This window comes from Streptomyces sp. NPDC003635, from assembly GCF_053587635.1.
Genome location: NZ_JBSFOK010000042.1, coordinates 1 through 53,737 on the forward strand (window position 1 = coordinate 1; position 53,737 = coordinate 53,737).

Below are 53,737 nucleotides of genomic sequence, written 5' to 3' on the forward strand. Positions count from 1 at the left end.
CAGACGGTTTCACGATCCCCCCACCCGCCGGCACACCGCGGCCATCGCCGAGGGGCGCCTCGACACCCGGCTGGCGGTCGACGGCTCCGACGAACTCGCCGATCTGTCGCACACCTTCAACGAGACGGCCGCCGCCCTGGAGGCCTCCGTCGCCGAACTGCGCGGGATGGAGGCCCGGGCCCGGAGATTCGCGGCGGACGTGTCGCACGAGCTGCGCACCCCGCTGGCCGCCATGTCGGCGGTCACCGACGTGCTCGACGAGGAGGCCGCCCGCCTCGACCCGGACACGGCCACCGCGGTCCGTCTGATCAGCGAGGAGACCGTGAAGCTGGCCCGTCTGGTGGACGACCTGATGGAGATCTCCCGCTTCGACGCGGGCGCCGCGGTCCTGCACCTGGACGAGATCGACCTCGCCGAGTCGCTGCGCCGCACCCTCGTGGCCCGCGCCTGGTCCGACCTCGTGGAGTGCGAGCTTCCGCCGCCCGGCACCCTGCGCGGCCGGGTCGACCCGCGCCGCCTGGACGTCGTGGTCGCCAACCTGGTCGGCAACGCCCTGCGGCACGGCGAACGTCCGGTACGGCTGCGGCTGTTCCCGGGCGGTGAGCGGCTCGCGGTGATCGAGGTGCTCGACCGGGGGTCCGGCATCCCCGAGGACGTACTGCCCCACGTCTTCGAACGGTTCTACAAGTCCGACGCCGCCCGCGTCCGCACCGAGGGCAGCGGCCTGGGCCTCGCGATCACCGCGGAGAACGTCCGGATGCACGGCGGCACCGTCCACGCGGCGAACCGTCCCGACGGCGGCGCCGTCTTCACCGTACGACTCCCGCTGCCCGGCGACGAGTTGACACCGGAGAGTGGGCCATGACTCCTGCACGAAGGTGCGCGCCGTTCCTCCTGGCGGCTCTGTGCGCCCTGACCTCCTGCGGCATCCCCACAACCGGTGTGGTGGAGGCGGGCGGTCCCGCCAGTGGGGTCGTGCCGACGGTCCGGGTCTACTTCGTGGCGGACGGATCGCTGTTGGGCGTCCCACGCCCGATCACGGCGCCGGTCGACGTGCGCAAGGCCCTGGAGGTGCTGTTCCAGGGACCGGGCGAGCTGGAGCGGGCCAAGCGGATCGGGACGGCGCTGCCCCCGCGGACGGGAATGCGGAGCCTGCCCCCGACGCCGGAGGAGGCGCAAGAGGCCGCCCCGGACGACTTCGTGACGGTGACCGAGCGGGAGGACGGGATCACCGTCGAACTGTCCCGCGCGGCGGGCAGGTTGCCCGATCTCGCCGTGGCCCAGATCGTCTGTACGGCGACGGCGGCCCGGCACGTCACCGACCCCCGGGAGGAACCGGTACCGGTGACGGTCGAGGAAGCGGACGGGCGCCCGGTCGACGGCGCCGATGTGCGGTGCCCCGAGGGCTAGCGGCACGCTCGTCGGCAACAAGGATGAGGGGCCGTCTCAGATGTTCTGAAACGGCCCCTGACCCACGACTTCGCAAAGTCGGGACGACAGGATTTGAACCTGCGACCCCTTGACCCCCAGGAGTGAGGGCCATAGGAACCTGCGCATAAGAGGCAGAACTAGGGTGCAGGACGTGCTTTCTCGCGCGTATTGTTCAGAGTCGCGAGCACCGTGTGGTCTTCATGGCAGCGGTGACAGCGTGGGTATCTGCCTGCTGTAGGCCCGCAGGTGTCGGACGGATCATCGACGCGAAGAATCGGGGCCGCCAGGCACTGTTCCCGCGTCCGGTCGGCCGACGGGGAGGGCAACCTCACCACGCGCCCTCCTTGCGCTCGGCCAGCCTGCGCAGATCATCGAACGAGAGCAGATCTTGGAGCCCCGACGGCAGTGGCAGCCCAGTCTCCGCCTTCGCCGCTGCGGCCGCCTTGTCGAGCATCTGGGCGAGTCGCCCGCACAGTTTGCTCGGCGGCAGCTCCCGGATCTCCCCGATCCTCGGGAGCTGGAGCTCCCGCAGGTACTTCGTCGCCTCCTCCATGCCACGGATTCGTTCCAGGAGGACGTAACAGATCTCCGGGGCCTCCGCTGTCTCCGCCATCTGGGTCTGCCTGTTTACGTTGCCCATCGACTTGGCGAGGCTCACCAGCGCGTATCCCGCGCGGGACGCGTCGAGGTTGAAACCCACCCGGTCGTCCAGCGCCAGGGCCGCAAGACCCGCGGACGTCTGGGCCTGACCGACACCCCGCAGGCAGACGGAGTACTCCACGAGGAACCCCCTTATGTGGCGACGGTAGTCCCGATACTCACTCAGATGGGGGGCCAGTTCGCGGCCGTAGGTGAGGGCCTTGGCCCTGTCCTCCATCCGCATCGCCCGCAGGAGCGAGACCCTCGACTCCAGGACATCGATCCCGGTGCCCACAACCGCGCCCTTGGCGGCCCAGACCGCCTCGGGGCCGCGGAGATGGCGGGACAGCAGATAGGCGTCGCGGTAGCCCTCGTCGTCGGTGGCGCCGGCCACGAACAGGCTTCCACCCGCCTGCCCTACCAACTCGTAGACCTTCTGGGAACCCCCCTCCTTCTCCAGCGCCCTGACGACAATGGCGGCGATGGACGGGTGCCGGCAGTACACACGGTTTCCGGCGATCGTCACCGCTGCCTCCCGGCCGAGGGTCTTGAGGATCTTCCCGTCCGCGAAGACCGTGTCGAGTCCGACCATGGCAGCGATGACCGCCCTGCTGGCCCCCCTGCCCCGATTGCCGTCCTTGTCGAGCACATGCTGCATCAGGCAGATCCCTGCGAACACGTCGCCTAGATCCAGGGAGTCCGTCAGCCTCACCTGGCGCAGTTTGCGCAGGAGGTCCTCCACCCGGTCGCTGAGGCCCGACCCATAGCGGACGTCCAGCACCGCGCCGAAGAGAGTATTCCCCTGCTCGGCCATCACGCCCGCCGAGTCGATCAGCCGGTCCCGGGCCTCGCCGGCGTCGGAGGTGTGTGCAGGCAGCAGCCCGTTTCGCTCCCACGCCGCTGCGAGATTCTGAGCATCCTCGCGGGTGATGCCGTGGAAGAGGATGTCCTCAAACGACAGGCGCAGGTGCGCAGCCCTCTGCCACCACAGGCGGTCGTGGCTAGCGAGCAGGAAGGCGACGCCGGACCCCTCGCGGGCCCAGACGTCCTTCGTGGCAACGAGATCGTCCATAATCAAGTCCGCCTCGTCGACACAGATCAACGTCCTCCCCAAGGAGCCGGCCTCTTTCAGCCACTCCTCGGTGATGGCGGGCGCGCCCGGTTCCCGCCACAGCACATGCCACTCGGGCCGCGCCGCCGCCACAACGACGGCGACCTGACGTACAGCAAGCGACTTGCCCTCGCCGAGCGGACCGATAGCCACCGCACCGCCGCCGCCACCGGCGTCGAGCACCCGGTCCAATTCCTCCCTCAGCCGCACCGTGGGACTAAGGAGTGGCCACCGCCCCGGCTCCGCGTCCGCCCACTCCGGCTGACGGCCTTCAACGAACGCCGAGGGCTGGTACGACGAGGTGCCACGGGGCTGGCGTGGCACCCGCGAGTAGCCGAATGGTGCGGCCTCCTCCGATTCCGCCTCCGCGCCGTCAGCGAGGTCATCCGAAAAGAGGGAGTGCCCGTCCACACCGAGGTAGAGGCTGAAGCCCGGAGCCTCCACCAGTTCCTTCAGTGGACCGTCGCCGACGACGACCGCCACGTCCGATTCGTACGCCGCCCAAAGCACCTGGGCCTGAAGGGAATCGGCGTCATGGATGACCCTGCTCCGCAGGCTATTCATGAAACCGTCCAGCCACCCGCTGTATCCGACGACCAGGACGACGGAATCGATCAGGAGCCGCTGCAGGAGCTGGTCCAGCCTGGGGCGCGGCGCGGTGATACGCGTGGGGGCGTTGCTGGTGGCCGCGCCGGTCCAGTGGCCGTGGATGTGCAGGACCGGCTGGAAGACGAACTGCTTCAACTGCTCGATCGTCGGCGCAGCGTCTGTGGGCACGGGGTAGGCCATCGACTCGATGCCCTCCCGACGCAGGGCGATCTCGATCAGGGGATCGAAGTTCGTGGTGATGATGGGGCCGCGCACCCGGCCATTCAAGCCGGAGAAGAAGCGAGCGAACCGCTCATATCCCGGCGGCATCCGCCAGGTTCCGTCCCGTTCAAGGTCCTGACATTTCTCCCTGTCGTTCGCGACCGCGGCCACGTCCTCCGGCCGCACGTCCTCGCAAGCCCGCAGTACGGCCGCTCGGATCGCGCGCATCACGGCGTGCTCGCCGACCATCCTCGTCAGCATCGCTGCGGCATTCTGGTACTTGAGGCCGGGATTAGGCTCCCGGGCGAGCGTCTCGTCGAAGCGGTCCCGGCCGCGCGGCGGGACATGCTCGCGGAACATTGTCGTCAGTTCCGGGACACCTGGCAGCACGGCGCTGCTGATCCCCGAGCCGAACACCGTGATGAGACGACGGTCAGCCTCCTGCGCCATCACTTCGAGGCGAATCCTGAGGTCGTCCACATCTCCGATGTCGATAGGATGCATGAAGCAGATGAAACCACACGGGCAGTCAGGAATACGGCTCTTGGCACCGCCCCGGAGCTCAAAGGGCGGTTGGCCATCCGCCACGACCGACGGTACATCAAGTACTGTGCTCTGCCACGGTCAGTAGTGTCGCTTCTGTCCAGGAGAACCGCGCCGCACCCATGGCGGCACACGGAGAGACAAGGCTGGGATGACACCTCTGCACTTGGGCGTCATGATGGTGTTCACCGTCTCCGGCATAGTGTTGCAGATCTGGTCGTCGCAGCCCCAACGGGCCGCGCAGCAGTACGCGTTGCAACTACCAGTGATTCTTCTTTACTCCCTAGCGGCCGCGTTCTTTCTCTTCTCGGTCTTCCCCGACTCCATGGCCGAAGGACGGGCCCTCGGATTCACCATTGGGGGCGCGGCAGGCTTCGCCGCCTTCTTCATGCTGGCGAGCTTCACCTGGCTGAGCAGGACTCGTCGGCGGGACGAACTGGCGGGGCAGGTCAAAAGGCTGCTGCGGGAGAACACCGCACTGCGCCGCCGGGTGTCGGCCAGCCAGGCCAGCGGCGGCCAGCCGCGCGTCCTGAGCGAGTGCACGAGGTACGAACTGTCCCTACGTGACAGCCGAAAGCACCGGGTCGGAATGGTCACCGGCAACCTCGCCAACGTTCTCGGGACGGACGTCTGGGTCAACCCGGAGAACACCCGCATGGAGATGTCGCGCGTTGACGAACCCACGGTCTCCGCCACGATCCGCTACAACGGTGGTGTTCGCGACAGCGCCGGGCACCTGACCCATGACGCCATCAGCCTGGAACTAGCGAAACAGATGACCGACCGCACCCATGTCGCTCCCGGCCAGGTCCTGGTCACCGGCTCCGGGGAACTGGAGGAGACCCACCAGGTACGGCGCATCGTGCATGTGGCCGCCGTCGAGGGTGAACCGGGCTCCGGTTTCCGCCAGGTGATGGACCTGGAGCGATGCGTCCGCAACATTCTCACCGAGGTCGACCGCGTGTCCGCCGACGGCCCGACACTCCGCTCCGTCGTCCTGCCCCTCCTCGGAACCGGCGGAGGCAACAGCGACTTGGAAGCCACGGTGACGAGGCTTCTGTCGGCGACGGTCGACTACTTCCACTCCCACAAGGGCTCACGCATCCGCGTGGTGTACCTCCTTGCGTACACGGACGTACAAGCGGCGCTGTGCAGGGACGCGCTCGACAGGGAAGCAGCGTTGGCTGGGGACTGAGATGAATCACGGATTCCTGCCCGCTCGTGTCGGTCGGGCGGTGTGCCAGGCGTCCTAGATCGCCGTGCAGATCCTGCACAGGGGTGGCAAGTCGGCTGCCGGGCATCGATGACGAGAGCGCTGGGCAGTGCAGGCGGCAGGTTCTCGGGGGTCATCGTGGTAGAGCCGCGGCCATCGAGAATGCGGCAACGATTGCGGGGCATGCGCTCCAGCCCGCGGTGGCCAGCTCGTCGATCGCAAGCAATACGTCCTTCTCCTCGGCCAGGGCGGCGCGGATGCCAGCGCGCTTGACCGATGGCATGCCACCGTTCAGACCAGCGAAGTGATGCCACGCGTGGTGAGGGCTTGGGCAAGCAGGCATGTCTGGCCGCGGTTGCTGCGGAAGCCGCGGGCGGTGCCGACTGGTGGAGGTGTTCGACGAGGTTGGTCACTGTCAGGCTGCAGCAACCGCGTCGGGGGCATCCACGATCTCCGTCGGGATCAGCTCGTTGCGGCGGGCGTGGTGGGCGAGCTACCGGCAAGGCAGTCGGACAGTCGCGCGTGCGGATATCAGTCCCTGGAAAGCGGAAAAGCAGGCAAGTCAACGGGGTCGCAGGGCGCACCTTGACTGGGTCAAGGTGCGCTTCGGGACTGTGCAAGTGGGCTGGTCCCCAAGAATGATCAAAAGGCCGTGTCAGATTCTCTCTTACACGGCCCCTGACCCACGACTTCGCAAAGTCGGGACGACAGGATTTGAACCTGCGACCCCTTGACCCCCAGTCAAGTGCGCTACCAAGCTGCGCCACGTCCCGGTGCGCCCTTCTCGCGGTGAACCCGCGAGAACGCGCAGGTAAACCTTACCGTATGCGGCCGGATGCTCCCGTCTGCTCAGGTGTGCGCGCCGGTGGCGGGACCGGCGCGGACAGGCGGGCGGGACGGGTGGCCGGGACCAGCAGCGCGGCCAGGGCGGCGGCCAGGCAGAGCACCGCGAGCAGGGCGAAGCCGTGGGTGTAGCCGTCGGCGTGGGGCAGGCCCGACGGCTGGAGGCTGCTGGTGACCAGGACGCTGGTCACCGCGGCGCCGATGGAGCCTCCGATGGTGCGGATGTTGGCGTTCATGCCGGTGGCCGCGCCGGTCTGGTCCGGCGGGACGCTGCCCACGATGAGGTTGGCCATCGAGGCGAAGGCGAGCCCGATGCCGAGGCCGAACACGCCCGCGACGAGGCCGACTTGCCACCGCTCGTCGTGCCAGAGGGTGAGGAAGCCGCAGGCCAGTGCACCGAGCGCGGCGCCGGAGGTGAGCAGTGCCTTGGCGCCGACGATCGGCTGGAGGCGGCCGCCGAGCACACCGGAGAGGAACATCGCCACCAGCATCGGCAGCATGAGCAGCCCGGACTCGGTGACACTGGCGCCGAAGCCGTACCCGGCCGAGCTCGGGGTCTGCACGAAACCGGGGAGGAAGGACCAGATCGCGTACATGCCCGCGCCGAACAGCAGGGCCGCGGTGTTGGTGGTCCGGACGGCGGGCAGCCGCATCACCTTCAGGTCGATCAGCGGGCTGCGGGAGCGGGCCTCCGAGGAGAGCCACAGGGCGAACAGCACGAGCGCGGCGGCGAACAGGCCGAGCACCCGGGCCGAGCCCCAGCCCCAGACGCTCGCCTGGCTGATCGGCAGCAGGAGGGCGACGAGCCAGGCGGACAGCAGGACGGCACCGAGCCAGTTGACGCTGCCCCGGGCCCGGGTGGCCGACTCCGGGACGTAGCGCAGGGCGATCAGCGTGGTCACGGCGACCACGGCGACCGGGATCCAGAACAACCAGCGGTAGTCGAGGGCGGTGACGATGGGTCCGGCCGCGACGATGCCGACGCCGCCGCCCGCGGCGATCACGGCGGAGAGGTTGCTGATGCTGCGGGCGACCTCGCCGGGGGCGAACTCGTCCCGGATGATCCCGAAGGACAGCGGGAACAGGGCGCCACCCACGCCCTGGACGACCCGGGCGACGATCAGGACACCGATGTTCGGCGCCAGCGCGGCGAGCAGACAGCCGAGCGCGACCACGAACAGGACGGCGACGAGGGTGCGCTTCTTGCCGACGAGGTCGCCGACGCGGCCGAGGATCGGGGTGAACACCGAGGCGGACAGCAGATACGCGGTCATCACCCAGGTCGCGGTGGACTGGGAGGCGTGCAGGGCCTGCTGGACGGTCGGCAGGGCCGGCGCGATCAGCGACTGGAGCATGGAGAACACGGCGGCACCGGTCGCGAGGACGACGAAGGTGAGCCGCGTGGAGGAGCGGGGCATGAGGGGGCCTCTCCGGATTTGTTAAAGTGGAGGTGCCCCTCCACTCTAGCGGAGGCACCCCTCCACTTCAATTCGATGTCGAGGATGCCCTCCGGTTCGACCGATGCCCCGGGAGGCAGCCGTGACCGCCCAGCCGTTCCCCGTCAGCGAGATCGTCGCGGCCCGGCGCCCGCACCGTAAGGACGCCGCCCGCAACTACGACGCCCTCCTCGCGGCCGCTCGCGAGGCCTTCGCGGAGAAGGGCGCGGAGGCGTCCCTGGAGGACATCGCCCGGCGCGCGGGGGTGGGCATCGGCACCCTCTACCGGAACTTCCCGACCCGACGCGACCTCTTCGAGAGCGTCTACGCGGGTGAGGTGAACGACCTGGTCCAGGTCGCGCAGGAGGTCGCCGGGCTCGAGCCGTGGGAGGCCCTCACCACCTGGCTGGGACGGTTCACCGGCTACATGGTCACCAAGCGGGCCGTGCGCGAGGCGCTGGACGACCAGTCGGAGATCTTCGACGCCTGCCGTGACTCGATGTACGGCGCGGGCGGGCCACTGCTGGAACGGGCACAGCGGGCGGGCGTGGCGCGCGAGGACATGGACTTCAGCGATCTGCTGCGCCTGGTCGCGGGCGTCACCGCGACGACGTTCACGGACGACGCGCAGCGCGACCGCGTGCTCGCGATCGCGCTGGACGGCGTGCGTACCGCACGCTGACGTCGCCGACCGTCCCCCGGGGCGGTCGGCGACCGTGTGCTCAGGCCGGCGGTACGACCCCCAACCGGCCCGCCGCCTCCGTCAGTTCACGCCACACCTTCGGCGCGACCGGCACGCCCTGCTCGCCCCGCTCGGCGGCCACCCCGGCACTGCGCTCGCCGGGGTAGTACACGCCGTTCTCGCTGGGGAGCCCCTTGAGGGTGGCCAAGGTCTCGTCGACCCCGGCCGTGAAAGCGCCCGGGTCCCCGAAGGCCGCCGGGTCCACGGCGATGAGCAGGGCGTTCTGCCGGTGCCCCCGCCCTCGCGGGTCGTCCGAGTGGAAGGCGGCGAAGATCGGCGCCCCCACCAGCACACTCGTCAGCAGCTCGAAGGCCAGCGACATGCCCGAGCCCTTGGCACCGCCGAGCGGCAAGGGCATCACCGCCTTGTCGGGGTCGGTGGTCGGGGTGCCGTCCTCGGCGGCCGCGGCACCCTCCGGGAGGGGGGTGCCGTTCGCCCTGGCCTGCTTGATCTTCCCCAGCGCGATGGTGGCGGTGGCCATGTCGAGCAGCAACGGCGCGTGCTCCTTCGCCGGTACGGCGATGGCGAGCGGGCTGGTGGCGACGGCGGCGCCCTTGACGCCGGTGTAGCCCATGTTGGGCATGCCGGCCACGAACCCGAGTCCGATCAGGCCCTGTTCGGCGATCCGGGACACGTAGTAGCCGATGGCCCCCGTGTGCACGGTACGGCGCACGCCCACCGAGGCGATGCCGGCGGCCCTGGCCCGCCGCACCGCCTCGTCGGCCGCGGCGCTGAGCGCGACCGGTCCCGGGGCGCGGTCGGCGTCCAGGACGGCGGCTGCCGGGGTGGTCGACTCGACCCTGATCTCGGCCCGCGGGTTGGCCACCCCCTTGGCCAGCAGCTCCAGATAGGCGGGCACCCGGGCGATGCCGTGCGAGTCGACACCGCGCAGCGCGGCCCAGACGAAGACGTCGGCGGTGGTACGGGCGTGCTCGGCGCTCAGGCCGCCCCGCTCCAGCAGGGCCGCGGAGAAGGCCCGCAACTCCCCCGCGGGCACGAGCTTCCGGTCGGACATAGGACTCCTTGTTCAGCGGGTGACGAGAACGTCGACGACGGCCGTGGTGCCCTCACCGACGGCCTTGAGGGCACGCTCCAGGGCAGGCCCCAGCGCGTCCGGCGCGTCGACCGTCTCGGTGTGCATCCCGAACGGCTCCGCGAAGCCCGCCAGCCGGGGCAGCCGGTGCAGATCGGTGCCGAGCCACTCCCCCGTCGCGGCGGCGGCGCCCTCGGGGTAGAAGCGACGGTGGTTGAGGTTCATCGACTTGTAGACACGGTTGTTGAACACGAGGATCAGCAAGGGGAGTTCGTACGCCGCGGAGGCGTCGTAGGAGGGGATCACCGGGTTGTAGGTGAAGGCGCCGTCGCCGATGGTGAGGACCACCGGGCGCTTCCGCGCGGCGAGTTTGACGCCGAGCGCGACCGCCATGCCCTGGCCGAGTCCGCCCTGGACGTAGAAGTACGAGTCGGGGGCGGAGGTCCGCAAGTGCCGTTTGACCACGCGGCTGTGGGTGATGGTCTCGTCGACGACGACCGCGTCCCGCCCCTCCAGCAGCCGCCGCAGGGTCGCGGCCACCAGGACCGGGTCGATGCCCTCGGCCCCCTCCGCCTTCGCCTCGGCCGCCGCGAGCGCCGCCTGCTCCTCGGCGTGCCGCGCCTCCTGTGCCGTACGCCTGGCGGTCACCGTCACCGGGTCCAGGTCCTTCGCCCGCTTGGCCAGCTGGCGCAGGGTGTTGGCGACGTTGCCCTCCAGGTACCGGTCAGCGAACAGCACTTGGTAGGTGATGTGCGGGCGCTGCGGCACCTCGTCGACGACGACGATCCGTGCCTTCGCGGGCCGGCGCGAGGGCGGGTAGAAGGGGGCTCGGCAGTTCACCAGCAGGATCAGGTCGGCCTCGTCCATCCACGGGCCGATGTCTCCGCCCGCGTGCAGCGGATGCGTGCGCGGGAAGTTCCCGCACACCGCCGAGTCCGGCTCGACGACCGGGATGTTCCAGGCCTCGGCGAAGGCGAGCAGCGCCTCCCAGCCGCCCGCCTCCCGGCCGGCGGTCTCCGTGACGATCACCGGGTTCGCGGCCTCGCGGATCATTTGGGCCACCGCGTCGGCCTCTTCGGGCGAGCTGTGCGTGGAGCCGGGCGGCACGACCGGCTTCGCCTCGCGGCCGTCCCACTCCTCCAGGAGGATCTCCAGCGGGATGTTCAGGTACGCCGGTCCGGCGGGGGCGCGCCAGGCCAGCTCGGCCGCGCGAGTGATCATCGCGGGCAGTGTGTGGACGCTCGCCGCCTCGTTCGCCCACTTGGCGAACGGCTGGGCGACGCCGTGCGGGCCGCCGACGATCGACAGGTTGCGGTACCACTGGCCGCCGGGGTCCTTGCCGGGCCCGTCGCCGTAGGTGGCCGACTCCGAGGAGGTGACGACCATCGGCACGCCCGCGAGCAGCGCGCCGTGCACGGCCATCGAGCCCTGGAGCAGGCCGGGCGCCGCGTGCAGCAGCACGCCCTGCGGACGGCGGGTGACCAGGCCGTAGCCGGTGGCCATGCCCACGGCGACCGTCTCGTGGGTGAGGTCGAGATAGCCGGGGCAGGGCAGGCGGTCCCGGTGGTGCCGGGCCAGCGACTCCCACACCGGGGCCCATTCGGACCCCGATGCGCAGAAGACGTAGTCGGCGCCGGCGGCGGTGAAGGCGGCGACGGCGGCGTCACCGCCGTCCAGGTGCGCGGTGTCGGTCATGTCAGCCCTCGATCGGCCAGTTCAGGACCTCGGAGATACCCCGGCCCATGATCCATTCGAGCTCGTCGGGGGTGAAGTCCCAGTGCTTGGTGAACTGCTCGATGGTGTCGGTGTAGGTGATGCCGTGGCCGAGCAGCCGGGTGATGTCGGTGCCGTAGAAGCAGCGCTGCGGGCCCATCCTGTCGACCATCTCGCGCACGTACTTCTGGATGTTGTTGTTGGGGAAGGAGTGCGTCGAGTAGCCGGGCAGCGCCGAGACCTTGACGTAGATGTTCGGGTGGACGGCGAGGTCGGCGGTCTCCTGGACCCAGTAGCCGATCGCGTCGTCGACGCAGCGGGCCATGATGCCCATGTGGTCGATGATGATCCTCAGCTCGGGGTGCTTCTCGGCGATCTCCCCCAGCTCCCGCTTCCAGACGGGCGCGTGGACCATGGTGGGGATGCCGAGCTCCTCGGCGATCGGCCAGTACCAGTCGTTGGTGCCGTCGATCATCCAGTTCCGGTCGATCGGCCGGTGGAAGGTGAGGCGGGTGCCCTTCACATGCGGGTTCTGGGCGAAGTCCTTGAGCATCGCCTTGCCCTCTTCGGGCTTGTTCTGCGGGATGCGGGCCATGATGCCGAACCGGTCCGGGTGCGCCTCGCAGGCCTCGAGCGCGTAGTCGATGCGGTCGCCCTCCCAGGACGGCGGCAGGATCAGCGCCCGGTTGACGCCGGCCTCGTCCATCAGCTCCAGGGCCTCCTCGTAGGAGAAGGGATCCTCGCGGTGGCCGTTGAGGCGGATCCGCTCGCGGGCCCCGGGCACCCATGGGCGGTCCGGGGTCTCTTCCTTCCAGATGTGGATCTGCGTGTCGACGACGAACATGGCCTCAACTCTTTCTGTCGAACAGGGCGGTGGGGGCTTGCGGAGGGAACGCTAGGCGGGGCGTGAGCGCTTGCCGAGACCTTGGGGCGCAAGCTGTTGTTGCGCGAAATACGGCTCTACGCAGGGCATTCACTGTTTGCCCGAGCCGTCGCCGAACACGGCGCCGACGATGTGCTCGGCGATGGCCATGGAGGCCGTGGCGGCCGGTGAGGGCGCGTTGCGCACGGCGGTGACCCGGCCCGCCCGGTGGATGCGGAAGTCGTCCGCGAGGGTGCCGTCCCGGTCCAGCGCCTGGGCCCGTACGCCGGCGCCGCCGCGCACCACGTCCGCGACACCGACGGCGGGCACGTACAGGCTCGCGTCCCGCATGAACGCCCGCCGGGAGAGCGAGCCGCGGTACTCCTTGACGCCGGTACGCCAGTGCTGGGCCGCCATCCGCCAGGCGCCGGGGTAGGCGGCGAGGCCGGCGAGGTCCCGCGGCGAGACCTTGCTCAGCCGGTAGCCCTCCCGGGAAAGAGCCAGCACGGCGTTGGGGCCGACCTCGACGGTGCCGTCGACGCGCGGGGTGAAGTGGACGCCGAGGAAGGGGTAACGGGGATCGGGCACCGGGTAGACCAGGCCGCGGACCAGGTGCGTCTTCTCCGGCCTGAGCAGCATGTACTCGCCCCGGAAAGGGATGATCCGCGGTTCCGCACGGTCCTGGGCGAGCCTGGCGACGGAGTCCGAGTGCAGTCCGGCGCAGAGGATCAGCCGGTCCACCCGCACCCGGTCGCGTGCCGAGGCCACCTCGATCCCGCCGGGCACCTCGGTGATCGCGGTGACGGGGAAACCGAGCCGTACCTCGCCGCCGGAGTCCTCGATGTCCTTGGCGTACTCGCGGGCGATGGCCTTGTAGTCGGTGATGGCGGTGCGCGGCGAGTGCAGTGCAGCGATGCCGCCGGCCTCGGGCTCGATCTCGCGGATCTCCTGCCGGGAGACCCTCCTGAGCTCGGGCACATGGTTGGTGCGGGCCCGCTCGTAGAGGTTCTCCATCCGGCCCAGCTCGTCCTCGCGGACGGCTGTCACCAGCTTGCCGACCTCCTCGTACGGCAGCTTCCGTTCCTGGCAGTACTCGCGCAGCAGGGCGACTCCGCGCACGGTCAGCCGCGCCTTGAGGCTGCCCGGGGCGTAGTAGATCCCGGCGTGCACCACACCGGAGTTGTGGCCGGTCTGGTGGACGGCGACCTCGTGTTCCTTCTCCAGCACCACGACACGGGTGCCGGGTCGGCGCAGGGCGATCTCGCGGCCGGTGGCCAGACCCACGATGCCCGCGCCGACGATGCCGATCGTCTCGTCAGCCATGACGCCTCCCTCGGGTCAGTAGTGGATGGCGACGGTCTTGACGCGCGTGGAGAAGCGCAGGACCTCCTCGCCCTGCTCCTTGTAGGCGGTGCCGGAGTCGTGGAACCCGCCGAAGGGCAGGTGCACGTCCCAGCCGGTGGTCGTGGTGTTGACGGCGACCTGGCCGCACTCGGCCTCGTCGGCGAACCGGTACGCCCGCGACAGATCGCGGGTGAAGACGGCGGCGGCGAGCCCGAACCCCGAGTCGTTGACGGCCTCGACGGCCTGCGTGAAGCCCGGGACCGCGCGCACCGCGAGGACCGGGCCGAAGACCTCCTCGCGCCAGATCGCCATGTCGGGGGTGACGTCGCCGAGGACGGTCGGCAGGACGTAACAGCCGTGGGCGCGCTCCGGATCGGCCGCTCCCCCGGTCAGCACGGTGGCGCCCTCCTCGACGGCCCGGCCGATGGCGGCGAGGACCGAGTCGCGCTGCCGGGGGCCGGCCAGCGGGCACATCGTGGTCGCCGGGTCGGTGCCCGGGCCGACGGTCAGCGACTCGACCTCGGCGAGCAGCAGCCGTACGAAGTCGTGGTGGACGGGACGTTCGACGAGCACCCGGCTGGTGGCGGTGCAGCGCTGGCCCGCCTGTCCGAAGGAGGCGGCGGCCACGGCCTTGGCGGCGGCGGGCAGGTCGGCGTCGGCGAGGACGACGGAGGCGTTCTTGCCACCGAGTTCGCCCTGGAAGCGGACGTTGCGGTCGGCCAGACGGCGGCGGATGCGGTTGCCCACGGCGTTGGAGCCGGTGAAGGTGACGCCGACGATCCGGGGGTCGTCGAGGAGGGCCTCCTCGATCTCGGCCGTACGGCCGGTGATCACGTTCAGGACCCCGGCGGGCAGGCCCGCGTCGTGCAGGGCGCGGGCGAAGTGCAGCCCGGAGAGCGGGGTTTCGGTGGCTGGCTTGAAGACGGCCGCGTTGCCGGTGGCCAGCAGCGGGGCGAGCTTGCGGGCGGGGGTGATCAGCGGATCGTTCCACGGGCTGATCACCAGGAGCACGCCGATGGGCTCGCGCTGGGTGTGGGTGCGGGTGTCCGGGCGGACGTCGTGCAGCAGGGTGCCGTAGCCCTGGCGGGCGAGTCCCGCGTAGTAGTCGAGGAAGTCGGCCGCCTTGCCGGTCTCGCCGCGCGCCTCGGCCAGGGTCTTGCCGTTCTCGGCGGTGACGTCGGCGGCGATCTCGTCGAGGCGTCCGCGGATCAGCCGGGCCGCCTCGGTCATGATCCGGGCCCGCTCGAAGGGGCTGGTCCGCTTCCAGACCGCGAAGCCGCGCTCGGCGTGGTCGTAGGCGCCGGTGACGTCCTTGGCGGGGAGGGCGGGGACCCGGGCGAGGGGTGCTCGGACGTCGGTCGGATCGTGGACGTCGATCCACTCTCCGGACGTCACCCACTCTCCGCCGACGAGTGTTTCCAGGGTGCGCATGGAGTTCACTTCTCTTCTCTCAGACATTGGTTGCGCCCGGTGGGCGGGTTCTCCGTGCTGGAATCGGCGGCACCACCGCACCTTCGAGCTCTGGGGAAAGCCCATGCCGTACGCCGTCCTCGCCCACTACCGCTGTGCGCCCGCCGATGAAGTCGTGGTGCGGGAAGCGCTGTTGAGGATGCGGGAACTCACCCGGCGGGAGCCCGCGAATCTCGTGTACGAGGTGCATGCGGAGGCCGACCGGGCGGGCGGCTTCGTGTTGTACGAGGTCTACGCGGACCGGGCGGGGTTCGAGGCCCACGCAGCGGCCGACCACTTCGACGAGTTGATCGTCCGGACGGTACGGCCGCTGCTGACCGAGCGCACGGTCACGTTCGCCGAGTTGCTTCAGAACTCGTTGCCCCAGCAGTAACGGGCGATCGTCTCCACCAGCACCAGCTTCCGCCGCTGCTGCTCGGCCGTGAGCAGGGGCTTCGCCGCCGTGTCGGCGAAGCCCCTGGACGGCGACACGGCCATGTCCTCGATGTCCTTGAGCTCGGCCGCCGCGTCGATCCGCGTCATCACGGTGTCGATGTCCTCCAGCTCCGGCACCGTCGCGTCCACGACTCCCAGGCACACGTCCCGGTCCTCCGGCAGCGGCCGGAGAAGGTCCAGTTCGGCCCGGGTGCCCTGGTCGTACGGCAGCACCCAGCGGTCGGCCGGGACTTCGGCGTACATCCGCTCCACCCGGGCGCCGTCCACCTCGGCCGGTGCCGTCCAGCCCGGACAGACTCCGATGCGGACGCCCTCGGGACGCTCGTCGAGCCGTACCGCCACCGCCTCGACGGCCAGCGCTTCCTCGAAGGTGAGGGGCGCGTCCGCGGGCCAGTCGAGCAGCAGCGGGTTGTTCAGCTGGACCAGCCGGACCCCGCGCGACACCAACAGCTCGATCTCGGCATGGACGATCTCCGCCAGGGCCTCGGCGAGTTCACGCGCCGACGCCGGGCCCAGACCCGGCTCGTACGTGGTGGCGGCCAGGTACGCCGGGGACGGCAGCGATGCCTTGGGGGCGACGACCGTCAACTCGGCCAGGCGCCCCGCCCAGTCGGCGAGGAGCGGAACGCCGCCCGGCTTGGGCAGGGATTCCGCCACCCAGCGCGGGAACCCGTCGACGATCTCGTCGGTACGGCGAAACCCTGACACTCCGTCAAGGACGGCGCAACGGAAGTCCGCACGAGGGAAGTCGCCGTCGGTGACCACCGTGGAGCGGAGCTTGCGCTGGTAGGCCACCACCTCCTGGATCGCCTCGTCGAGGGAGTCGGGGGCGAGGCCGGCGGGCCGGACCAGGCTGCCGTGGTGATCGATGCGGTAGTTGAACGTGTCCGCCATGATCAGTCCTTCCCGGGCTCGGCCGGCTGCGGAGCCGCGACGCCCCAGGCGGCGAACTCCAGCTCGTAGCCGAGGGATTCCAGCACGTCCTCGGCGATCTTCTGGTCCTCGGCGGCGGTGCCGCCCGCGATCCCCAGGCCGCCGATGATCTCGCCGTTCTTCTTGATGGTGACGCTGCCCTCGGTGGCCATGATCGGCATGGCCGCGCCGGGGAGCTGGGAGAGCTGGGAGAAGAAGACGGGCTGGCTCTCCTGCCACTTCTTCAGCATGGTGCCGGGGCGTTGCATGATCGCGGCGGTGTAGGCCTTGGCGCGGGCTATGTCGGGGGTGAGGGGGCGCGCTCCGTCGGGACGGCGGATGGCGATCGGGAAACCGCCGGCGTCCACGACCGCGACGCTGACTGCCTTGCCGATCTCCTGGGCGCGCTGCTGGGCGGCGGCGAGGATCTCCTCGGCGGCGTCCAGGGTGAGGGTGGTCATGCGGCTTCCTTCGATGGGGTCAGGGTGCGGCGCAGACGGGCGACGGCCGCGTTGTACTTCTGCGGCGTCTCCCAGTACATGGAGTGCGGGGCGCCTTCGACGATCTCCAGGTGCGATCCGGGGAGGAGTTGGTGGGCGCGGGTCACTGTCCTGACGCTCAGGACGGCGTCCTTCCCGCCCGCGAGGAAGGCGACCCGGACGCCCGAGTCCTGGATCTCCTCCAGGGTCGGGCCGTCGGTGTCGAGGTTGCGCAGGTCCTGCATCCTGGCGACGTTGAACGTGCCCATCTGCTGGAACAGGAAGGTCAGGTCGGCGCGCTCCCGCTGGAACGGCTTGGTGAGCAGCCGGTCGATCACCGGGAGCTCGACGGCCTCGGCCCGGTCGGCGGCGGCGAGCTCCTTCAGCTCCGGGTGGCTGATGCCGCCCAGGGAGTGGCCGAGGACGACGGACGAGACCCGGTCGGGGCGCGCGAGGCCCGCCCGCAGCGCGGCGACCGAGCCGATCGACTGACCGACCAGCATGACGTCGGTCAGCTCCTCGGCGTCCAGGACGGCGACCACGTCACCGGGGAAGTCCTGGCCGTCGAAGTCGCAGGAGTCGGACTTGCCGAAGCCACGCAGGTCGAGCGTGACGACCGTGAACTCCTCGCGCAACGCGGCCACTTGCTGCCACCAGGCGGCATGGTGGCCGCCGCTGCCGTGCACGAACAGGATCGCCGGGCCGCTGCCGTGGCGCTCGTAGTAGATGGCGGTGCCGTCGGAGTCGACGATGGGCATGAGATGAACTCCCTCATGTGCAGGGTCAGTTCGGGCGCTTGGCGTGGTAGACGAGCTCGATCATGGTGTGGTCGGGGTCGTGGATGTAGCAGAACTTGGACTGGTTCTCGGGGCGCTGGACGGGCCGGGTGTGCCGGATGCCCAGCTCCTTCAGGTGCTCCAGGAACTCGTCCCAGTCGTCGACCTCGACGGCGAAGTGATAGGGCGCCATGCGCTCCATCTCCTCGACCGGGGTGAAGTGCAGATCGAAGTTGCCCCGGGTCATCAGCACCACGCGGGTGTTGGACTTGGGCATGATCCGCTTCATCCCGAAGACCTTGGCGTACCACTCGGCGGTGCGGTCGGGGTCGGTCGTGGGGAAGTTGACGTGGTGGATGTAGCGGGGTGCGTTGCTCATGCTCGGTTCCCTTCGCTTTGTACGGGGTTGGACAGCACGCCGATGCCGCTTATCTCGATGTCCACGGTGTCGCCCGGCTCCAGCTGACAGGTCGACTCGGCGCCCATCCACAGCACGTCGCCCGGGTGGAGGGTGAGGTGCCGGGTCATCTCGACGATGTGGTCGAAGGGGTCGTGGACCATGTCGCCGGTGCGGAACTCGGAGTGGACCTCGCCGTTGAGCCGCAGCGTCGTCGTCTGGGCGAGCGCGTCCACGTCCGTCTCGATCCAGGGGCCCATCGGTTTGAAGGTGTCGCTGTTCTTGGCACGCCAGAAGGTGCGGTCCCGGTGCTGCCAGGTGCGGGCGCTGACGTCGTTGCCGATGGTCCAGCCGAAGACGGACGCGCGGGCCTCCTGGTGGGTGGCGTGCCGGAGCGTACGGCCGATGACGGCGACGAGTTCGGGCTCGGCCTCGAACCGGCCCTCGACCTCGGCCGGTCTGAGAATCGGCGAGAGGTGCCCGGTGAGCGCGTTGTTGGCCCGGTAGCCGACCTCGGGACGCTCCGGCGTCGCGGCTCCGGCGTGGGCGATGTGCCGGGGGTAGTTGTAGCCGACGGCGTAGAAGACCTGCGGCACGACGGGCGGCAGCCACACGGCGGTGGCGCGGGCGACCGTGCCGATCACATCCGGTTCGCCGGTGAGGGGGGACCCGGACAGCAGCTCCACGTCCTCCTGCCCCACCCGGCCCCAGACGGCCCGTCCCCCCACGGAGACCCGTGCGTACCTCATGGCGCCAGCAGGTGGGAGACGCGCTTGGTGACCAGGTAGGCGTCGAGCGCCTCGGGCCCGCCCTCACGGCCGTACCCGCTGTCCTTCACCCCGCCGGACGGGGCTTCGTGGACCGAGCCGCCGCAGTGGTTGAGGGACAGGATGCCGGCCTCCAGCTCGGCGGAGAGCCGCTCGGCGGTGGCGGCGGACCGGGTGAAGCCGTAGGCGGCCAGGCCGTACGGCAGGGCGTTCGCGGTCGTCAGCGCCTCGTCCAGGTCGGCGAAGGACACGATGGGCGCGAGCGGTCCGAAGGGCTCCTCACGCATCAGCTCCGCGTCCGGCGGTACGTCGGTCAGGACGGTCGGCGCGAAGAAGTACCCGGGGCGGTCGGGGCGGTCGCCACCGGTGAGGATCTTGGCGCCGCGGGCGGTGGCGTCGGCGGTGAGACGCTCCATGGACGCGAGCCGCCGCTCGTTGGCGAGCGGCCCCATCGTCGTGCCCGCGTCGAGCCCGTCCCCGACCACCACGGCCTCCGCCTCCTTCACGAACTCGGCGGTGAACTCCTCGACGAGGCTTTCGTGGACGAGGAAGCGGCTCGGCGAGGTGCACACCTGCCCGGCGTTGACGAACTTGGCGTGGGCGGCCCTGCGGGCGGCCCCGACCGGGTCGGCGTCCGCGCACACGATCACCGGCGCGTGTCCGCCGAGTTCCATCAGGGACGGCTTCATGGCCTGGCCCGCCGCGGCGGCGAGCAGCTTGCCGACGGGGACCGAGCCGGTGAAGGCGACCAGCCGGGTCACCGGTGAGGCGATGAGGTGGGCGGAGACCTCGGCCGGTTCGCCGAAGACCAGGTTGAGCACGCCGTCGGGCAGGCCCGCGTCGACGAAGCAGCGGACCAGTTCCATCGCGGTGGCCGGGGTCTCCTCCGAGGCCTTGATGACGAGGGAGCAGCCCGCCGACAGCGCCGAGGAGATCTTGCGCATCGGACCGCCCGCGGGGAAGTTCCACGGCACGAACGCGGCCACGGGACCGATCGGTTCGCGCCGCACGGTCAGCAGGGTGCCGGGGGCGGACGGGACGATACGGCCGTACGCGCGGCGGGCGTCGTCGGTGTGCCAGCGCAGGGTGTCGGCGACCCGGCGGGCCTCGCCGGTGGCCTCCGCGAGGGGTTTGCCCTGCTCCAGGGTCATGATCCGGCCGACGTCGGCGGCCCGCTCGGTGAGCAGGTCGGCGGCGGTGTGCAGGATTTCGGTGCGCCGCGCTACGGGGGTGTCGCGCCAGCGCCGGAAGCCTTCGTCGGCGGCGGCGAGGGCGCGGTCCAGGTCGGCGGTGGTGGCGAGCGGGACCTCGCCGATCGTGGCCTCGGTGGCGGGGTTGACGATCGGGGCGGTACGTCCGGTGCCGCCCTGGCACCACTCGCCCGCCATGTACATGCGGACGGCGGGATAGCCGTGGTCGGTGGTCATGGGTGGGTGCCCTCTCGGGGGTTCAGGAGGCTTCGCTGTCGCGGTTGGTGCGCAGCGCCCAGATGTGGTGGGGCGGGGTGGTCTCGTGGACGCGGGTCTCGTAGGAGTCGTCGACCCGGTCCATGTCGGCGGCGTACTCGACGCGGCCGCCGCTCGGGGCGTGCAGGAAGCGGAAGACGTTGGAGCCGATGGTGTGCCGGCCGAGTCGGCGCGCCTCGCGCCAGCCGTGCTCGATCATGTGGTTGCCGCCCTCGATCACGTCGTCGAAGCCCGGCACCTCGTAGGCGATGTGGTTGACGCCCGCCCTGTCGGGGCGGTGGCACAACAGCATCGTGTGCTGGTCGTCGTCCCCCGGCGCCTGCAGGAACACCCCCATCGGCTCGACGACGTCGGTGGGCCGGAAGCCGAGACGCTCGGTGTAGAAGGCCACGGCCGCCTCCCGGCCCCGCCGGGGGATGTTGAGCGCCACATGGCACATCCGCAGCGGGCGGACCCGGGGGATCGCGTCCAGGGCGGTGTTCCACCGGTTCACGTTGCCCAGGGAGTTGGCCGGGCGGGGCGTGACGGGGGCCGGCTTGGGGCGGGCCAGGGTGAGGCCGACGCCGAAGCCCGTCTCGTCCACGGTGTGGTGCACACCGTCGGCGCTCTGTCGGGGCTTCTCCACGGCGGCCACCAGTCGCGCCAGCTCCTCCTCGGTGTCCACGCCCCACACGACCTCGCGCAGGGTGGGTCCGTTCTCCACCGGCGGCGGGAGCGACGGTCCCGGGCGGGTGTCGAGATGGAGGGTCTGGCCGGTCAGCGTCTCGAACACGGCGTGTTCGTCGGTCCTTTCGACGAGGAACAGTCCGAAGTCGTCGTAGAACCGGACGCATTCGTCGAGGTCGTCGATGCTGTAGGTGACCGATTCGATTCTCTGGATTCCCATGGATTCCTCGTTTCGCGGGTCGCCAGTGAGCCTAGGTTTATGGATCGCAGGGGCTCAATGCCCGTGCTCTACGGGTTGTGCAAACGTTTCTTGCGGCGGGCGAAAGGCGGACTACGGCTGAATCACCGGGATCGGATTGCGCGAGAACCACTCGGTGAGGAATTCCAGGAACACGCTGATCTTGCGCGGGGCGGCCTGCCCGGGACCATAGATGGCGTACAGCGGCCGGTCGGGTACGGCGAGTTCGGGGAGCAGGACCCGCAGCGCGCCGGAGACGAGGTCGTCGTAGGCCGGCCGCTGCGGGAGCAGGGCGATGCCGCGGCCGTGCACGGCTGCCTTCTGCAGGGCGAGGTAGGAGTTGGACGAGAACGCCACGTTGCGGATCTTGTGCAGGGTGGAGGCATGGCCGTGGCCGATCCGCCAGACGGGGTCGTTGACGTGCACGAGGCAGTCGTGGTTCGCGATGCCGTTCGGCTCGCTCAGCGGGCCGTTGCGGTCCAGGTACTCCTTGGACGCGCACAGCACGAACGGCAGCGAGGCGATCTTCTTGAGGCGAACGCTGGAGTCGCGCAGATCCCGGGTGTGGAAGGCGATGTCGAATCCGCTGTCGAGGAAATCGTAGGTCCGGTCCGACATGCCGCCGAGTTCGAAGCGGACCTGGATTTTGGGGTGGGCCGCGGAGAAAGCGGCGATGGCGTCCCCGAGGTCCAGGCTGCCGATCCATTTCGGGCAGATGATGCTGAGCGTGCCCTCGGGCCGGTCGTGCAGCTGGGCGATTCCGGCGTCCTCCGCCTCGATCTCCTGGAGGATCCGGGCGGCGAATTCCGCGTATCGCTGGCCCGGTTCGGTGAGGCTCACCGAACGGGCCGTGCGATTGACGAGCCGTACCCCGATCTGCCGCTCCAGCTCGGCCACATGACGGGAGACCAGGGAGCCCGACGAGCCCAGCTTCTTGGCGGCCCCGCTGAAGCTGCCGACCTGCGCGACGGTGACGAAGCTGTGCATCAGAAGCAGACGGTCCATGGTTCCTCGGCCTCTCGGTTCCTCGGGACTGGGGCGAAGTAAGGGCACCCTAAGTGAAACGATCTCGTTCCATAAAGGGTGTGACCTGCCCTTTCTTCAGGGTCACTCGGCGCAGTAGGCGGGCGCCCGGTCGGCGTTGTTCTTCGTCACGAGGGTGAGCGGAGTGCGGGTGATCTTCTCGGCGCCCTGGGCCTTGTCGAGCAGCTTCACGGTGCTGTCCAGGGCGTTGGCGCCGGTGAGCTGGGCCGGGTTGGAGACCGTGCCGAGGAAGGTGCCGTCCTTGACGGCCTCGACGCCACGCTCGGTGCCGTTGTTCGTGACGATCTCGACGTCGGCGTCGGCCGCCTTGAAGGCGTTGAGGGCGCCGAAGGCCATCTCCTCGTTGGCGACGAAGACGTAGTCCAGGTCGGGGTGCGACTGGATCATGTTCTCCGCGACCTCCTGCGCCTTCGCGGGGCTGAACATGCCCGGCTGGTTGGCCACCACCTTCGCGGTCTTGGGGAGGTTGTCGGTGAAGCCGCCCACCAGGACGTCGGAGGCGGCGCCGGGCGCACCGGCGATCACACCGACCCGCACGTTCTCACCGGCGGCGTCCTTGGCAACCAACTCGGCGTCCAGCTTGCCGACTTCGGCGAGCGGAACGACCGAGGCGCCGAGCACGTCCTTCATGTCGTCCAGCAGTACCGAGGTGAGGAAGATCGGCACGTTCGCCGCCTTGGCCTTGGCTATGTCGGCCTCCAGGGCGTCCACGTTGACCGTCTGGACGATGACCGCGTCGACCCCGCGGGAGATCATGTCCTCGATGTTGGACAGCTCCTTGCCCGGGTCCTGGGTGGAGTTGGCGGTGTACAGCTCGACGCCCAGTTCCTTGGCCTTCGCCTCGATCGCGCCCTGGAGGCAGGTGTGGAACTCGGTGTTGTTGCCGTTGACGAAGCCGATCGTGTAGTCGCCGTCACCGGCGGCGGTGCTCACCGTGTCCTCGTCCTTGGAGCAGCCGCCGAGCAGCAGCCCCGCTCCCACGGCGGTGGCGACGACGGCGGTGCGGTACCGGGAGGTGATTCTCATCGTGCGGTGCCTTTCGTGTCGGACGTGCGGTTCAGTGGGCCGAGTGGCGGGACTTCTGGAACTGGTTGGCGATCGCGGCGATCACCAGGACCGTGCCGACCGACACCGGCTGGTAGAAGGACGAGATCTGGAGCAGGTTCAGCGAGTTGGCGACCACGCCGAGCAGGACGACGCCGAGGATCGTGCCGACGACCGTGCCCCGGCCGCCCTCCAGCGCCGTACCGCCGATGACGACCGCCGCCACGGCGCTGAGCTGGAGCATCAGTCCGCCGCCGGGGCTGGGGCTGCTCGCCACCAGACGGGACAGGAGCATGACGCCGGCGAGGCCGGACAGGGCGCCGGCACCCGCGTACAGCAGGAGCTTGTTGCGGTTGACGCCGATGCCGCTGAGCCGGGCGACGTGTTCGTTGCCGCCGATGGCGAACAGATCGCGGCCGTACGTCGTGTACTTCATGACCACGGCGGTCAGCGCGAGGACGATCAGCGCCAGCCAGGTCAGGTTGGGCAGTCCGGCGAAGTAGCCGGCGCCCAGGTCGGACAGCGCGTCGCCGCCGGAGACGGTCTTGCCGTCGAGGATGACGAGCTGGACGCCGTCCAGGATGGTGGCGGTGGCCAGCGTGACCACGAAGGGCGCGACCTTGGTGTAGGTGATGACCAGGCCGTTCACCAGGCCGATCGCCATGGCGAGGGCGATGCAGGCGAGGATCGTGACGGCGACCGAGCCGCCGTTGTGCAGGAGTTGGGCGGCGAAGGCGGCGACGACGTAGACGTTGCTACCCATGGAGAAGTCCATGCCGCCCGCGGTCATCACCAGGGTGAGGGCGGCGGCGATGACAGCCGTGATGCTGACCTGCCGCAGCACGTTGATCAGGTTGTCCTGGGTCAGGAAGGCGTCGCTCTGGGTGGCGGTGAAGCCCGCGACCAGGACCAGCACCAGGATCAGGCCCAGGTGGGGGATTCGCTGCGCGGTGGCGAGGAGGCCGCCCCTCGCACTCTCCTGGCGCGGAGCCGGCCGCTCCACCTCGGGGGCCGTCGTCTTCAGGCTCATGAGTTGTTCCCTCCCAGCGCGGTCGCGACCAGTTCGTCGCGGGTGATGCGGGTGATGTCGTGCTCGGCCACGACGCGGCCGGAGCGCACGACGACCGCCCGGTCGGCCAGACGCATGACCTCCTCGGCGGAGGAGGAGGCGAGCAGGACCGCCACGCCCCGGCTCGCGAGGTCGTCGATGATCGTGTGGATGTCGGCCTTGGCGGCGATGTCCACCCCGTTCGTGGGGTCTTCCAGGAAGACCGCGGCAGGCGCCGTCTCCAGCCACTTGGCGAGCAGCACCTTCTGCTGGTTGCCGCCCGACAGCGCGCCGATGGCCGGGTTGCGGGCCAAGGTGACCACGCCGTAGGTGTCGCGGCGCGGAGCCGCGCGGCGGGTCTGCTCGGCCTCGCGGTGCAGCCGGCGCCGGTCGAAGCGGTCGCTGGCCAGCATCAGGTTCTCGTCGACCGAGAGGCCGGGGATGATGCCGAGGTTGCGGCGGTCGCCGGTCACACAGCGCAGTCCGCTGCGCAGCGAGTGCCGTACCTTGCCCAGCGCTACCGGGCGGCCGTCGACGAGCAGTTCGCCCGAGTCGGGGCGGACCCGGCCGGAGAGCAGGTCGAAGAGGTAGGACTGGGCGTCGCCCGCGGCGCCGAGCACGCCGACCACCTCGCCCCGGCGGACCTCGACACCGAAGTCGCGGATGAAGCGGCCGCGGCCGAGGCCCCGGACCTCCAGGCCGACCTCGTCCTTGGGTGCCGGGCGGGTGGGGCGGTGCGAGACGACGTCCCGGCCGACCATGTGCCGAACCAGGCCCGGTCCGTCGAGGTCGTCGACGCCGCCGGTGTGCACGACCCGTCCGTCGCGCATGACGGTGACCCGGTCGGCGATGTCCAGCACCTCGTCGATGTAGTGCGAGATGTAGACGATGGCGATGCCCTCGTCCCGGAGCCGGCGCACCAACTCCTTGACCTGCTCGGCCGCCTGGGCGCCCAGGCACGCGGTGGGTTCGTCGAGGATGAGGACGCGGCCGCCGCGGCGCACCTCCCGGGCGACCTCGACCATGGTCTGCTCGGCCACGGTCAGCGCCCCGGCCGGCTGTTCCACGTCGAGGTGGATGCCGAGGTCGTGCAGCGCCCTGCGGGCCTCCTGCTTCACGGTGGACCAGCTGACCCGGCCGCCTTTGACGGGCAACACGCCGAGCAGGACGTTCTCGGCGACGGTGAGCCCCATGACGAGTTCGCGGCGCTGCGGCACGAAGGAGATGCCGAGCCGCCGGGCCTGCCGCATGGTCAGCGAGCGATGGGCCTGGCCGTCGATGTCGACGGTGCCCCGGTCGGGCTGGTGGACCCCGGCGAGGACGTGCACGAGGGTCGACTTCCCGGCGCCGTTCATGCCCATCAGGGCGTGCACCTCGCCGGGGATCAGGTCGAGGCCCACGTCCTTCAGCGCGGCGGCGCCGCCGAAGCTCTTGGTGACGCCTCGGACGCGGACCACGGCCCCGGGGCTCACGGTGTCGCCTCGGGCACGACCCGTGCGTAGCCGCGGACGTCCGGGAACGGCGGCTCCCTGTCGGCCTGGAGGTCCACCTGGAAGGCGTTCAGGCACATGCCGAGCATGGTGAAGTTGCCGAGAGCGCCGATGGTGTCGACCAGGCCCTTGGGGCCGAAGTGGGCGAGGGCGTCGGCGAAGGTCTCGTCGGAGACGAAGTGGTCCTCCAGGACCTCCCGGCAGAACCGGTAGAAGGCCTGGTCCGCGGGGCTGTCGAAGACGGCCTCGCGCTTCTCGGCGACGGCCCGGACCGCCTCCTCCGGGATCCCGGCCTCGATCGCCTGGTGCACATGGGCGTTCCAGGAGTACTGCGCGTCCCAGTTCCGGGCGGCCATCAGCAGGCTCAGCTCGCGCAGATGCTGGGGCAGGGAGCAGTCGAAGCGGGCGAACGCCCCGAGGGACTCGGCCCGTTCGCACATCTCCGGGCTGTGCAGCCAGACCCGGAACGGACCGCGGACGGCGCCGCGGCGGCCGGCGATCCGGGCGGCCAGCTCCTGCTGCCGCGGATCCATTTCCTCTTGGCTGAGAACGGGGAGCCTCATGTGGCCGATACCTGCCTTTTCTTTCCGGCACGTTGCGGGCACGGAACGAGTCGCCGTGCGATGCCAGGCGACGCTACAGCCGGGTCCGGGAAGCTCACCCCTCCCGGAACGCAAGGTAAAACTGCACGCCGGAGGGCACCCATTCGCGGGGGCGCGACCTACCGTCGGGTGCCTGGAACCAGGTGACGGAGAGGAACCCCCGGATGACCACGATCATCAAGGTCGCGTCGGTGCCGCTGCTGGACCGCGGCGGAGCCGTCGTGACGACACCGCTGATCACCACGCCCTCGGCGGGCGGCGAGAACAGGATCACCAGCGGGATGAGCGTGTACCCGGTGGGCTCCGGTGCCCCCCTTCACTCGCACAACTGCGACGAGCACGTGACGATCCTCGAGGGCGAGGCGGAGGTGGTGGTGAACGGCGAGGCGACGAAGCTGGAGCGCTTCGACACCACGTACATCCCGTCCCCGGTCCCCCATCTGTTCCGCAACATCGGCGGCGGCCCGCTGCGCATCCTGTGGGTGTACTCCTCGGGCCATGTCACCCGTACCTTCACCGAGACCGGCCGGACGGTGGAGCATCTGTCGGCACAGGACCGGATGGGCTGAGGCGTCAGCCGGCGCCGTACCGCCGGGCGGCGGCGAGCACCTCGTGCGCCGAGCCCTCCAACAGCAGGGCTCCGACCTCCTCGCCGCCGCGGTGCAGCCGCACCCGCGGACCGTCGGCGACCACCCGCAGTTGCGGCCACGGATGACGCCAGAGCAGTGCGGACCGCTCCCACAGCTGGATGCCGTGTGTCGTCACCCGAACCTGGTACTGCGGGCCCTGATGGAGGTCGGCCGGGGTGTGCTCGGTGTACGGCGGCCTGACCGTGTAGGTACCGAGCACCGCCTCCCCCGGCTCCAGGACCGCGTCCCGGGCCCCGCGCCGACGGCCGATGCTCGTCCCGGTCCAGGCGCCGAGCCCCAGGAAGACCAGGACGCCGGCCGTCAGCGCCCACCACGGCGCATCGAGCTTGGCCAGGCCGCCCAGAGCGATCGCGCCGCCCGTCAGCGCGCCCGCGAGTGCCCCGGTCACCGTGGCCCGCCGGACCCGCCGGTCTCCGTCCCCGCTCATGTCGCGACTCCTCCTGGCATATGCCGGCCCACCTTATGTCACGTCCGACGCCGGTCACCGCGCGGAGAGCGGTGACCGGCGTCGGCGCCCTCAGTGGGTCGTGACCAGCTCCTGCGGGGCGCTGTCGGCCGTGGTCCTGCGTCCGCCGCGCAGGGCGGCGATGCCGATGAAGACCATGGACGACAGTCCGGCGAGCGCGAAGGCCGTGAAGCCCCAGTCGCCGTTGTTCGCCGCCAGCAGCTGGCCGCCGAGCCACGGCCCGAAGACGGCACCGAAGCGGCCCATGCCGGAGGTCCAGCCGACGGCGGTGGCGCGGTTCCCGGGGTTCGAGCGGATCGAGACCGTCGCGTAGATCATCGTCTGGGCGCTGTTGAGGAACACACCGGTGAGGAAGACGACCGTCATGGTCACCGCGAGCGGCATGTGGACGCTGAGCAGGAACACCCCGGCGGCGGTGAGCGCGAACCAGATCGCCGAGATGCGCGGGGCGCCGAAGCGGTCGGCGGCCCGGCCCGCGACCAGCATGCCCACGATGCCGCCGAGGTTGAAGACGACCACGAAGGTCAGCGCGGAGCCCAGCTCGTAGCCCTCGGCGCGCATCAGGGTGGGCAGCCAGGTGGCGACGCCGTAGACCAGCAGCAGTCCGCCGAAGGAGGCGCACCAGTACAGCAGGGTCTGGATCCACTCGCCGCCCCGGAAGAGGCCCACGAGGTTGGCCCAGCGGTCGGCGGCGCCCGCCTTCTCGGACTTGGCGGCGGGGAGTTCGACGTCGTAGCGGGCGGCCAGGGCGCGGGCCTCCTCGGTACGGCCCTTCGCGACCAGGAAGCTCAGGGACTCGGGCAGGAACCTGGCGAGTACCGGGGCGAAGAGCAGCGGGAGCACACAGACCCAGAAGGCGGCACGCCAGCCGGCCGGTTCGATCAGCCACTTGGCGACGTAGGCGGAGAGGATGCCGCCCGCGTGGTGGGCGGTCATCAGCAGGCCGATGACGATCGCGCCGCGGCCGCGCGGGGCGTAGTCGGAGACCATGCTGATCGCGGTGGGAAGCAGTCCGCCGAGGCCGACGCCCGCCAGGGTGCGTCCGAGGCCGAAGACGGCGACCGAGTCGGCGATCGCGCAGACGCCGGAGGCCAGCGAGAACAGGACCACACAGCCGACCATGAGCCTCTTGCGCCCGATCCGGTCCGCCACGGTGCCCGCGGTCAGGGCGCCGACCAGCATGCCGAAGGTGGCGTAGGAGCCGAGGTCACCGGCCTGGTCGGGGGTCAGGCCGAAGGTCTTGGTCTCCAGCAGGTGCGGCAGCACCGAGCCGTAGATGAACATGTCGAGGCCGTCGAAGAGCACGGCCAGCCAGCACAGGCCGACGACCAGGAAGGCCAGTCTGCTGCCGCGGGCGGATGGAGCGAGGGGGGACATCTTTGTTCTTCCTCTCGTGCGGGGTGCGCTAGACGCTAAGGAGCCGTACCGAAAGAGTCAACGTTTTTGTCAACAATCTCATCGACCATCTCGGCGGCAGCCTCGTCGCTGCCGGTAAGGCTCCGCGCGCCCCGCTCACGCGACCGGCGGGGTCCCGTGGGTGTGGAACGACTCGATGGTCTTCAGGCCCCAGGCCTGTCCCTTTCCGCGCTCCTCCTCGGTCCAGGTGATCAGCGGCCAGTCGGGCGCCAGCACCAGCCGGGTGAGGGGGTTGCACAGCTCGATCCGGTTGCCGCCCGGCTCGTAGACGTAGAGGAAGAACGTCTGCTGGATGGCGTGCTTGTGGGGTCCGGTCTCGATGAACACCCCGCTGTCGATGGCCAGGTCGGCGGCGCGCAGCACGTCCTCGCGGGTGTCGGTGGCGAAGGCGATGTGGTGCAGCCGTCCGGTGGAGCCGGTCCAGTCCGAGGTGTAGACGACGTCGTACGACTTGTTCGTGTACGTCAGCCAGCGCGCCGCGATCTTCCCGGTGTCGAGCCGGATCTGTTCCGTCGGCCGGGCGCCGAGCACGTTCTGCTGGAACTCGGCGTTGGCGAGCACGTCGGCGGCGAGGAAGTTGACGTGGTCCAGCCGCCGTACGCCCACGCCCCGGTTGGGCTTGGCCTGCGGCTGGTTCTTCAGCGCCGGCCGCAACGCCTCGGGGGCTTCGTAGTGTTGGCTCTCCCAGTACAGGGCGTGCTCGTGGCCGTCGGGGTCGGTGGTGACGTAGAGCTTGCCGAGGCCGGGTTCGTCCTCGACCCAGTGTCCAGAGCCGCCCGCCTCCTCGACCGCCCTCACCCGGCGCCGCAGCGCCTCCTCGCTGGAGGTGCGCAGTGCGAGCCGGCCGAGACCGGGCCGGTCGCGGGCGGTGAGGACCAGACTGTGGTGCTCGTAGTCGTCGAAGGTCCGCAAATAGACGGTGTCACCCACCTGCTGATTGACCGTCAGGCCCAGATAGTCGGTGAAGAAGGCGACGCTGGCGTCCAGATCGGGCGTGAACAGCTGGGCGTGGCCGATGTGGGCGATGTCGCCGAGCGGCGGAGTCATCCTTGACCTCCAAGAGGTTGTGCGGCGACGGCCCGGGGGAAGACGGTGCCGTCGAAGATCTTGCGGGCCGTGCGGACCACGGCGGTGCGGCGGGCGGACGGCAGGCCGTCGGCGGCGGTGCCGAGGCTGCTCTCGATGTCCAGGAAGCCCGTGGGGTGTTCGATCCGGACCCGGTCTCTGCCGGGATCGACCTGGGCGACGCCCTCCCCCACGCCCCCCTCGATCCGCAGGCCCGCGGCCACGCTCGCCGCGCCCAGCACCCCGATCGAGGTGTGACAGCGCACGGGGATGAAGGTGCGGGTGGTCACGGCACCGCCGTGCCGGGGCGGAGCGAGCAGGGTCAGCTTGGGAACGGTGGTGTCGGAGACGTCGCCGAGGCCCATGAGGCGGCCCGCCGTCAGGCGGATCCGCCGCAGCCGGTCGGCGAGTTCGGCGTTCTCCTCCAGTTCCCCGGGCGACTCGTATCCGGTGACCTTGAGCGCGGTGGCCTCGAGCAGCACCGTCGGCATGCCGTTGTCCACGCAGGTCACCTGCACGCCGTCGATCTCGTCCCGGGCGCGTCCGGTGGGCAGCAGGGCCGACGCGCCGGGCGGGAACTCGATCACCACGGGGGCGGCCGTCCCGGGCACGCCCGAGATCTCGGCGTCCCCGGTGTACGCCACCCGTCCGCCCGGGCTCGGGAAGGTCGCCGTCGCGTAGTCACCGCTGTTGACCATGCGGATCCGGACGGCGGTCTCCTCCTCCCCGGCCGGGACGAGCCCGCGCTCCACGGCGAACGGGCCGATGCCCGCGAGGATGTTGCCGCAGTTCTGACGGTCGCTCACCTCAGGTCGTTCGAGAGCGACTTGGAGGAAGAGGTAGTCGACATCGGCCTGCGGGTCGGCCGACGGCGACACCACGGCCACCTTGCTGGTGAGCGGATGGGCTCCGCCGAGCCCGTCGATCTGCCGTTCGTCCGGGCTGCCCATGATCCGCAACAGCAGCTCGTCCCGGGCGGCCGGTTCGGCGGGCAGGTCCTCGGCCAGGAAGTAGGCACCCTTGGAGGTGCCGCCGCGCATCAGCAGACAGGGCACCTCGTCGGTCACGGCCGCTCTCCCTCGTACTCCTCGTGCGTCCGGTACTCGACGCCGAGGGCCTTGAGCTTCTCGCGCAGGCCGTAGCGGTCCAGGCCGAGTTCGCCGTCGAGGAAGGCGGCCCGGGTGGCAGCCTCCTTGGCCTCGCGGGCCTCGGACTTCTCCACCGTCTCGCGGACGCGTTCGCGCGGGACGACCACGACTCCGTCGTCGTCGGCGAGGATCGCGTCTCCGGGGCGGATCACCTGGCCGTCGATGGCGATCGGCACGTTGACCGAACCGCCCGTGGCCTTGACCGTGCCCTGCGAGGACACCGCCCGGGACCAGGCGGCGAACCCCATGTCCCGCAGCTCCTGGGTGTCGCGGATGCCGGTGTTCAGCACGACACCGCGCACCCCCCGCTGCCTGAGAGCGGTGGCGAACAGCTCGCCGAACAGGCCGTCGGTGCACGGCGAGGTGGTGGTGACGACCAGGATGTCGCCCTCCCCGCACTGCTCCACGGCCGCGTGGATCATGAGGTTGTCGCCCGGCCAGCTCAGCACGGTGACCGCGGTGCCGGCCACCCGAACACCCTGCTGGACGGGCCGGATCCCCGGACCCAGCAAGCCCGTTCGGCCCATCGCCTCGCTCACGGTGGCCACGCCGTACGCGGCCAGCGCGTCGACGTCCTGCAGCTCCGCCTTCGGTGGCCCGGTGACGATCACGCCGCTCATGCCAGCTCCTTCGCGATCTGCGGGAAGGGGCGCATGTACGCCTCGGCCATGGTCTTGTGGGCGAGGCCCAGGTTCGGGCCCGCGTTGCGCTTGAGCTGCACGCCCCGGCGGACGGCCAGGTCGGTGTAGTAGTCCCACAGGTGCTGCTGGGCGCCGAGGCACTCCATCGCCTTGCGCTTGGTCTCCCAGACCTCGGTGATGTCGAGGAGCACCTCGGGCCGGAAGCCGCTCATCTCCGGCTGGTGGGGCTCGAAGTAGAAGACGGGCGGGGCGCCGATGATGTCGCCCTCGCCCGGGTAGCCGATGGCCTGGGCGAGGATCCGGGCCTCCAGCGCCATCCGGTTGGCGGCCGGGTGGTCGCCGTTGTACGGGTCCTCGGTCGGGTGGGTGAGCACGACGTCGGGCTGTGTGTCGCGGTAGACGGTGACGAGCTGGTCGGTCAGCTCGGCGGTGGGGACCAGCGGGTAGTCGCCGGCGTCGAAGAAGCGGACCTCGGCGCCGAGGGTGGCGGCGGCCCGCTCGGCCTCGTCCCGCCGTATCGCCTTGATCTCGTCCAGCTTCCTGCCCTCGCGCCACGCCTTGGCGGACTCACCGCGCTCGCCGAAGGTCAGACAGGCGATGGTGACCTGCTCACCGCGCGCGGCGGCCAGGGCGATGGCACCGCCTGCCCGCCACACGAAGTCCCCGGCATGCGCGGTGATCACCAGTGTCGAACGTGGGGCGGCGGGCGCGCCTGACTGCGTCATTGCTGAAATCTCCTTGGAGTGGACAGGTGGGCGCCCGCCGCGTACGACTAATCGCGCAGCGCCTCGATCACGCTGCTGAGGTGGGCGCGGACGGCCGTCTCGGCCGCCTCGGGGTCCCTGGCCCTGATCGCCTCGATCATCGCCAGGTGCTCGTTCAGGGACTGCTGCGGACGCCCGGGCCTCAGCGCCAACTGGAAGCGGTGGCGCACCAACTGGGCGTTGAGCCGCTCCAGCAGCTCCAGCGCGGTGCGCTGGCCTGAGAACTCCCGGATCCTGGTGTGCAGTTCGTGGTTGAGGTCGGAGTAGGTGACCGGCTCGCCGTCGGCCACGGCCTTGGTCATCGCCGTGCCCAGCTCGGTGAGTTCGGCCAACTGCTCGTCGCTCGCCGCCACGGCCGCCTTCGCCGCGCACAGTCCTTCGAGGACCATGCGGCACTCGGTGATGGCGACCGCTTCCTCCACCGTCACGACCCGTACGCGCGAGCCGCGGTTGCGGATCCGCTCGACGAGGCCCTGGGCCTCCAGGTCGATGAGCGCCGCACGAATGCTCGCCCGGGTCACACCGAACTGCTCGGCGAGTTCGTTCTCCACCAGCCGCTGTGCCGGTGCCATCTCGCCGTGCAGGATCGCCTGCCGCAGCCGCGCGAGCGCGTGCTGTTTGGCCTGCTCCCCGGTGCTCGGACGGGCTTCTTTCGGCATCGTTGCCCTCCCTGAGTGAGTGCCTGTCGAACCTAAATCTAGCCAGACAGAATTGTCAACAATTTTGTCCGACACATTGAGGGCAGCACGGAGGGCTTGGGAGTCACTCCTCGAGGCCGAGGCTCAGGGCAGCTCGTACGACGCCGGCGGCTCCCCCTCGTACGCTCCACGCAGCACCCTCAGCACCCCGTCCGTGGTCACCGGGCGGGGGTTGACGGAGCTCTCGCCGACGGTCTGGGCGGCGGCATGTTCCAAGTCGGCCTCGGACAGGCCGAGTTCGGCGAGCGAGCGCGGTGCGCCCAGGCGCCTGGGCAGCTCCCACAGGGCATGCGGGGCGTCGTCGGCGCCGAGGGCGCGGGCCACCGCGGCGGCGGCCTCGGGGACGGCGGGGGTGTTGTGGGCGAGGACGTGCGGCAGCACCAGCGTGTGGGTCTCGGCGTGCGGCAGCCCGTAGGAGCCGCCGAGGACATGGCAGAGCTTGTGGTGCAGGCCCATCGTGGCGGCGCCCAGACTCGCTCCGCACAACCACGCCCCGTACAGGGCCCCGCCGCGGACCTGGAGGGACCGGGGTTCGGCGGCCACCGCGGGCAGGGCCTCGGCCATCGCGCGGATGCCCTCTTCCGCCGTCAGCGCGGTCAGGGGCGAGGCGTCGGGGGCGTACAGGGCCTCGACGGCGTGCGCGATGGCGTTGACGCCGCTGGTCACGGAGAGCGGCACGGGCAGGGAGAGGGTGAGCTCGGGGTCGTAGACGACGCTGCGCGGCTGGACGACGGGGTCGCGGCCGGTGCGTTTGATCCCGTGCTCGGTCAGGCCCCAGACGGGCGTCATCTCCGAGCCGGAGTAGGTCGACGGCACCGCGATCAGCGGCAGTCCGGTGCGCAGCGCGACGGCCTTGCCCAGACCGATCGAGGAGCCGCCGCCGACCGCGACGCACCCGTCGGCGCCCGCCGCACGCGCCGCCTCCACGGCCCGGGCGGCCACCTCCACGGGGACGTGCATCCGCGCCTCGGCGTGCACTCCGGCACACAGCGCCCCGAGGGAGTCCGCGACGGCGTGCGCGGTGTCCGCACCGCGCGGCCCGGAGAGCACCAACAGCCTCCGCAGGCCCAGGCGCCGGGCCTCGTCGGGCGTCGCGGCGGTCGCGGCGCCCGGGCTCAGCACGATCCGGGCGGGCGGGTACTCATGGGTGAAGGCGAGGGGTTCCGGGTCCGTCACGGTCGCTCCAGCACAAGGTCGTCGTACGCGTCACTTGATGAGCGCGTTGGCCACCACTACGCCTACCCCGAGGAGCGCGTCCACCAGCCCGATCAGGACCGCGGCCGGCCACGGGCGGCCCGCCCAGCGGGCCGTGACGAGGCCCAGGGCGAACAGCAGGACGATGTTCAGGGCGAAGGCCGGGTACTCCACGCCGTTCGCCGGCCACCAGCCCCAGCCGGCGCCCGCGAGGATCAGCAGCGTGGGCAGCACCGCCGCGACCAGGGGCCACTCCTCGGCGAGCGCGCGCAGGGCGTCCCGGCGGCGGTGCGGGGACCGCTCGGCGATGTAGTGGGCGTAGCCGTGGGCGAGTGCGGAAGCCAGCGCGGTCACCAGCAGCCAGAGGGCGTCATAGCGGCGGCGGGCCTGGGAGGCGTGGCCGTACTGGGTGAGGGCGGCGACCATCGAGCACGCGAGGACGGACCCGTAGACACCGCCGAACAGGACGGCCTCGCGGGTGTCGTGCCCCCTCGGTCGCGCCCCGACGGCCCCGGTGTCCTGCGTCATGCCCTCCACGATCACCCGGCTCGCCCGGCCCCGCCAGTCGCGACGAAGTGTCCTGCCACCAGGGCCGATACCGCACACTCTGTCGACGGCCATGATCCATCCCCGCTGGTTAGGGTCCTGGCATGAGCCACAGTTTCGTTGTCCACGTCCCCGACGCCGAGCTCGAACCCGAGCCTCTCGACCCGGCGCAGATCGTCTCCGGCACCCCCGAGGTGACCGGCAAGGTCGTCTGGCAGTCGGCCGACGGGCGGCAGATCCGCGGGGTCTGGCAGATCACGCCGGGCGTGGTCACCGACACCGAGGCGGACGAGCTGTTCGTGGTGATCAGCGGCTCGGCCACCATCGAGGTCGAGGGCGGCCCGACGCTGGAGGTGGGGCCCGGCGATCTGGCCGTACTGCGCGCGGGCGACCGTACGACCTGGACCGTGCACGAGACACTGCGCAAGGCCTACGCCATCAATCTGTGAGCGGCGGGGCCGTCGTGCCACGGATCTCCAGCGCGGGGGCGGCCAGTTGGACCCGGCCCGGGGTCCCGGGCCGGTCGAACCGGTCGAGGAGGCAGCGGGCGGCGCGCCGGCCGACGTCGTGGCCGGCGCCGTCCACCGTGGTCAGCCACAGGTGCCGCAACCGGGAGACGCTCGTGTTGTCGTAGCCGGCGACGGACAGCTCGCGCGGGACCTCCAGGCCCAGTTCCGCGGCCGCCGAGAGCGCGCCGACGCCGGCGATGTCGTTGACGGCGAACACGGCCGTCGGCCGGTCCGGGCGGCGGAGCAGCCGGACCGTCGAGCGGTAGCCGCCCTCCTCGGTCATGTCGCTCGGCTCGACCCGCGCGCTGTCCGCGAGGCCGTGCGCGCGCATCGTCTCCTCGAAGCCGCGCCGGCGCAGCTCGCCGACCGCGCCGTAGCCCGCGATGTGCGCGATCCGGCGGTGGCCGAGGCCGATCAGGTGCTCGGTGACGAGCCGGGCGCCGTGCTCGTCGTCGCCCCCGACGACGTCGACCCGGGGCGGCACGGCCTCACGGGCGCCCGCCACGACCACCGGCATCCGCTCGGCGACGGCTCCCAGCGCGGCCGGATCCGGCAGGGTGCCGACCACGACGAGGCCGTCCACGCGCAGGTCGAGGAAGAGTTCGGCCGGGTCCTGGCCGGTTCGGCGGTTGAGCCGGGCGTCGGCGAGCAGCATGTGCAGGCCGCTGTGGTGCAGCAGGGAGTTCAGCCCGTCGAGCAGGTCCACGAACCAGGGGTTGCGCAGGTCGTTCAGAAGGACACCGACGGTCCGGGTGCGGCGCTCGCTGAGGCTGCGGGCGGCGGTGTTGGGGCGGTAGCCGAGTTCCCGCACGGCCCGCAGCACGGCCTCCCGGCGCTCCGGCCGCACCTGTTCTGAGCCGCGCAGCACCAGCGAGACCAGGGACTTGGAGACGCCGGCCCGTTCGGCCACGTCACGGATGGTCGGCGGTCTCATGTCATGGACCGTTCCACGACGTCCACGGGCTTGTCAAAGGGTTGACATCAGGCGGAAACGGGACTCAGGGTGGGTTGGACAGGTTCTGGACCGGTCCAAAGAAGGGCTGTCATGGTGGATGCGCTCGGGGTCGCCGTCGTCGGATTCGGCTGGATGGGCCGGGTGCACACCCAGGCCTACGCCCGCGTCCGCCACCACTACCCGCTGCTCGCCGTGTGTCCGGAGCTGGTCACGGTCGCCGAGGAGGTGCCGGGCCGGGCCGAGGAGGCCGCCGCGCAGTTCGGCTTCGCCTCGACCACGCGTGACTGGCGTGAGGTGGCCGCCGACCCCCGGGTGAGGGCGGTCAGCGTCACCGCCCCGAACTTCCTGCACCGCGAGATCGGCGTCGCCATGGCCGAGGCGGGCAAGCACCTGTGGATCGAGAAGCCGGTGGGCCTGAACGCCGAGGACGCCCGCGCGGTCGCCGCCGCGGTCACGAAGGCCGGCGTCCAGGGCACGGTCGGCTTCAACTACCGAAACGCCCCCGCCGTGGAGGCCGCCCGCGAGCTGATCGGCTCCGGGGAGATCGGTACGGTCACGCACGCGCGCGTGCGCCTCTTCAGCGACTACGCCGCCCATCCCGAGTCCGCGCTCACCTGGCGCTACGAGCGGGAGCGCGGCGGCAGCGGGGTCCTCGGCGATCTCGCCTCGCACGGCGTGGACCTGGCCCGCTTCCTGCTCGGGGACCTCGCCTCCCTCGTCGCCGACACGGCCGTCTTCCTCACCGAGCGGGCCCGCCCGACCGGCGCCACCGCGGGCCACTCCCGGGCGGCCGGCGGCGCACTCGGCCCGGTCGAGAACGAGGACTACGTCAGCTGCCTGATCCGCTTCGCCTCCGGCGCCCGCGGCGTGCTGGAGGCCTGCCGGGTCTCGGTCGGCGAGCAGAACACCTACGGCTTCGAGGTGCACGGCACCAGGGGCGCGGTCTTCTGGGACTTCCGCCGGATGAACGAGCTGGGCGTCAGCCGCGGCACGTCGTACCAGGACCAGCCGGTCAGCACGGTGTACGTCGGCCCGGGTGACGGCGAGTTCGGCGCGTTCCAGCCCGGCGCCGCGAACGCCATGGGCTACGACGACCTGAAGGTCGTGGAGGCCTACCGCTTCCTGCGCTCGATCGCCGAGGACCGCCCGTACGGCGCCACGCTCGCGGACGCGGTGCGGGCCGCCGAGGCGCTGGACGCGATGGCCCGCTCGGCGCAGACCGGCGGCTGGACCGGTCTCCCCTAGCCAGGCGCCACCCTCACGGACGCGGTGCGGGCCACCGAGGCGCTGGACGCGACGACCCGCTCGGCCGAGAACGGCGGCTGGGCCGGTCCCCCCTAGCCAGGCGCCACCCTCACGGACGCGGTGCGCGCCGCCGACACGCTGGACGCGACGACCCGCTCGGCCGAGAACGGCGGCTGGGTCGGTCTCTCCTAGCCGGTGGGCATGTTGTAGGGCGTCACCACCTGGATCGCGGACGGCAGCGCCGGCCCCGCGGGCGGCAGCGCGCCGTGCGCCCGCATGACGTGGTGGCAGGCCTCGCGCAGGTCCTGGCGCAGGTCGTGGTGGAGCACGACGGACAGCCGCTCCTCACGCAGCAGCCGGGTGTTGTCGTGGTCGAGGTCGTGCGCGACGAACACCGCGCACTCGCGGCCGAGGTCCGCGAAGGCCCGGAGCGTGGCGATGTTGCCGCCGCCGATGGAGTACACGGCCCGGATCTCCGGATCCCGGGCGAGGGCGGCCCGGACGAGGTCGTACTGGGTGGCGTCCAGGCCCTGCCCCTCGGCGATCTCCACCAGCGTGCGCTCGGGATGGCGGGCGCGCATGGCGCTGCGGAAGCCCATCTCGCGCTCCTCCTCGTTGCGGAAGAAGCCGCTGGAGAGGCTGGTGAGCACATTGCCGGGCCGGTCACCGAGCCACCGGCCCATGAGGTACGCGGCGGTCGCCCCGGCGGCCCGGTTGTCGATGCCGACGTAGGCCAGGCGCGGAGTGGAGGGCAGGTCGGTCACCAGGGTCACCACCGGGATGCCCGCCTCCGTCAGCCGGCCCACGGCGGCCGTGACCTCGGGGACGTCCGGCGCCTTGAGGATCACGCCCTGCGAGCCGCGCCGGGCGATCCGGTCCAGGGTCCGGGTCAGCTCCTCGGCCGGTCCGGTCTCCCGGAAGTGGAAGCGCGAGCGCACCACCGCCGGGTGCAGGGAGGGCAGTTCGGCCTCCAGCGCGGCCCGGACGGCGGTGCTGAATCGCTCGGGGGTCTGCATCACGATGTCGACCATGAAGGTACGGCCGACCAGCCGGACCTGGGTGCGCTGCCGGTCCAGATCGGCGATGGCCCGGCGGACCTCGCGCGCGGTGCTCTCCCGCACCCCGCCCCGGCCGTTGAGCACCCGGTCCACGGTGGCCTCGCTGAGCCCGGCCTGACGTGCGATCTCCCGGATCGGGAACGGGTGGCCCATGCCGCGGCTCCTTGAGGGGTTTTTGATGGTTGCCTGCTGGTTGTTCGACGGCTTTGTCCTGACAAGAATGACAGCGCTGAGCCGCTCCTGTCACCGAGAGGACGCCGATGTCCTTCACCACCTGGCTGTCCCCCGAGGACTGCGATCTCGACACTTTTCGCACGCTCGTGGAGCGGCCCACCGACCCCGCCGACTACCCGCACGCGGTGGCCGTGGAGCAGGGGGTTCTCGTCTACGAGGGGACCGCGCCGGACGCCGAACTGGTCCGCGCGCTGACCGACGGCCCCGGAATCGTGGTCTTCCGCGGCGCGTTCGACGAGCCTTCCGTGGACCGGCTCACCGAGGTGTTCGAGGCCCTGATCGCCGGGCAGCGGGCCTCGGGCGCGGGCGGCGGGGACCACTTCGCCAAGCCGGGGGCCAACGACCGGGTCTGGAACGCGCTGGAGAAGGCGGCCCTGCACGACGCGGAGGCGTTCGCCGACTACTACGCCAACGACGTGCTGGCCCAGGTCGCGCGGGCCTGGCTCGGGCCCGGCTACCAGGTCACCTCCCAGGTCAACGTCGTCAACCCGGGCGGCGCCGCGCAGACCGCGCACCGCGACTACCACCTCGGTTTCTTCTCCGACGCCGCCGCGGCCGCCTACCCGGCGCACGTCCACCGCCTCTCCCCCGTGCTGACCCTCCAGGGCGCGGTCGCGCACCGCGACATGCCGGTGGAGTCCGGGCCGACCATGTACCTGCCGTACTCGCAGACCTACGAGCCGGGCTATCTGGCGTGGCGGCGCCCCGAGTTCCAGGCCTACTTCGAGGCCCACCACGTCCAGCTCCCGCTCGCCAAGGGCGACGCCGCCTTCTTCAACCCGGCGGTGTTCCACGCCGCCGGCACCAACCGCTCGACGGGCGTCCGGCGGATGGCCAACCTCCTCCAGGTGTCCTCCGCGTTCGGGCGGGCGATGGAGACCGTGGACCGCGAGGCGGTGGTGAACGCCGTCTACCCCGCGCTGCTGGAGCGCCGGGCCGCGGGCGCGGACGTAACCCGCATGGAGAACGTGGTCGCCGCGAGCGCCGAGGGCTACCCCTTCCCCACCAACCTCGACAACGACCCGCCCGTGGACGGCCTCGCCCCGTCCTCGCAGGCGGACGTCGTACGGCGTGCGCTGCGCGAGGCCTGGCCGCCGGAGGCGCTGCGCCTGGAACTGCGGGCCCGCGCGACGCGGCGTCAGAGCTGAAAGGACCCGACGCGACATGGGACTTCTCGACGACAAGGTCGCCCTCGTCAACGGCGGCACCCAGGGCGTCGGTGCCGCCGTCGCCCGGGCCGCGGTGCGCGAGGGAGCGGTCGTGGCCGTCACCGGCCGGCGCCCCGAGCCCGGTGAGGCCCTGGTGGCGGAGCTGACCGCCGCGGGCGGCAAGGCGCTGTTCGTCCGGGCCGACCTCGCGGACGCCGAGCAGGCGAGGGCGTCGGTGGCGCGGGCCGTTGCGGCGTACGGCCGGATCGACTGCCTGGTGAACGCGGCCGGGCTGACCTCCCGGGGCACGCTGCTGGACACCACGCCCGAGCTGTTCGACCAGCACATCGCGATCAACCTCAAGGCGCCCTTCTTCGCCATGCAGGCCGCGGTCGCGGACATGGTGACCCGCCGGGCGCCCGGCACGATCGTCAACGTCATCACCTCCTCGGCACACGGCGGCCAGCCCTTCCTCGCGCCCTACGTCTGCGCCAAGGCCGGACTGATCGGGCTCACCCGCAACGCCGCCCACGCGCACCGCTTCGACCGGATCCGGATCAACGGCCTGAACATCGGCTGGACGGCGACCGAGGGCGAGGACGCGACCCAGCGGACCTTCCACGGCGCCGGGGACGACTGGCGCGAGGTGGCCGCCGCCCGGCTGCCGATGGGCAAGCTCGGCCAACCTGACGAGATCGCCGACTTCGTGGTGTTCCTGCTCTCGGAGCGGTCCGGAGTGGTGACCGGTTCGGTGATCGACTGGGACCAGAACGTACTCGGCGGACTCGACTGACCCTCATCGCACATCGCAAGGAGCTGCACCCTCATGCGCATCGGAATCCTCGGCCTCGGCCGCATCGGCGCCTTCCACGCCGAGACCCTCTCCGGACTCGACGCCGTCGACTCCCTCGTGCTCACCGACCCGTTCGCGGACGCCGCCAAGCGTGCCGCCGAGCGCTTCGGCGGCGAGGTCGTGGACTCGCCCGACGCCCTGCTGGCCGCCGGAGTGGACGGCATCGTCGTCGCCGCGGCCACGGACGCCCATCCCGCGCTGATCCTCGCCGGGGTCGAGGCCGGCGTCCCGGTCTTCTGCGAGAAGCCCGTGGCCAGGACCATGAGTGAGGGCGTCCGGGTCCTCAAGGCCGTCGAGGGCACCGGCGTGCCGATCCAGATCGGCTACAACCGCCGCTTCGACGCCGGTTTCGTCGCCGCCCGGGCCGCCGTACAGGCCGGCGAGCTGGGCAAGCTGCACACCGTGCGGTCGACCACGCTGGACCCGGCCCCGCCGCCCGCCGCGTACATCGCCGCCTCCGGCGGCATCTTCCGGGACTGCTCGGTGCACGACTTCGACATCATCCGCTGGGTGACCGGGCGCGAGGTGACCGAGGTGTACGCCGTCGGCGGCAACCAGGGCGCCGACTACATCAGGGAGGCCGGGGACGCCGACACCACCGGCGCGGTCCTCACCCTGGACGACGGGACGATCGCGGTGGTATCCAACTCCCGGCACAACGCCCGGGGCCACGACGTGCGCATGGAGCTCCACGGCTTCGCCGACTCCATCGCCGTCGGCCTGGAGGACCGGCTGCCGCTGCGCTCGGTCGAGCCGGGGGTGACCTTCCCGGCCGGCACCCCGCACGACTTCTTCATGGACCGCTTCGCGGCCGCCTACCGCGCCGAACTCACCGCGTTCACCGAGGTGGTGGCCGGCACCCGGACCTCCCCCTGCACGGTCGCGGACGCGATGGAGGCGGGCTGGATCGCCGACGCGTGCACCCGGTCGCTGCAGGAGCACCGGCCCGTCACGCTCGCGGAGGTACGCCAGGCGTGAGCCGGGTCAGCGCGGCCGGGGTGCGCTCCGGCCGCGCGCGGCTCGCCGTGATCAGCCCGTGCGCTCGGTGATGTTGACCATCCACGGCACCCCGAACCGGTCGGTGCACATGCCGAAGACGTCGCCCCACATCTGCTTCTCCAGCGTCACGGAGACATGACCGCCCGCGGAGAGCTTCTCCCAGTAGCCGCGCAGCTCGGCCTCGTCGTCGCCGCTGAGGCTGACCGAGAAGTTGTTCTCGGCGCGCTTCTCGCTCCCCTCGGGGTTGTCGGCGCCCATCAGGGTGAAGCCGCTCGGGGTCTCCAGCATGCCGTGCATGATCTTGTCGGCCATCGGCGAGTCCTTCTGCCCGAAGTCGCCGTAGGAGTTGAGGGCGAGGGTGCCGCCGAAGACCTCCTTGTAGAACTCCATGGCCTGGCGGGCGTCGCCCGCGAAGGTGAGGTAGGGGTTGAGTCGCGAAGCCATCAAAGCCTCCCGGGACGGGAACGGTCACTGCTGTGCACGCTAGCGTCCGGCACTGACAACGGCCTGTCGGGCGCTCAGCCGTAGAGCGAGGGCCGCTCGACCAGCTCAACCGCCACCCGGCCGCCCTCCCGCAGCGACCGCACCCCCGCCTCGCAGACGGCGGCCGCCGCGTAGCCGTCGAAGACGCTCGGTCCGGTGACCTCACCGCGCCGGGTGGCGTCGACCCAGGCCTGGACCTCCCGGTCGTAGGCGTCCGCGAACCGCTCCGTCCAGTCCTGGGCGATGCTGCCGCCCCAGCGGCCCGCCGTGGCGGTGACCAGGGTGTGGTCGTCACCGACGCGCGCGGTGCCGCGTTCGCCCACCACCTCGGCCTGCACCTGGTAGCCGAATCCGCAGTTGACGAAGATCTCCACGTCCGACAGGGCGCCGCCGGCGGTCTCCAGGACGACGAACTGCGGGTCGATCAGGCCCTCGGGGGCGCCGGCGGAGGTCGTGGGGCGCATGACGGTGACCGCCGTGATCTCGTGGCCGAGGAGCCAGCGAGTCACGTCCACCTCATGGGCCACGGAGTCGGTGATGAGCATGTCGGAGGTGAAGAAGGGCGGGCTCGCCACGTTGCGGTGCCGGTGGTGGACCATCAGCGGGCGGCCCAGTTCCCCGGTCTCCAGCAGCGCCTTCAGACGCGTGTACCCGGGGTCGTAGCGGCGCATGAAGCCGACCTGGACACGGCGCCGGCCGAGGGCGGTCTCGGCCTCGACGAGGCGCAGCGCGGAGGCGGCGTCGGGGGTGAGGGGCTTCTCGCACAGCACCGGGAGGTCGTGCGCGAAGGCGGTGAGCAGGGCCGCCTCGTGGGCCGGGCCCGGGGAGGCGACGAGGACGGCGTCGACGTCCACCGAGGCCATCGCGGCGGCCGGGTCGGTGTGCACCGCGCAGCCCTCGACGCGGGCGGCCACGGCCTTGGCCCGCTCCGCGTCGACGTCCACCACTGCCGCGACCCGCGCCCCGCTGATGACCTCCTGGATCCGGCGGACGTGGTCGGCGCCCATGCGTCCGGTGCCGATCACGGCGATGCCCAGGGGTGTGGCCATGGATGTCCTCTCAGGCTCCGCAGGACCTCAGGAACGCACGGGTGCGCACCGCGATCGGCAGCGGCTTGTCCGGCTCGCAGGGGTACATGTCCTGCTCGACGATGGCGAACAGCTCGACCCCGAGCCGCTGCGCCGCCACCAGGACGGGTGCCAGTTCCGGGACCCCGGAGGGCGGTTCGCACATCACCCCGCGCTGGACGGCGGGGCCGAAGGGGACCTCGTTCTTCACGACCTCCGCGAGGATCTCCGGGTCGACCTGCTTGAGGTGCAGATAGCCGATGCGCTCGCCATAGGTCTCGATCAGCTTGACGCTGTCCCCGCCGCAGTAGGCGTAGTGCCCGGTGTCCAGGCAGAGGTTGACCAGCTCGGAGTCGGTGGAGTCGAGGAACCGCTCCACGTGGTCCTCGGTGTCGATGTGGGTGTCGGCGTGCGGGTGGACGACGATGTCGAGGCCGTAGGCCTCCTTGACCTCGTGTCCGAGCCGTTCCATGCCCTTGGTGAGGTGCGCCCACTGCTCGCCGGTGAGCTCCGGGGACTCCAGGATCTCGGCGGTCTTGTCGTCGCGCCAGAAGGAGGGGATGACGACGAGGTGCCGCGCGCCCATCGCCTGGGTGAGCGCGGCGACCTGGCTGACGTGCTCCCAGGTGGACTCCCAGACGGACGGGCCGCGGTGCAGGCCGGTGAACACCGTGCCCGCCGACACCTTCAGACCCCTGCGGGCCACTTCGTCGGTGAGCCGGGCCGGGTCGGTGGGGAGATAGCCGTACGGGCCGAGTTCGATCCACTCGTAACCCGCCTCGGCGACCTCGTCCAGGAAGCGGTCCCAGGGCACCTGCTGGGGGTCGTCGGGGAACCACACGCCCCAGGAGTCCGGGGCCGAGCCGACCCTGATGCGGTCCAGAGCCGCCATGTTCACGCCTTTCCTTCGTCGGTCGTGGCCACCGGCGCGGTCAGGTCCCCCGCCTCGGGGAGCTCCTCCACGTCGACACCGCGCACCTGCGACAGTTCGTGCTTGAGGGCGGCGAGTTCGGCGCCGCCCGCCATGTGGTTGGTGAGTTCTTCCAGACTGACCTGATCACGGGATGCCGACAGTTCCAGGGTGCCGAGCCGCAGCACGCTGAAGTGGTCGCCGACCATGTAGGCGTGGTGGGGGTTGTGGGTGATGAAGATGACGCCGAGGCCACGGTCGCGGGCGGCGGCGATGTACTTCAGGACCACTCCGGACTGCTTCACGCCGAGGGCGGCGGTGGGCTCGTCCAGGATCAGGACGCGGGCGCCGAAGTAGACGGCGCGGGCGATGGCCACGCACTGGCGCTGGCCGCCGGAGAGGGTGCCGATGGGCTGTTCCAGGTCGTCGAGGACGATGCCCATGTGGCGCAGCTCCTCGTCCGCGGTCCGTTTCATGCGGTCGATGTCGAGTCGGCGGACCGGCCAGGGGCCCTTGGTCATCTCGGAGCCGAGGAAGAAGTTGCGCCAGACCGGCATCAGCGGGACGGTCGCCAGATCCTGGTAGACGGTGGCGATACCGCGGTCGAGGGCCTCGCGCGGGGTGGTGAAGCGGACCGGCTCGCCGTCGACGAGGAACTCGCCCTCGGTGTGCTGATGGAGACCGGAGACGATCTTGATGAGGGTGGACTTGCCGGCGCCGTTGTCGCCGAGCACACAGGTCACCTTGCCGGGGTGGACGGCGAGGCCCACGCCGTGCAGGGCGCGGATGTTGCCGTAGGACTTGCCTGCGCCGCGCAGTTCGACGATCGGCCGGTCCTCCTCGGGGCCCGTGTCCTTGCGAATGGCTCCGTGCGGGGTCGTCATTGCGGTCACCTCCGGGTCGCCGTCCGGCGGACCCACAGATTGATGAGCGTGGCGCCGAGCAGCATCACGCCCAGGAACGCCTTGAACCAGTCGGGGTTCCAGCCGGCGTACACGATGCCCTGCTGGACCATGCCGAACATGAACGCGCCGAAGACCGGGCCGATCGCCGAGCCGTAGCCGCCGGTGAGCAGACAGCCGCCGATGACGGCCGCGGCGATGTAGATGAGCTCCTGGCCGACGCCCTCGCCGGACTGCACGGTGTTGAAGGAGAACAGCTGGTGCATGCCGACGAACCAGGCGCCGAAGCCGACCAGCATGAACAGCGAGATCTTGGTGAAGGTCACCGGCACGCCCACGGCCCGGGCGGACTCCTTGTTGCCGCCGACCGCGAAGACCCAGTTGCCGTACTTGGTGCGCAGCAGCACCCAGGTGGCGAGCGCGGCGAAGACCAGCCACCACACGATGGTGATCTTCACCTGGACGCCGCCGACGTCGAAGGAGGAGGCGAAGATCGCCTTGGCCTGGTCGAAGCCGTCCATGTCGCTGATGTCGTCGGTGGCGACGTTGCCGGTGACGAGCTTGGTGATGGCCAGGTTGGCGCCCTGGAGGATCAGGAAGGTGCCGAGCGTGACCAGGAAGCTGGGCAGTCCGGTCTTCACCAGCATCCAGCCGTTGAACAGCCCGACCGCGAGCGAGACGACGAGGGCGACGATCACACCGACCCAGACGTTCATGGTCAGTTGGTAGCTGATCATGCTGGCGGTCAGCGCCGAGGTGATCACCGCGACGCCCGACGACAGGTCGAACTCGCCACCGATCATCAGCAGGGCCACGGGCAGCGCCATGATGCCGATGGTGGACGACTGGTAGAGGATGTTGGCCATCGAACTGCCGTCGCGCACCGGCGGCGCGGCGATCAGGAAGAACACCAACACCGCGACCGCGCCGAGGAAGACGCCCACTTCGGGCCGGGCGAGCAGCCGCAGCGCCAGCGGGCGCTCGGCGGTCCGCCCGTCGGACTCCTTGGGGCCGGGGGCCGGCGGTGTGGTCACCGCCGGGTCGGCATGCCGGGTCACGCTCATCACCGGGTGCCCTTCGAGGCGAATCCGGCGACCGCCTCGACGTTGGACTTGTCGACGAACGCCGGTCCGGTCAGCACCGGCTGCTCTCCGCCGCCCATGTAGTTGCCGTTGTTCTTGTAGAGCCACAGCGAGTCGATGGCCAGGTAGCCCTGAAGGTAGGGCTGCTGGTCGACGGCGAACTCGATGGTGCCCTCGCTGATGGCTCCGGTCAGGTCCTTGTTGAGGTCGAAGGTGGCTATCTTGGCCTTGCTGCCGGACTCGTCGACGGACTGCGCGGCGGTCAGCGCGAAGGGGGCGCCGAGGGTGACGACGTAGTCGATCGCCTTGTCCTCGGCGAGCTTGGCGGTGATGGTCGACTTCACGGACGGCATGTCGGTGCCGTTGACGTTGAGCGTCTCGACCGAACCGGAGAAGGTCTTCTTCACGCCGTCGCAGCGCTGGGTGAGGCCGATGTTGCCCTGCTCCTGGATGACACAGACGGCCTTCTTCGCGCCGGCCTCGTTCAGCCGCTTGCCGAGCGCCTCGCCCGCGACCGTCTCGTCCTGCCCGAAGAACTCCATCAGGCCGAGCTTCTGCCACTCGCTCACACCGGAGTTGAGGCCGACGACGGGTATGTTCGCCGCCTTGGCCTTGGCTATGACGTCCTTGAGCGCGTCCGGCTTGGCGAGGGTGACGGCGATGCCGTCGACCTTCTGGTCGATGGCGTTCTGCACCAGGTTGGCCTGGACGCCGGCGCTGGGGTCGTTCGAGTAGATGAGCTTGATGTTGTCCTTGGCGGCGGCGGCCTCGGCGCCCTTGCGGACGATGTCCCAGAAGGTGTCGCCCGGCGACTGGTGGGTGACCAGGGCGACCGTCATACGCGGGGTGTCCGCCTTGCCCGCGGCGGCTCCTTCCGCGCTTTCCTCGGCGTCCTTGCCGCCGGAGCTGCTGGAGCAGCCCGCGAGGGTCAGGGCGGCCGCGGCGGCCAGGGCCACGAGGGGTGCCATTCTGCGGGAGCGGGAGTGCGAAGAGCGGTCCATCTTTCCTGCACCTCACTGTGCGACGGGGGAACGACGGGGAAGAAACGCGGCTGGTGCGTTGGTCCCGGATCCAATCCCTTGTACAGCCCGCTGTCAATACTTTGTTAAGACATCATTTCACAAGCAGGTCCGAATGTAAGTACAAACCATTGACAGTGCGGGGCCGTGCGGCCTACACCTGGGAGGCGGCGGAGTCGATCTCTACCCGCTGCGGTCGGCCGTATCCCCACGAAAGGCAGGTACGTCCATGGCGAAGCCCCCTGAGCACGCCCGGGACCGGGCCCCGTCCGCCCTCGACGCCCTGCCCTTCGCCCTGGACCGGAACAGTCCGGTGCCGCTGTACCACCAGCTCGCCCAGCAGCTGGAGGCGGCCATCGAGCACGGCAGGCTCGCGCCGGGCAACCTCCTCGGCAACGAGATCGACCTGTCCACCCGGCTCGGCCTGTCCCGGCCCACGGTCCGCCAGGCCATCCAGTCCCTGGTCGACAAGGGACTGCTGGTCCGGCGGCGCGGGGTCGGCACCCAGGTGGTGCACAGTCAGGTCAAGCGCCCGCTGGAACTGAGCAGCCTCTACGACGACCTGGAGGCGGCCGGACAGGGCCCGACCACCGAGGTCGTGCGCCACGAGCCCGTGCCCGCCGCGGCCGACGTCGCCGCCGCCCTCGGCCTGCCGGAGGGGGCCGAGGTGACCTTCCTGGAGCGACTGCGCCACACCCACGGCCAACCGGTGGCGCTGCTGTGCAACTACCTGCCCGCCGGACTCCTGGAGCTCGACACCGCCCGCCTGGAGGCGACCGGGCTGTACCGGATGATGCGCGCGGCCGGGCTCACCCTGCACAGCGCCCGGCAGACCATCGGCGCCCGCTGCGCCTCTGCCGAGGAGGCGACCCGGCTGGACGAGAGGGCGGGCGCCGCGCTGCTCACGATGACCCGCACGGCGTACGACGACACCGGCCGCGCGGTGGAGTACGGCACCCACATCTACCGGGCCTCCCGCTACGCCTTCGACTTCCAGCTGCTGGTCCGGGGCTGAGCGCGGAACTCAGCCCCCAGCAGGGGCGTGCTCGGCGCATACAGGCTCTCCCGGTCCACCGGCTCCAGCGCGCCGGCCAGGACCCGTTCCCGGCTCGGGCGGCCGTAGCGGCCTCGGTCGCCGGTCCGTCGTGCCGGGCCGGGGGGCGGCATCCGGTGCAGACCCAGCCGCAACGCCGGATCCGGCTCGTCAGGGTGGTCGACCATCTCAAGACGGCTGCCCCGTCCGCGCGAGGCGGCCCCCGAGCGGGGCGGCCCGGAGGGGCTGACCGCGGGGCTCGACGCCCTCCTCGACCGGTTCACTTCCTGAGCGACTCGCTGAAGAGGGTGTGCGGGCGCTCCAGGCGCTCGTCGTCCACGACGAGGTCGACGGCCTCGTTGAAGAAGGCCAGACGGCCCTCGATGGCGCCGACCGCCGGCAGCGGCTCCGGGTAGCTCCAGACGATGTTCGGCGGGACGTCCGCCCCGCCCGCGAAGGTCCAGTACCGCGCGGTGCCCTTGTACGGGCAGGACGTGCGGTGCCGGGTCTCCTCGAACAGGTCCAGGCGGACGTCCTCGGCGGGGACGTAGTACCGGGTGGGCAGGCCGGTCTCGAAGAGCAGCACCGGGCGACGGGTGTCCGCGACCACCGTGCCGCCGATCTCCACCTGCACATGCCGGCTGCTGCGCACCGCGTCGACCCGTTTGTGCGGGTCGCGCGGGTGGACGAAGATCTCCTCTTCCTCCTCGTACCAGTGGTCCAGGCCGTCCTTCCAGCGCAGGAACCACTCGAAGGCGATGTGTCCGGCCAGATCGGCCGCGGGGAAGGTCCACGCGGCGTTCGCCACCCGCACTCCGTCGACCTCGAGGTCGTAGAAGACCGTCGAGCCGGTGTGGGTGCCCGTCGGGGGTTCCTCAGCCGGGCGCAGGAGGTCGGTGCGGACCTCCTCGCGCGGGAAGGCGTAGCGCGGGACGGGGATGCCCTCGGGCTCCCAGACGAGGACGGGATGTCGGCTGTCCACGACGGTGACCTCGCCCTTCACCCCGCGCACCCAGCGCTCGCAGGGCTCCCACAGCAGGCCTTCGGGGGTGGTGCGGACGGACCGCTCGGTGGGGAACACGGACATGATCCACTCTCCTTCGGCTCCAGTTCGGAGCCTACTGCGGCCCTGCTTCCCGCGGGCGCCCTCGCTCAGTGGGCGGCGTCCAGCCGGGCCCGCTGCTCCGGCGTCAGCTCCAGGTCCACCGCCGCCAGGTTCTCCTCCAGCTGCGCCACCGACGACGCCCCGGCGAGCGGGATCACCGGCAGTTCCCCGCCGATCTGCCAGGCCAGCACGACCTGGTTGACGGTCGCTCCGGCCTCCCGGGCCACCTCCCGCAGCACCTTCAGCCGGGCCGGGGTGCCCGGATGGTCGTAGTCCCGCGGCAACGGCTTGTCCGGCCGGGTGTAGGCGCCCGCGAGGAGCGGCGAGTAGGCGACCAGCGTGAGGTCGGGCTCGGCGCGCAGGTAGCCGAGGAGTTCCGCGCCGGCGTGGCCGAGGCTGCCGTCCGGGAAGAGCTCGCTCGGCACGTCGAAGCGGGGCCGTAGATGGCTGTGCTGGTACTGGAGCACCTGGTAGCCGGGCAGTCCCGCCGCGGCGGCCAGGGCGCGGGCCCGCTCCACCCGCCACGCGGCGTGGTTGCTGGCGCCCAGCAGGCCGACCGTGCCCTCGGCGACCAGCTCGGCGAACCCCTCGACGGTCTCCTCCAGGGGCACCCGGTGGTCCTCGATGTGGGCGTAGAGCAGATCGATCTTCTCGACGCCGAGCCGCTCCCGGCTGCGCTCGGCGGCCTCGCGGACCACCTTCGCCGACAGGCCCTCGGGGTTGTCGACATAGCTGGTGCCCGGGGCCAGGGGGCGGGCGCCGAGCTTGGTGGCGATGACGATCTCGTCGCCGATGCCCCGGCTGCGCCGCCACCGACCGAGGAGTTCCTCGCTCTGGCCACCCTGGCCGCCGTCCACCCAGAAGGCGTAGTTGTCGGACGTGTCGATGAAGGTGCCGCCGGCCTCGACATAGCGGTCGAGCACGGCGAAGGATGTCTCCTCGTCGGTGGCGGAGCCGAACAGCATCGCGCCGAGCGCGAGGACGCTGACCTCGCGGCGGTGCCGGGGGTCGGTGCCGATGGTGCGGTACTTCATGGGGTCCCCTCCCGTTGGTGGCGAACGAGAGGGAGTCTTCAGCTTGAAGCGCGCTTCAAGTCAAGCGCCGTGCCGCCTACTTGGCGAACGGCCCCTCCAGAGCCGCCCACTGGAGCAGCATGATCGTCTTGGCGTCGGCGATCTCCCCGGTCCGGATCATCTCCAGGGCCCTGCTGAACGGCAGTTCGAGGATCTCGATGTCCTCGCCCTCCTCGCCCAGACCGCCGCCCTCATGGGTCCGGGTGGCGGGACCGTACCGGGCCGCGTAGAAGCTCACCCGTTCGGTGACCGAGCCGGGGCTCATGTAGACGTCGAACACATGCTGTACGGCCCCGATGGTGTGGCCCGTCTCCTCCACCACCTCGCGGCGGACGGCGATCTCGGGATGCTCGTCATCGTCGTCGAGGAGTCCGCCGGGGGTCTCGACGAGCATGCCGTCGGGGTGGCCGTTGACGTACACCGGGAACCTGAACTGGCGCGTGAGCAGCACGGTTTCACGGTCGGTGTCGTACAGGAGCATCGTGGCGCCGTTGCCGCGGTCGTGGGTCTCGCGCTCCTGCGTGGACCAGGTGCCGTCGGCGTGCCGGAAGTCGAACGTCGTGGTCCGCTCGACGTACCAGTGGCTGGAGAGCAGTCTGACGTCCCGCACCTTCACGCGCGGGTTGCCGGTCAGGTCCAGGCCGGTCCGGTCGAGTCCGGTACGGCCGCGGCGGTCGGGAAGGTCGGCTCCAGGAACACCGGGCACAGAGGAAGAAGTCATGGTCCGCTTCTACCATCAGGGACGCGTCAGCCCCCGGCACCCGTCCGCAGCGCCGCCAGCACATCGGCGTCCGTGAGCTGCTCGAAGTCCTCGTACCAGAGGCCGACCGCCATGAAGTCGACCGGCCGGTGCGGACAGATCACCTCGTCGGCCTCCCGGCTCATCAGCCCCAGACCCTCGGGCGAGCCCACCGGCACGGCCAGGAGCACACGCCGGGGCGAGCGGCCGCGGATCCAGCGCAGGGCGGCCCGGGCCGTGGCCCCCGTGGCGAGCCCGTCGTCGACCACGATGACGGTACGTCCGTGCAGGTCGAGGGCGGGTCGGCCGTGCCGGTAGAGCTCCTCGCGGCGATGCAGCTCGGCACGTTCCCGGGCGACGACGGGTGCCAGCTCATCCCGGCTGAGGCCGAGCCGCCCAAGGGTCAGGTCGTCGAAGACCGGGGGGTCGTCACCGCAGATCGCGCCGACGCCCAGCTCCTCCTGGAAAGGCGCGCCGATCTTGCGGGCGACCAGCACGTCGAGGGGGGCGTCCAGGACGCGGGCCACCTCCTGGGCCACGGTCACCCCGCCCCGGGGGAGCGCCAGGACGACCGGGTTCTCCAGGTCCCGGCTCCGCAGCTCCTGGGCCAGCTCCCGCCCCGCATGTCCCCGGTCACGGAACAGCGTCATGATCGTCACCCCATCTGTGTGCCGCGCGCTCCGCGTACCCCCGACGAAACACGCCATACAAGGGCATACGAAAAGGGCCCCCACGAGCTTCCGCCCGCGAAGACCCTCCGCACCGTCGGGACGACAGGATTTGAACCTGCGACCCCTTGACCCCCAGTCAAGTGCGCTACCAAGCTGCGCCACGTCCCGGTGCGCTCACGCACGGTGAGATGCGTGATCGCGCGAACAGCACTTTACCCCACACCGGGGGCGCCTTCGAAGGGGGCGCCGGGCGCGGCACAATCGGGCGTATGGGCAGCACATCGTCGAGCGACGCGGCCGGGGCACGGGACCGGGACAACGAGGGGCGGGCGCGCAACGCGCGGCCCCGGGACGGGCTGGGGCGGCCGCTGCCGTACGGCGCCGACGGCGTCGCCCGCCAACCGGAGGGCGTCGTCCGGACCCCCGAGCAGTCCCTCGCCGAGGCACAGGAGCTGCTGGACGCGGGCAAGCCCTTTCACGCGCACGAGGTCTTCGAGGACGCCTGGAAGTCCGGCCCGGAAGAGGAGCGCGGGCTGTGGAAGGGACTGGCTCAGATCGCCGTGGGGCTGACGCACTCGGCGCGCGGGAACGTCACCGGCGGTCCCCGCCTGCTCCGGCGCGGGGCCGGCGCGGTGGAGGAGTGGGCGACGGCGTCCGGGACGCCACGGCCGTACGGGATCGAGCTGCCCGGCATGATCGCCTGGGCCCGTGAGCTGGCCACGACGGTGGAGACGACGGCCTCTCCGGTCGACGCGACGCGGTGCTCTCCCAGGCTGCGTGCGGTGCCCTAGTCGACCGTGGAGACCACGGCCGCCCCGGGCGACGCGGCGCGGTGCGCGCCCAGGCTGGGTGCGGCGCCCGGAGGCCCGCCGGGGTCCGACAGGGCCTGGTGTCGGGGCCGTCAGTGGGGTGCGGCAGACTCGGGGCGTGCGAAAGATTCATGTCATCGGTATCGGCGCGGGCGACCCCGACCAGCTGACCCTCCAGGCGGTCAGGGCGCTGCGGGACACGGACGTGTTCTTCGTCCTGGACAAGGGCGAGGTGAAGTCGGACCTCACCCAGCTGCGCCGGGACATGCTCGACGCACATGTGCCCGAGGGCTCGTACCGCGTGGTCGAGGCGCGCGACCCGGAGCGGGACCGCGCGGCCGGCGGCTCCGCCTACTCCCCCGCGGTCGGCGACTGGCGCAGCGCCCGCGCGGACATCTACGAGCGGATGATCACCGAGGAGCTGGCGGAGGACCGGACGGGCGCCTTCCTGGTCTGGGGCGATCCGGCGCTGTACGACAGCACGCTCGCGATCCTCCAGGAGGTGCTGGAGCGGGGGCGGGTGACCTTCGAGTACGACGTCGTGCCCGGCATCAGCAGTGTCTCCGCGCTCGTCGCCCGGCACCGCACGGGGCTCAACCGGGTCGCGCGGCCCGTGCAGATCACCACCGGGCGGCGGCTCGCCGAAGGGTTCCCGGAGAGCGTGGACGACGTGGTCGTGATGCTCGACGCGCACCAGACCT

General features: G+C 71.0%; 56 protein-coding genes and 2 tRNA genes (1 of these 58 cut by a window edge). 14 read left to right on the plus strand and 44 right to left on the minus strand.

The features are described from left to right. A partial coding sequence (locus tag ACWDRW_RS30640) for a HAMP domain-containing sensor histidine kinase (protein ID WP_451728561.1) occupies positions 1-865 on the plus strand: 865 nt, incomplete at its 5' end. Continuing rightward, on the plus strand, positions 862-1,410 hold the full coding sequence (locus tag ACWDRW_RS30645; protein ID WP_451728564.1) for a hypothetical protein: 549 nt from the start codon (positions 862-864) through the stop codon (positions 1,408-1,410). The genes ACWDRW_RS30640 and ACWDRW_RS30645, both read left to right, overlap by 4 nt. A 349-nt stretch (positions 1,411-1,759) precedes the next feature. Here the strand turns inward: ACWDRW_RS30645 and ACWDRW_RS30650 are convergent, their stop codons facing one another. Continuing rightward, positions 1,760-4,495 (minus strand): P-loop NTPase, encoded by a 2,736-nt coding sequence (locus tag ACWDRW_RS30650; RefSeq protein WP_451728566.1) that lies wholly within the window; start codon positions 4,493-4,495, stop codon positions 1,760-1,762. Between the two features lie 190 nt (positions 4,496-4,685). Between ACWDRW_RS30650 and ACWDRW_RS30655 the strand changes: the two genes are divergently transcribed. Next, positions 4,686-5,729: a macro domain-containing protein gene (locus tag ACWDRW_RS30655; RefSeq protein ID WP_451728569.1), complete on the plus strand. Its 1,044-nt coding sequence runs from the start codon at positions 4,686-4,688 to the stop codon at positions 5,727-5,729. 151 nt (positions 5,730-5,880) lie between these two features. Here the strand turns inward: ACWDRW_RS30655 and ACWDRW_RS30660 are convergent, their stop codons facing one another. The 3 genes from ACWDRW_RS30660 to ACWDRW_RS30670 all read right to left on the minus strand — a co-directional run bounded on the left by ACWDRW_RS30660 (position 5,881) and on the right by ACWDRW_RS30670 (position 8,008). Next, entirely contained in the window at positions 5,881-6,030 is a 150-nt protein-coding gene (locus tag ACWDRW_RS30660; RefSeq protein WP_451728572.1) for a hypothetical protein, read from the minus strand. Between the two features lie 416 nt (positions 6,031-6,446). Continuing rightward, positions 6,447-6,520 (minus strand) — tRNA-Pro (locus tag ACWDRW_RS30665). 45 nt (positions 6,521-6,565) lie between these two features. Further along, a complete protein-coding gene (locus ACWDRW_RS30670) occupies positions 6,566-8,008 on the minus strand; it encodes an MFS transporter (RefSeq protein ID WP_451728575.1) in 1,443 nt (480 codons plus the stop codon). A gap of 121 nt (positions 8,009-8,129) precedes the next feature. Here ACWDRW_RS30670 and ACWDRW_RS30675 point away from each other — a divergent pair, with 121 nt between their 5' ends. After that, positions 8,130-8,708, plus strand: a complete 579-nt coding sequence (locus tag ACWDRW_RS30675; protein WP_451728578.1) for a TetR/AcrR family transcriptional regulator — start codon at positions 8,130-8,132, stop codon at positions 8,706-8,708. Positions 8,709-8,748: 40 nt separating this feature from the next. Here the strand turns inward: ACWDRW_RS30675 and ACWDRW_RS30680 are convergent, their stop codons facing one another. From ACWDRW_RS30680 to ACWDRW_RS30700, 5 genes are all read right to left on the minus strand, one after another. After that, a complete protein-coding gene (locus tag ACWDRW_RS30680; protein WP_451728580.1) occupies positions 8,749-9,783 on the minus strand; it encodes an Ldh family oxidoreductase in 1,035 nt (344 codons plus the stop codon). Positions 9,784-9,795: 12 nt separating this feature from the next. Then, the gene (locus ACWDRW_RS30685) at positions 9,796-11,496 is read right to left on the minus strand and encodes a thiamine pyrophosphate-dependent enzyme (protein WP_451728583.1); all 1,701 of its coding nucleotides are present in this window, start codon (positions 11,494-11,496) and stop codon (positions 9,796-9,798) included. 1 nt (position 11,497) lies between these two features. After that, entirely contained in the window at positions 11,498-12,358 is an 861-nt protein-coding gene (locus ACWDRW_RS30690; protein WP_451728586.1) for an amidohydrolase family protein, read from the minus strand. Positions 12,359-12,487: 129 nt separating this feature from the next. Further along, positions 12,488-13,699 carry an L-2-hydroxyglutarate oxidase gene (gene lhgO / locus ACWDRW_RS30695; RefSeq protein ID WP_451728589.1) on the minus strand — a complete coding sequence of 404 codons (1,212 nt, stop codon included), beginning with the start codon at positions 13,697-13,699 and terminating at the stop codon, positions 12,488-12,490. Positions 13,700-13,714: 15 nt separating this feature from the next. Continuing rightward, a complete protein-coding gene (locus ACWDRW_RS30700) occupies positions 13,715-15,151 on the minus strand; it encodes an aldehyde dehydrogenase family protein (protein ID WP_451728592.1) in 1,437 nt (478 codons plus the stop codon). 103 nt (positions 15,152-15,254) lie between these two features. Here ACWDRW_RS30700 and ACWDRW_RS30705 point away from each other — a divergent pair, with 103 nt between their 5' ends. Further along, positions 15,255-15,563: a putative quinol monooxygenase gene (locus ACWDRW_RS30705; protein ID WP_451728595.1), complete on the plus strand. Its 309-nt coding sequence runs from the start codon at positions 15,255-15,257 to the stop codon at positions 15,561-15,563. On the opposite strand, the gene ACWDRW_RS30710 is transcribed toward ACWDRW_RS30705, so the two are convergent. The 12 genes from ACWDRW_RS30710 to ACWDRW_RS30765 form a co-directional block, all read right to left on the minus strand. After that, positions 15,539-16,519, minus strand: a complete 981-nt coding sequence (locus tag ACWDRW_RS30710; RefSeq protein ID WP_451728598.1) for a methionine synthase II (cobalamin-independent)-like protein — start codon at positions 16,517-16,519, stop codon at positions 15,539-15,541. The two genes, ACWDRW_RS30705 and ACWDRW_RS30710, sit on opposite strands and share 25 nt — an antisense overlap. A 2-nt stretch (positions 16,520-16,521) precedes the next feature. Then, positions 16,522-16,998, minus strand: a complete 477-nt coding sequence (locus ACWDRW_RS30715; RefSeq protein ID WP_451728601.1) for a GlcG/HbpS family heme-binding protein — start codon at positions 16,996-16,998, stop codon at positions 16,522-16,524. Next, positions 16,995-17,774 (minus strand): alpha/beta fold hydrolase, encoded by a 780-nt coding sequence (locus ACWDRW_RS30720; RefSeq protein ID WP_451728603.1) that lies wholly within the window; start codon positions 17,772-17,774, stop codon positions 16,995-16,997. The genes ACWDRW_RS30715 and ACWDRW_RS30720 overlap by 4 nt, the downstream gene beginning before the upstream one ends. Before the next feature lie 25 nt (positions 17,775-17,799). After that, on the minus strand, positions 17,800-18,171 hold the full coding sequence (locus tag ACWDRW_RS30725) for a VOC family protein (protein ID WP_451728605.1): 372 nt from the start codon (positions 18,169-18,171) through the stop codon (positions 17,800-17,802). Continuing rightward, positions 18,168-18,938, minus strand: a complete 771-nt coding sequence (locus tag ACWDRW_RS30730) for a fumarylacetoacetate hydrolase family protein (protein WP_451728608.1) — start codon at positions 18,936-18,938, stop codon at positions 18,168-18,170. Before ACWDRW_RS30730 ends, ACWDRW_RS30725 begins: the two co-directional genes overlap by 4 nt. Then, complete coding sequence (locus tag ACWDRW_RS30735) at positions 18,935-20,383, minus strand: NAD-dependent succinate-semialdehyde dehydrogenase (RefSeq protein WP_451728611.1); 1,449 nt, start codon at positions 20,381-20,383, stop codon at positions 18,935-18,937. Before ACWDRW_RS30735 ends, ACWDRW_RS30730 begins: the two co-directional genes overlap by 4 nt. Positions 20,384-20,405: 22 nt before the next feature. Further along, entirely contained in the window at positions 20,406-21,308 is a 903-nt protein-coding gene (locus ACWDRW_RS30740) for a VOC family protein (RefSeq protein WP_451728613.1), read from the minus strand. A 111-nt stretch (positions 21,309-21,419) separates the two neighbouring features. Further along, the gene (locus ACWDRW_RS30745; RefSeq protein WP_451728616.1) at positions 21,420-22,331 is read right to left on the minus strand and encodes a LysR family transcriptional regulator; all 912 of its coding nucleotides are present in this window, start codon (positions 22,329-22,331) and stop codon (positions 21,420-21,422) included. A gap of 102 nt (positions 22,332-22,433) precedes the next feature. Continuing rightward, complete coding sequence (locus ACWDRW_RS30750; protein ID WP_451728619.1) at positions 22,434-23,396, minus strand: sugar ABC transporter substrate-binding protein; 963 nt, start codon at positions 23,394-23,396, stop codon at positions 22,434-22,436. A 31-nt stretch (positions 23,397-23,427) separates the two neighbouring features. Continuing rightward, positions 23,428-24,444: an ABC transporter permease gene (locus ACWDRW_RS30755; RefSeq protein ID WP_451728622.1), complete on the minus strand. Its 1,017-nt coding sequence runs from the start codon at positions 24,442-24,444 to the stop codon at positions 23,428-23,430. Beyond that, positions 24,441-25,934 (minus strand): sugar ABC transporter ATP-binding protein, encoded by a 1,494-nt coding sequence (locus ACWDRW_RS30760; RefSeq protein WP_451728625.1) that lies wholly within the window; start codon positions 25,932-25,934, stop codon positions 24,441-24,443. Before ACWDRW_RS30760 ends, ACWDRW_RS30755 begins: the two co-directional genes overlap by 4 nt. Beyond that, complete coding sequence (locus tag ACWDRW_RS30765) at positions 25,931-26,515, minus strand: carboxymuconolactone decarboxylase family protein (RefSeq protein ID WP_451728627.1); 585 nt, start codon at positions 26,513-26,515, stop codon at positions 25,931-25,933. The genes ACWDRW_RS30760 and ACWDRW_RS30765 overlap by 4 nt, the downstream gene beginning before the upstream one ends. Positions 26,516-26,718: 203 nt before the next feature. On the opposite strand from ACWDRW_RS30765, the gene ACWDRW_RS30770 reads away from it, so the two are divergent. After that, entirely contained in the window at positions 26,719-27,123 is a 405-nt protein-coding gene (locus tag ACWDRW_RS30770) for a cupin domain-containing protein (protein ID WP_451728630.1), read from the plus strand. Positions 27,124-27,127: 4 nt separating this feature from the next. Here the strand turns inward: ACWDRW_RS30770 and ACWDRW_RS30775 are convergent, their stop codons facing one another. The 9 genes from ACWDRW_RS30775 to ACWDRW_RS30815 form a co-directional block, all read right to left on the minus strand. After that, a complete protein-coding gene (locus ACWDRW_RS30775) occupies positions 27,128-27,631 on the minus strand; it encodes a hypothetical protein (RefSeq protein WP_451728633.1) in 504 nt (167 codons plus the stop codon). Positions 27,632-27,721: 90 nt separating this feature from the next. Then, positions 27,722-29,047 carry an MFS transporter gene (locus ACWDRW_RS30780; protein ID WP_451728636.1) on the minus strand — a complete coding sequence of 442 codons (1,326 nt, stop codon included), beginning with the start codon at positions 29,045-29,047 and terminating at the stop codon, positions 27,722-27,724. 135 nt (positions 29,048-29,182) lie between these two features. Beyond that, the gene (locus ACWDRW_RS30785; protein ID WP_451728639.1) at positions 29,183-30,133 is read right to left on the minus strand and encodes a catechol 2,3-dioxygenase; all 951 of its coding nucleotides are present in this window, start codon (positions 30,131-30,133) and stop codon (positions 29,183-29,185) included. After that, positions 30,130-31,191: a 4-oxalomesaconate tautomerase gene (locus tag ACWDRW_RS30790; RefSeq protein ID WP_451728788.1), complete on the minus strand. Its 1,062-nt coding sequence runs from the start codon at positions 31,189-31,191 to the stop codon at positions 30,130-30,132. The genes ACWDRW_RS30785 and ACWDRW_RS30790 overlap by 4 nt, the downstream gene beginning before the upstream one ends. Before the next feature lie 23 nt (positions 31,192-31,214). Continuing rightward, a complete protein-coding gene (locus tag ACWDRW_RS30795; protein ID WP_451728641.1) occupies positions 31,215-31,919 on the minus strand; it encodes a 4-carboxy-4-hydroxy-2-oxoadipate aldolase/oxaloacetate decarboxylase in 705 nt (234 codons plus the stop codon). Next, positions 31,916-32,665, minus strand: a complete 750-nt coding sequence (locus ACWDRW_RS30800; RefSeq protein WP_451728644.1) for a PIG-L deacetylase family protein — start codon at positions 32,663-32,665, stop codon at positions 31,916-31,918. Before ACWDRW_RS30800 ends, ACWDRW_RS30795 begins: the two co-directional genes overlap by 4 nt. Before the next feature lie 47 nt (positions 32,666-32,712). Next, positions 32,713-33,363 carry a GntR family transcriptional regulator gene (locus tag ACWDRW_RS30805; protein WP_451728647.1) on the minus strand — a complete coding sequence of 217 codons (651 nt, stop codon included), beginning with the start codon at positions 33,361-33,363 and terminating at the stop codon, positions 32,713-32,715. A gap of 123 nt (positions 33,364-33,486) precedes the next feature. After that, positions 33,487-34,578, minus strand: a complete 1,092-nt coding sequence (locus tag ACWDRW_RS30810) for a maleylacetate reductase (protein WP_451728650.1) — start codon at positions 34,576-34,578, stop codon at positions 33,487-33,489. Positions 34,579-34,608: 30 nt separating this feature from the next. After that, positions 34,609-35,124, minus strand: a complete 516-nt coding sequence (locus ACWDRW_RS30815) for a hypothetical protein (protein WP_451728791.1) — start codon at positions 35,122-35,124, stop codon at positions 34,609-34,611. 122 nt (positions 35,125-35,246) lie between these two features. Between ACWDRW_RS30815 and ACWDRW_RS30820 the strand changes: the two genes are divergently transcribed. Then, positions 35,247-35,591: a cupin domain-containing protein gene (locus ACWDRW_RS30820; protein WP_451728653.1), complete on the plus strand. Its 345-nt coding sequence runs from the start codon at positions 35,247-35,249 to the stop codon at positions 35,589-35,591. Here ACWDRW_RS30820 and ACWDRW_RS30825 read toward each other — a convergent pair. After that, complete coding sequence (locus ACWDRW_RS30825) at positions 35,581-36,585, minus strand: LacI family DNA-binding transcriptional regulator (protein WP_451728656.1); 1,005 nt, start codon at positions 36,583-36,585, stop codon at positions 35,581-35,583. The genes ACWDRW_RS30820 and ACWDRW_RS30825 overlap by 11 nt on opposite strands. Before the next feature lie 111 nt (positions 36,586-36,696). Here ACWDRW_RS30825 and ACWDRW_RS30830 point away from each other — a divergent pair, with 111 nt between their 5' ends. Continuing rightward, the gene (locus ACWDRW_RS30830; protein WP_451728659.1) at positions 36,697-37,851 is read left to right on the plus strand and encodes a Gfo/Idh/MocA family protein; all 1,155 of its coding nucleotides are present in this window, start codon (positions 36,697-36,699) and stop codon (positions 37,849-37,851) included. 188 nt (positions 37,852-38,039) lie between these two features. Here the strand turns inward: ACWDRW_RS30830 and ACWDRW_RS30835 are convergent, their stop codons facing one another. Continuing rightward, positions 38,040-39,062, minus strand: a complete 1,023-nt coding sequence (locus ACWDRW_RS30835) for a LacI family DNA-binding transcriptional regulator (protein ID WP_451728662.1) — start codon at positions 39,060-39,062, stop codon at positions 38,040-38,042. A gap of 107 nt (positions 39,063-39,169) precedes the next feature. On the opposite strand from ACWDRW_RS30835, the gene ACWDRW_RS30840 reads away from it, so the two are divergent. Genes ACWDRW_RS30840 through ACWDRW_RS30850 form a run of 3 tightly spaced genes read left to right on the plus strand, consistent with a single transcriptional unit; the run spans position 39,170 to position 42,122 of the window. Continuing rightward, a complete protein-coding gene (locus ACWDRW_RS30840) occupies positions 39,170-40,291 on the plus strand; it encodes a phytanoyl-CoA dioxygenase family protein (RefSeq protein WP_451728665.1) in 1,122 nt (373 codons plus the stop codon). A gap of 16 nt (positions 40,292-40,307) precedes the next feature. Then, positions 40,308-41,084, plus strand: coding sequence for an SDR family oxidoreductase (locus ACWDRW_RS30845; protein WP_451728668.1), 777 nt, complete (start codon positions 40,308-40,310; stop codon positions 41,082-41,084). Between the two features lie 33 nt (positions 41,085-41,117). Next, a complete protein-coding gene (locus tag ACWDRW_RS30850) occupies positions 41,118-42,122 on the plus strand; it encodes a Gfo/Idh/MocA family protein (protein ID WP_451728671.1) in 1,005 nt (334 codons plus the stop codon). A 51-nt stretch (positions 42,123-42,173) separates the two neighbouring features. Here the strand turns inward: ACWDRW_RS30850 and ACWDRW_RS30855 are convergent, their stop codons facing one another. The 6 genes from ACWDRW_RS30855 to ACWDRW_RS30880 all read right to left on the minus strand — a co-directional run bounded on the left by ACWDRW_RS30855 (position 42,174) and on the right by ACWDRW_RS30880 (position 47,588). Further along, entirely contained in the window at positions 42,174-42,587 is a 414-nt protein-coding gene (locus ACWDRW_RS30855) for a VOC family protein (protein ID WP_451728674.1), read from the minus strand. A 74-nt stretch (positions 42,588-42,661) separates the two neighbouring features. After that, entirely contained in the window at positions 42,662-43,675 is a 1,014-nt protein-coding gene (locus tag ACWDRW_RS30860; RefSeq protein ID WP_451728677.1) for a Gfo/Idh/MocA family protein, read from the minus strand. A gap of 10 nt (positions 43,676-43,685) precedes the next feature. Beyond that, positions 43,686-44,585: a sugar phosphate isomerase/epimerase family protein gene (locus tag ACWDRW_RS30865; protein WP_451728679.1), complete on the minus strand. Its 900-nt coding sequence runs from the start codon at positions 44,583-44,585 to the stop codon at positions 43,686-43,688. A 2-nt stretch (positions 44,586-44,587) separates the two neighbouring features. Continuing rightward, positions 44,588-45,487: an ATP-binding cassette domain-containing protein gene (locus ACWDRW_RS30870; RefSeq protein ID WP_451728682.1), complete on the minus strand. Its 900-nt coding sequence runs from the start codon at positions 45,485-45,487 to the stop codon at positions 44,588-44,590. A 5-nt stretch (positions 45,488-45,492) separates the two neighbouring features. Further along, positions 45,493-46,569: an ABC transporter permease gene (locus ACWDRW_RS30875; protein ID WP_451728685.1), complete on the minus strand. Its 1,077-nt coding sequence runs from the start codon at positions 46,567-46,569 to the stop codon at positions 45,493-45,495. Next, complete coding sequence (locus ACWDRW_RS30880) at positions 46,569-47,588, minus strand: sugar ABC transporter substrate-binding protein (RefSeq protein ID WP_451728687.1); 1,020 nt, start codon at positions 47,586-47,588, stop codon at positions 46,569-46,571. The genes ACWDRW_RS30875 and ACWDRW_RS30880 overlap by 1 nt, the downstream gene beginning before the upstream one ends. A gap of 247 nt (positions 47,589-47,835) precedes the next feature. On the opposite strand from ACWDRW_RS30880, the gene ACWDRW_RS30885 reads away from it, so the two are divergent. Beyond that, positions 47,836-48,621, plus strand: a complete 786-nt coding sequence (locus tag ACWDRW_RS30885; RefSeq protein WP_451728690.1) for a GntR family transcriptional regulator — start codon at positions 47,836-47,838, stop codon at positions 48,619-48,621. Here the strand turns inward: ACWDRW_RS30885 and ACWDRW_RS30890 are convergent. From ACWDRW_RS30890 to ACWDRW_RS30915, 6 genes are all read right to left on the minus strand, one after another. Further along, positions 48,585-48,827, minus strand: a complete 243-nt coding sequence (locus ACWDRW_RS30890) for a hypothetical protein (RefSeq protein ID WP_451728692.1) — start codon at positions 48,825-48,827, stop codon at positions 48,585-48,587. The two genes, ACWDRW_RS30885 and ACWDRW_RS30890, sit on opposite strands and share 37 nt — an antisense overlap. A gap of 92 nt (positions 48,828-48,919) precedes the next feature. Further along, the gene (locus ACWDRW_RS30895; protein WP_451728695.1) at positions 48,920-49,726 is read right to left on the minus strand and encodes a DUF427 domain-containing protein; all 807 of its coding nucleotides are present in this window, start codon (positions 49,724-49,726) and stop codon (positions 48,920-48,922) included. Positions 49,727-49,791: 65 nt separating this feature from the next. Further along, on the minus strand, positions 49,792-50,778 hold the full coding sequence (locus ACWDRW_RS30900) for an aldo/keto reductase (protein WP_451728697.1): 987 nt from the start codon (positions 50,776-50,778) through the stop codon (positions 49,792-49,794). A 76-nt stretch (positions 50,779-50,854) separates the two neighbouring features. Beyond that, positions 50,855-51,538, minus strand: a complete 684-nt coding sequence (locus ACWDRW_RS30905; RefSeq protein WP_451728700.1) for an NUDIX domain-containing protein — start codon at positions 51,536-51,538, stop codon at positions 50,855-50,857. 26 nt (positions 51,539-51,564) lie between these two features. After that, positions 51,565-52,206, minus strand: a complete 642-nt coding sequence (locus ACWDRW_RS30910) for a phosphoribosyltransferase (protein WP_451728703.1) — start codon at positions 52,204-52,206, stop codon at positions 51,565-51,567. 115 nt (positions 52,207-52,321) lie between these two features. Next, positions 52,322-52,395, minus strand: a tRNA-Pro gene (locus ACWDRW_RS30915). A gap of 101 nt (positions 52,396-52,496) precedes the next feature. Here ACWDRW_RS30915 and ACWDRW_RS30920 point away from each other — a divergent pair. Beyond that, a complete protein-coding gene (locus ACWDRW_RS30920; RefSeq protein ID WP_451728705.1) occupies positions 52,497-53,018 on the plus strand; it encodes a DUF309 domain-containing protein in 522 nt (173 codons plus the stop codon). 136 nt (positions 53,019-53,154) lie between these two features. Next, positions 53,155-53,737 carry the 5' portion of a precorrin-6A synthase (deacetylating) gene (gene cobF, locus ACWDRW_RS30925; RefSeq protein ID WP_451728707.1) on the plus strand. The gene runs 191 nt beyond the window's last position, so the window shows 583 of its 774 coding nt (coding positions 1-583); it begins with the start codon at positions 53,155-53,157; the stop codon falls past the right edge of the window.

Coding starts and splice junctions, on each gene's coding strand:
- ACWDRW_RS30645 (WP_451728564.1), top strand. CDS start 862: ATGACTCCTGCACGAAGGTGCGCGCCGTTCCTCCTGGCGGCTCTGTGC.
- ACWDRW_RS30650 (WP_451728566.1), bottom strand. CDS start 4,495: ATGCATCCTATCGACATCGGAGATGTGGACGACCTCAGGATTCGCCTC.
- ACWDRW_RS30655 (WP_451728569.1), top strand. CDS start 4,686: ATGACACCTCTGCACTTGGGCGTCATGATGGTGTTCACCGTCTCCGGC.
- ACWDRW_RS30660 (WP_451728572.1), bottom strand. CDS start 6,030: ATGCCATCGGTCAAGCGCGCTGGCATCCGCGCCGCCCTGGCCGAGGAG.
- ACWDRW_RS30670 (WP_451728575.1), bottom strand. CDS start 8,008: ATGCCCCGCTCCTCCACGCGGCTCACCTTCGTCGTCCTCGCGACCGGT.
- ACWDRW_RS30680 (WP_451728580.1), bottom strand. CDS start 9,783: ATGTCCGACCGGAAGCTCGTGCCCGCGGGGGAGTTGCGGGCCTTCTCC.
- ACWDRW_RS30685 (WP_451728583.1), bottom strand. CDS start 11,496: ATGACCGACACCGCGCACCTGGACGGCGGTGACGCCGCCGTCGCCGCC.
- ACWDRW_RS30690 (WP_451728586.1), bottom strand. CDS start 12,358: ATGTTCGTCGTCGACACGCAGATCCACATCTGGAAGGAAGAGACCCCG.
- lhgO (WP_451728589.1), bottom strand. CDS start 13,699: ATGGCTGACGAGACGATCGGCATCGTCGGCGCGGGCATCGTGGGTCTG.
- ACWDRW_RS30700 (WP_451728592.1), bottom strand. CDS start 15,151: ATGCGCACCCTGGAAACACTCGTCGGCGGAGAGTGGGTGACGTCCGGA.
- ACWDRW_RS30705 (WP_451728595.1), top strand. CDS start 15,255: ATGCCGTACGCCGTCCTCGCCCACTACCGCTGTGCGCCCGCCGATGAA.
- ACWDRW_RS30710 (WP_451728598.1), bottom strand. CDS start 16,519: ATGGCGGACACGTTCAACTACCGCATCGATCACCACGGCAGCCTGGTC.
- ACWDRW_RS30715 (WP_451728601.1), bottom strand. CDS start 16,998: ATGACCACCCTCACCCTGGACGCCGCCGAGGAGATCCTCGCCGCCGCC.
- ACWDRW_RS30720 (WP_451728603.1), bottom strand. CDS start 17,774: ATGCCCATCGTCGACTCCGACGGCACCGCCATCTACTACGAGCGCCAC.
- ACWDRW_RS30725 (WP_451728605.1), bottom strand. CDS start 18,171: ATGAGCAACGCACCCCGCTACATCCACCACGTCAACTTCCCCACGACC.
- ACWDRW_RS30730 (WP_451728608.1), bottom strand. CDS start 18,938: ATGAGGTACGCACGGGTCTCCGTGGGGGGACGGGCCGTCTGGGGCCGG.
- ACWDRW_RS30735 (WP_451728611.1), bottom strand. CDS start 20,383: ATGACCACCGACCACGGCTATCCCGCCGTCCGCATGTACATGGCGGGC.
- ACWDRW_RS30740 (WP_451728613.1), bottom strand. CDS start 21,308: ATGGGAATCCAGAGAATCGAATCGGTCACCTACAGCATCGACGACCTC.
- ACWDRW_RS30745 (WP_451728616.1), bottom strand. CDS start 22,331: ATGGACCGTCTGCTTCTGATGCACAGCTTCGTCACCGTCGCGCAGGTC.
- ACWDRW_RS30750 (WP_451728619.1), bottom strand. CDS start 23,396: ATGAGAATCACCTCCCGGTACCGCACCGCCGTCGTCGCCACCGCCGTG.
- ACWDRW_RS30755 (WP_451728622.1), bottom strand. CDS start 24,444: ATGAGCCTGAAGACGACGGCCCCCGAGGTGGAGCGGCCGGCTCCGCGC.
- ACWDRW_RS30765 (WP_451728627.1), bottom strand. CDS start 26,515: ATGAGGCTCCCCGTTCTCAGCCAAGAGGAAATGGATCCGCGGCAGCAG.
- ACWDRW_RS30770 (WP_451728630.1), top strand. CDS start 26,719: ATGACCACGATCATCAAGGTCGCGTCGGTGCCGCTGCTGGACCGCGGC.
- ACWDRW_RS30775 (WP_451728633.1), bottom strand. CDS start 27,631: ATGAGCGGGGACGGAGACCGGCGGGTCCGGCGGGCCACGGTGACCGGG.
- ACWDRW_RS30780 (WP_451728636.1), bottom strand. CDS start 29,047: ATGTCCCCCCTCGCTCCATCCGCCCGCGGCAGCAGACTGGCCTTCCTG.
- ACWDRW_RS30785 (WP_451728639.1), bottom strand. CDS start 30,133: ATGACTCCGCCGCTCGGCGACATCGCCCACATCGGCCACGCCCAGCTG.
- ACWDRW_RS30790 (WP_451728788.1), bottom strand. CDS start 31,191: ATGCGCGGCGGCACCTCCAAGGGTGCCTACTTCCTGGCCGAGGACCTG.
- ACWDRW_RS30795 (WP_451728641.1), bottom strand. CDS start 31,919: ATGAGCGGCGTGATCGTCACCGGGCCACCGAAGGCGGAGCTGCAGGAC.
- ACWDRW_RS30800 (WP_451728644.1), bottom strand. CDS start 32,665: ATGACGCAGTCAGGCGCGCCCGCCGCCCCACGTTCGACACTGGTGATC.
- ACWDRW_RS30805 (WP_451728647.1), bottom strand. CDS start 33,363: ATGCCGAAAGAAGCCCGTCCGAGCACCGGGGAGCAGGCCAAACAGCAC.
- ACWDRW_RS30815 (WP_451728791.1), bottom strand. CDS start 35,124: ATGACGCAGGACACCGGGGCCGTCGGGGCGCGACCGAGGGGGCACGAC.
- ACWDRW_RS30820 (WP_451728653.1), top strand. CDS start 35,247: ATGAGCCACAGTTTCGTTGTCCACGTCCCCGACGCCGAGCTCGAACCC.
- ACWDRW_RS30825 (WP_451728656.1), bottom strand. CDS start 36,585: ATGAGACCGCCGACCATCCGTGACGTGGCCGAACGGGCCGGCGTCTCC.
- ACWDRW_RS30830 (WP_451728659.1), top strand. CDS start 36,697: ATGGTGGATGCGCTCGGGGTCGCCGTCGTCGGATTCGGCTGGATGGGC.
- ACWDRW_RS30835 (WP_451728662.1), bottom strand. CDS start 39,062: ATGGGCCACCCGTTCCCGATCCGGGAGATCGCACGTCAGGCCGGGCTC.
- ACWDRW_RS30840 (WP_451728665.1), top strand. CDS start 39,170: ATGTCCTTCACCACCTGGCTGTCCCCCGAGGACTGCGATCTCGACACT.
- ACWDRW_RS30845 (WP_451728668.1), top strand. CDS start 40,308: ATGGGACTTCTCGACGACAAGGTCGCCCTCGTCAACGGCGGCACCCAG.
- ACWDRW_RS30850 (WP_451728671.1), top strand. CDS start 41,118: ATGCGCATCGGAATCCTCGGCCTCGGCCGCATCGGCGCCTTCCACGCC.
- ACWDRW_RS30855 (WP_451728674.1), bottom strand. CDS start 42,587: ATGGCTTCGCGACTCAACCCCTACCTCACCTTCGCGGGCGACGCCCGC.
- ACWDRW_RS30860 (WP_451728677.1), bottom strand. CDS start 43,675: ATGGCCACACCCCTGGGCATCGCCGTGATCGGCACCGGACGCATGGGC.
- ACWDRW_RS30865 (WP_451728679.1), bottom strand. CDS start 44,585: ATGGCGGCTCTGGACCGCATCAGGGTCGGCTCGGCCCCGGACTCCTGG.
- ACWDRW_RS30870 (WP_451728682.1), bottom strand. CDS start 45,487: ATGACGACCCCGCACGGAGCCATTCGCAAGGACACGGGCCCCGAGGAG.
- ACWDRW_RS30875 (WP_451728685.1), bottom strand. CDS start 46,569: ATGAGCGTGACCCGGCATGCCGACCCGGCGGTGACCACACCGCCGGCC.
- ACWDRW_RS30880 (WP_451728687.1), bottom strand. CDS start 47,588: ATGGACCGCTCTTCGCACTCCCGCTCCCGCAGAATGGCACCCCTCGTG.
- ACWDRW_RS30885 (WP_451728690.1), top strand. CDS start 47,836: ATGGCGAAGCCCCCTGAGCACGCCCGGGACCGGGCCCCGTCCGCCCTC.
- ACWDRW_RS30890 (WP_451728692.1), bottom strand. CDS start 48,827: ATGGTCGACCACCCTGACGAGCCGGATCCGGCGTTGCGGCTGGGTCTG.
- ACWDRW_RS30895 (WP_451728695.1), bottom strand. CDS start 49,726: ATGTCCGTGTTCCCCACCGAGCGGTCCGTCCGCACCACCCCCGAAGGC.
- ACWDRW_RS30900 (WP_451728697.1), bottom strand. CDS start 50,778: ATGAAGTACCGCACCATCGGCACCGACCCCCGGCACCGCCGCGAGGTC.
- ACWDRW_RS30905 (WP_451728700.1), bottom strand. CDS start 51,538: ATGACTTCTTCCTCTGTGCCCGGTGTTCCTGGAGCCGACCTTCCCGAC.
- ACWDRW_RS30910 (WP_451728703.1), bottom strand. CDS start 52,206: ATGACGCTGTTCCGTGACCGGGGACATGCGGGGCGGGAGCTGGCCCAG.
- ACWDRW_RS30920 (WP_451728705.1), top strand. CDS start 52,497: ATGGGCAGCACATCGTCGAGCGACGCGGCCGGGGCACGGGACCGGGAC.